Source organism: Pseudomonas sp. GW822-FHT05A08, from assembly GCF_058800485.1.
In genome coordinates this window covers 6458283-6515137 of sequence record NZ_CM179511.1, presented here as the reverse complement: position 1 = coordinate 6515137, position 56855 = coordinate 6458283, and the positions used below count along the sequence as shown (strand labels likewise).

The following is a 56855-nucleotide window of genomic DNA, read 5'->3' as shown; positions in this document are numbered from 1 at the left end:
TCATGTTCTTCTTCAAGCCGGGGCAGTTCGTCACCCTGGAGCTGGAGATCGAAGGCCAGCCGATCATGCGTTCCTACACCATTTCCAGCTCGCCCTCGGTGCCATACAGCTTCTCGGTGACCATCAAGCGCGTCCCGGGCGGCAAGGTTTCCAACTGGCTGCACGACACCCTGCACGAAGGCCAGGAGCTGGCGGTGCACGGGCCGGTGGGGCTGTTCAACGCCATCGACTTCCCGAGCCCGAAAGTCCTCTACCTCAGCGGCGGCGTCGGCATCACCCCGGTGATGTCCATGGCGCGCTGGTTCTACGACACCAACGGCAATGTCGACATGGTGTTTATCCACAGCGCCCGTTCGCCGAAGGACATCATTTATCACCGCGAGCTGGAGCACATGGCGTCGCGGATCGACAACTTCAGCCTGCACCTGATCTGCGAGAAACATGGCCTGGGCGAGCCCTGGGCCGGTTATCGCGGCTACCTGAACCACAAGATGCTGGAGCTGATGGCGCCGGACTTCCTCGAGCGCGAGGTGTTCTGCTGCGGCCCGACGCCGTACATGAACGCGGTCAAGCGCCTGCTCGAAGCCAGCGGCTTCGACATGTCGCGCTACCACGAGGAATCCTTCGGCGCGACGCCGGCGGAAGCCCGCGCCGACGCGGTGGAACAGGCCGAGCAGGCCGCCGAGGCGCCGGAAATCGACGTCGCCGACCTGCACCAGGTGGAGTTCACCGCATCCGGCAAGAGCATCCGCGTGGCGCCGGGCGAGACCGTCCACGCCGCCGCGGCCAAGCTCGGCCTGATGATCCCCAAGGCCTGCGGCATGGGGATCTGCGGCACCTGCAAGGTGCTCAAGCTGGGCGGTGAAGTGGAGATGGACCACAACGGTGGGATCACCGAGGAAGACGAAGCCGAAGGCTACATCCTGTCCTGCTGCAGCGTGCCGAAGGGGGATGTGCGGGTCGAGTATTGAGTGGCGGACCGGTAGCCCGTAGCCGCCGCCGAAGAATGAGGCTGCGATCGGTTGCGTAGCAACCGTGAACCCGGAGCTCTCGGTGCTTCTGACCTATCGAGGGGCTGGGTTTGCGACTGCTTTGCAGTCGATCGCAGCCTCGTACCTCGGCAGCGGCTACAGATTGATCCGCTCGCTCAATCGATAAACAGATCCGTCATCAGCGTTTCGCTGCTGTCGGGATCGAAGCGGTAATGGGCGAAGTCGCTCACCCCCTGTTCGCGCAGTATTTCTTCGTCGATCAGCAAGCGCCCGGTGATGCGGCGCTGGCTGCTAGAGAGGATCGCGTGGGCCGCATCGGCCATGATTGCCGGCGTGCGCGCATGCTTGAACGACTCGCGCGAACCCAGTTGGAACTCGATGGCGGCGGTGGCGATCATGGTCTGCGGCCACAGCGAGTTGACGCTGATGCCGTAGTTCTTGAATTCCTCGCTCATGCCCAGGGTCAGCATGCTCATGCCGTACTTGGTCACGGTGTAGGGGCTGTACTGGGCGAACCATTTGCTCGCCAGGTTCAGCGGCGGCGACAGGTTGAGGATGTGCCCACCGCTGGTTTTCAGGTAGGGCAGGGCCGCCTGGCTGCACAGCAGCACGGCGCGGGTGTTGATCTGGTGCATCAGGTCGAAGCGCTTGAGCTCGATGTGCTGCACCCCGGTCAGCTTGATCGCCCCGGCATTGTTGACCAGGGCATCGATGCCGCCGAACTGCTCGGCGGCCTTGGCCAGGGCCTGACGTACTGTCTCTTCGTCACGCACGTCCACCTGCAACGCCAGGGCCTTGCCGCCCGCCGCCTCGACTTCGCGGGCCACGCTGAAGATGGTGCCGGGCAGCTTGGGATGGGGGTCGGCGCTTTTCGCCGCGATCACGATATTGGCCCCGTCCCGCGCCGCCCGCAGGGCGATTTCACGGCCGATGCCACGACTGGCGCCGGTGATGAACAGGGTCTTGCCTTGTAAGGACATGGATGCGCTCCTGATTATTGTCGTTATCCGAGCGGGTACAGCGGCTCGCCAGACAATCTAGTTCATGTCTGGCGGCGCGCGCGGATCAGGGGCGAAAAGGCGAAGGGCCGCGAGTGTTGCCCGCGGCCGGGGAGGGCTCAGTACAGCGCCGGGCGGCGGTCCAGATGCACGTGGTTATGGGCGCTGATGTGCTTGTCCCGGGCGTCCGCCAGGGGCAGCTCCGCCAGCAGCAGTTGCTGCTGGGGATGACGGGCGCTGCCGGCCAGCGGATATCCGTCGGCGTCGACGATCAGCGAGCCACCGACCCAGGCCACGCCACGCTCGTCGCCGCAGCGGTCGCAAGCGGCGATGAACATGCGGTTGACCGCGGCGTTGGCCTGGACCCGGACCATTTCCGCCGGGCGTTCGCCCGCCGGACGCGGCCCGTCCGGCCAGTTGACCGGGGCGCAGAGCAGGGCGGCGCCGGCCAGCGCGGGCAGGCGCACCCATTCCGGGAACTCCAGGTCGTAGCAGATCAGCATCGCGATCGCGCCAAAGCGGGTTTCGACCACCGGTGGTGGCTGCTCGCCCACGGTGAATACCCGCTTCTCCCGGTCCCACAGATGGGCCTTGCGATACACCGTCACCCGCCCCTCGGGCTCGACCAGCGCGGCGCTGTTGGCCACTTGCCCGGCATTCAGGCGCTCGCAGAAACCGCCGACGATCACCACCTGCAGCTCTGCGGCCAGGGCCTTCCACAGGGTCAGCGTCGGCCCGTCGAGGGCCTCGGACAGCGCCAGCGCTTCCTGCCGATCGGTGAACACATAACCGCTCTGCACCAGTTCCGGCAGCACCACCACCTGGGCGCCCTGGGCAGCGGCCTCGCGGATGGCCCGCTGGCCCAGCTCGCGGTTGTAGTCGAGCTCGCCCACCCGTGGGGCGATCTGCTGGCAGGCGACTTTCAGGGTGGGCAATCCAGTCATTGGCCGGCTCCTTCCAGTTGGCGTTCGCTGGCCTGGATCGCCAGGCGCTCGGCGTCCAGGTCCAGGCCCCGGGTCAGCGCCCAGTAGGCCACGCCGGCCACGGCCAGGCCGATGACAAAGGCAATGTCGGCGCCCTCCAGCGCCCGGGAAACCGGGCCCTGGTAGAAGCTCAGGGACATGAACGGAATCATCGCGACCAGGCCGAGGAAATAGGCGATGAGCCCGGGCATGGCCCAGCGGCCATAGATGCCGGCCGGGTTGAAGATGTCGCTGATGGCGTAGTGACCTTTGCGCACCACGTAGAAGTCCGCCAGGTTGACCGCGGTCCAGGGCACCAGGAAATACAGCATCAGCAGCACGAAGGTATTGAAGCTCGCCAGGTAGCTGTCGGGAATGTTCATGGCGATCAGGAAAATCACCACCGCCACCAGGGCGATGCCCACCACCCGGCTCTTGAGGTTCGGCTGGATCTGCAGGAAGCCGTCGATGGCGCTGATGCCGGTGAGCATCGCGCCGTAGCAGTTGACCGCCATGATGCCGACCAGGGCGGGCACGGCGATCAGCACGGTAAAGGTGCCGAAGCCCGGGATCATCTGATTGCCGACTTCGCGGACGCTGCCGATGGCGTCCGGGGACGGCAGGGCGGAGGCGAGGAAGGCACCCAGGGACATCAGCCACAGCGCCGAGCCCGCGGCGCCCAGGTAGGTCCAGAAAATCACCTGGCGCGACGAGGTCTTGTGCGGCAGGTAGCGCGAATAGTCCGAGACATACACCGAGTAGCTGATCTGGTAGCCGGCGGCCGCCGACAGCTGGATCAGGAACGCCGACCAGGAGAAGTGCGCGTCGGCCACGGCGGCGTCGGCCTGCAGGGTCATCAGCGCGCTGATGGTCAGCACGGTGAACACGCTGATCATGATGTAGGTCAGCCAGCGCTGCACGGCGTGCAGCAGGTCATGCCCGACCACGGCGATGATCACCGCGAGGATGATCATCAGGCTGTACCAGGGCGCCCGCGCGCCGGGCACCACGGTGTTGATGGCGTCGGTGGCGAGGATCACGTTGAACACGTTGAAGCCGATGTAGACGAAGACCACCGCGGTGAAGGGCACGATGGCCCCGCGCAGGCCGAATTGCGCCCGCGACTGGATCATCTGCGGCAGGCCCATGCGTGGTCCCTGGTTGGCGTGGAAGGCCATGCAGAAGGTGCCCAGGCACACGCCGATGACGATGGCCAGGATCGAGTAGTGCAGGCTCAGGCCGAGGGCGGCGCCGGTGAAGCCGGTGACCATGGTGGTCAGGACGAAGTTGCCGGTGAACCAGAACGGACCCTGGTGCCAGACCTTGCCGTGGCGCTCGTGGCGCGGCACGTAGTCGATGGAGCGGGTTTCGATCTTGAGGCTGGGGGACGGGGCTTTTTCCGTTGCCGCGGGCAGGCTGGTCATGGGGCAGTGCCTTGTTTTTATAAATTGACCCCGGAGTCTCGGATATACGCCTGTGATGTTGAATCAGTGGAGGGAAATAATCAGTTCAGGAATTTGTGAACTGATGTCACACAGCGCCGGCCCACCGCTCCCGATCTCGACAGGAGGCGGCAGGCCGACGAGGGCATTCAGCCGGCCATGACCTGGCGAATGTCCGCGGCCAGTTCACGGACCCGCGCTTCTTCGGTGTCCCACGAGCACATGAAGCGCGCGCCGCCTTTACCGATGAAGGTGTAGAAGCGCCAGCCCTTGGCGGTCAGCGCGGCGATGGCCGGTTCCGAGAGTTGCAGGAACACGCCGTTGGCCTGCACTGGGAACATCAGTTCCACCCCTGGAATGTCCGCCACCAGCTCGGCCAGCAATTGCGCGCAATGGTTGGCGTGGCGGGCGTATTTGAGCCAGGCGTCGTTTTCCAGCAGGCCGACCCAGGGCGCGGACAGGAAGCGCATCTTCGAGGCCAGCTGGCCGGCCTGCTTGCAGCGGTAGTCGAAGTCTTCGGCCAGCTTGTGGTTGAAGAACAGAATCGCCTCGCCCACCGCCATGCCGTTTTTCGTGCCGCCGAAGCACAGCACGTCGACCCCGGCTTTCCAGGTCAAGTCGGCGGGCGAGCAGCCAAGGAAGGCGCAGGCGTTGGAGAAGCGCGCGCCGTCCATGTGCAGGTTCAGCCCCAGCTCCTTGCAGGTGGCGCTGATGGCGCGGATTTCTTCCGGGGTATAGACGCTGCCGACCTCGGTGGCCTGGGTCAGAGTCACCACCCGTGGCTTGGGGTAGTGGATGTCCTGGCGCTTGAGGGCGATGTCGCGGATCGAGTCCGGGGTCAGCTTGCCGTTCTCGGTGCCGGCGATCAGCAGCTTGGAGCCGTTGGAGAAGAATTCCGGCGCGCCGCATTCGTCGGTTTCGACGTGGGCGGTTTCCGAGCAGATGACGCTGTGGTAACTCTGGCACAGCGACGACAGGGCCAGGGAGTTGGCGGCGGTGCCGTTGAAGGCGAAGAACACCTCGCAGTCGGTCTCGAACAGCTTGCGGAAATAATCGGCGGCGCGCGCGGTCCACTGGTCGTCGCCATAGGCGCGTTCGTGGCCGCGGTTGGCCTGGTCCATGGCCGCCCAGGCCTCGGGGCAAATGCCGGAATAGTTGTCGCTGGCGAATTGTTGGCTCTTGTCGGTCATGGCCGTCTTCCGTGCTAAGGGTCCGAGAGGGGAGCCCTTCGATAAAGGGCTCCGGATAAGGCGCTCCTGGGTAAGGAGCCCTTGGGTAAAGCGTCCGCAACGAGGTCTGGGCCGGCAGGACAGCGCAGGCCCCGCAGAGATCGGTGGAGCGCCACTTTACCCAAGATTGAGGGGGGAGCACACGCTCTGTTTATGGGTGAAAAATGCACAGGCCATGAGGATATATGCCAGACCCGCTGCTGACCCCGCTGGCCGCCCGGCGCGATGGCGCCCTGGACCTGCTCAAGTGGCTGGCGCTGCTTTGCATGGTGCTCGATCACCTGCGCTACGTCGGCTGGAGCCTCGATCTGCTGTATGTGCCCGGGCGCCTGGCGTTTCCCTGGTTCTGCCTGGCGCTGGCGGCCAATGTGGCGAGGGCCGGCGCGGTGGGTCGCGAGGGCGCGGGGCAATGGCGTTACCTGGGCTGGCTGCTGTTGTTCAGCCTGCTCAGCGAGGTGCCGTACCGGCTGTACATTCCCGACCCCGACACCCTGAATGTGCTGCCGACCCTGGCCCTGGGCCTGTTGGTGGCCCGTGCCTGGCAGCGTCGCGGCGGGCTGGCGCTGTGGCTGGGGATCGGCGCGGCCTTGCTCGGCGGGCTGTTCGACCGGTACCTGATGTTCGGCCTGTTCGGCGTCTTGCTGCCGCTGGCGATGTTGCTGGTGCTGCTGCGCCGCTGGTACTGGGCGCTGCTGCCGGGGCTGCTGTGCCTGGCGGCCAACCAGTGGCAAAGCCTGCTGCCGGCGGCGCGCCTGGGCAGTCAGGTGGCCGCCTGGGCGCTGCTCGCCTGCGTGCTGGCGCCGTGGCTGGGGCTGGCGATCCTGCGCCGGATGCGCGGTTTTTCGCCGCCACCGATGCGGCGCTGGGCCTATCTGCTGTATCCCGGGCATTTCCTCCTGCTGCTGATGCTGCGCAACCTGCTGGCCTGACGGCGAACCGTTGTCGCTACGAACGCCCTGTAGCCGCTGCCGAGCTGGCGAGGCTGCGCTCGGCCGCGAAGCGGTCGTAAAACCAGGCAACCTGTTCTTCCAGGCATATCGCGTGCTGAGGTTTTGCGAGGACTGCGTCCTCGAGCGCAGCCTCGCAGGCTCGGCAGCGGCTACAGATGCGACACGCCAACCCGAAACCTGTCGCGCCACTGGTCGGTGGCGGGGGCTGGCGGGCGCGGGCAAGCCACCGACATAGAGCCTTCGGCGCGTGGCGCCCGCAAGCATTTGTCTCTCTGCGCCAGGCCATGTCGTAAACGCACCTTTGCGTGGCGTCCATAGGCATTTGGCCGGTCAGCGCCGGTCATACCATCGCATCCAAAGGGCACTACCGCAGGGTACGTGCCTCACCGAGACGAAAGGCGCACCGCCGCCGCTGGGAGAGACGCGATGTTCAGCAAGCAAGACCAAATCCAGGGTTATGACGATGCACTGCTGGCGGCCATGAATGCCGAGGAGCAACGTCAGGAAGATCACATCGAGCTGATCGCGTCGGAGAACTACACCAGCAAGCGCGTGATGCAAGCGCAAGGCAGCGGCCTGACCAACAAGTACGCCGAAGGTTATCCGGGCAAGCGCTACTACGGCGGCTGCGAGCACGTGGACAAGGTCGAGGCCCTGGCCATCGAACGCGCCAAGCAACTGTTCGGCGCCGACTACGCCAACGTCCAGCCGCACTCCGGTTCCTCGGCCAACAGCGCCGTGTACCTGGCCCTGCTGCAAGCCGGCGACACCATCCTGGGCATGAGCCTGGCCCACGGCGGCCACCTGACCCACGGCGCCAAGGTGTCGTCCTCGGGCAAGCTGTACAACGCCGTGCAGTACGGCATCGACACCAACACCGGGCTGATCGACTACGACGAAGTCGAGCGCCTGGCCGTCGAGTGCAAGCCGAAGATGATCGTCGCCGGCTTCTCGGCCTACTCCAAGACCCTCGACTTCCCACGCTTCCGCCAGATCGCCGATAAGGTCGGCGCGCTGCTGTTCGTCGACATGGCCCACGTCGCCGGCCTGGTCGCCGCTGGCCTGTACCCGAACCCGCTGCCTTACGCCGACGTGGTCACCACCACTACCCACAAGACCCTGCGCGGTCCGCGGGGCGGCCTGATCCTGGCCAAGGCCAACGAAGAAATCGAGAAGAAGCTCAACGCCGCGGTCTTCCCGGGCGCCCAGGGCGGCCCGCTGATGCACGTGATCGCCGGCAAGGCGGTGTGCTTCAAGGAAGCGCTGGAGCCTGGCTTCAAGGCCTACCAGCAGCAAGTGATCGACAACGCCCAGGCCATGGCCGGCGTCTTTATCAAACGCGGCTACGATGTAGTGTCCGGCGGCACCGACAACCACCTGTTCCTGGTCAGCCTGATCCGTCAGGGCCTCACCGGCAAGGAGGCGGACGCCGCCCTGGGGCGCGCCCACATCACCGTGAACAAGAACGCCGTGCCGAACGATCCACAGTCGCCGTTCGTGACCTCCGGCCTGCGTATCGGCACCCCGGCGGTGACCACCCGCGGCTTCAAGGTTACCCAGTGCGTGGAGCTGGCCGGCTGGATCTGCGACATCCTCGACCACCTCGGCGATGCCGATGTCGAGGCCAATGTCGCTCGTCAGGTATCGGCCCTGTGCGCGGACTTCCCGGTTTATCGCTGAGTGCGGTTTTGGAGTAAATGACTATGCAACGCTACTCGGGCTTCGGCCTCTTCAAGCACTCCCTCAGCCACCATGAAAACTGGCAGCGCATGTGGCGCACGCCGACCCCGAAAAAGGTCTACGACGTGGTCATCGTCGGCGGTGGCGGGCATGGCCTGGCGACCGCCTACTACCTGGCCAAGGAGCACGGCATCACCAACGTCGCCGTGGTCGAGAAAGGCTGGCTGGGCGGCGGTAACACCGCGCGCAACACCACCATCGTGCGTTCCAACTACCTGTGGGACGAGTCGGCGCACCTGTACGAACACGCGATGAAACTGTGGGAAGGCCTGTCCCAGGACCTCAACTACAACGTGATGTTCTCCCAGCGCGGCGTCTACAACCTGTGCCACACCCTGCAGGACATCCGTGATTCCGAGCGTCGGGTCAGCGCCAACCGCCTCAACGGCGTGGACGGCGAACTGCTCAACGCCAAGCAGGTGGCGGACGAGATTCCGTACCTGGACTGCTCGAAAAACACCCGCTACCCGGTGCTGGGCGCCACCGTCCAGCGCCGTGGCGGCGTGGCCCGTCACGACGCCGTGGCCTGGGGCTTCGCCCGCGCCGCCGACGCCCTGGGCGTGGACCTGATCCAGCAGACCGAAGTGATCGGCTTCCGCAAGGAAAACGGTGTGTGCATCGGCGTGGAAACCAACAAGGGCTTCATCGGCGCCAAGCGCGTCGGCGTGGTCACCGCCGGTAACTCCGGGCACATGGCCAAGCTCGCCGGCTTTCGCCTGCCGATCGAATCGCACCCGCTGCAAGCGCTGGTGTCCGAGCCGATCAAGCCGATCATCGACAGCGTGATCATGTCCAACGCGGTGCACGGTTACATCAGCCAGTCCGACAAGGGCGACCTGGTGATCGGCGCCGGTATCGACGGCTGGGTCGGCTACGGCCAGCGCGGTTCGTACCCGGTGATCGAGCACACCATCCAGGCCATCGTCGAGATGTTCCCGATCCTTTCGCGGGTGCGCATGAACCGCCAATGGGGCGGCATCGTCGACACCACCCCGGACGCCTGCCCGATCATCTCCAAGACCCCGGTGCCGAACATGTTCTTCAACTGCGGTTGGGGTACCGGTGGCTTCAAGGCAACACCTGGCTCGGGCAACGTATTCGCCGCGAGCCTGGCCAAGGGTGAAATGCACCCGCTGGCCGCACCTTTCTCCATCGACCGTTTCCACAACGGTGCGCTGATCGACGAACACGGCGCTGCAGCTGTCGCCCACTAACAGGAGAAATCCCTATGTTGCACATCTTCTGTCCTCACTGCGGCGAACTGCGCTCCGAAGAGGAATTCCATTCGTCCGGCCAGGCGCATATCCCGCGTCCACTGGACCCGAACAACTGCACCGACGAGGAGTGGGGCGACTACATGTTCTTCCGCGACAACCCTCGCGGTCTGCACCACGAGCTGTGGATCCATGCCGCCGGCTGCCGTCAGTACTTCAACGCCACCCGCGACACCGTGACCTACGAGATTCTCGAAACCTACAAGATCGGTACCAAGCCGCAATTCACCGACAAGACCGATAGCCCGAAAGCGGCCACGCAGGCTCTGGGAGAGAAGGTATGAGCCAGTCCAATCGCCTGTCCAACGGCGGACGCATCGACCGCAACAAAGTCCTCAGCTTCACCTTCAACGGCCAGACCTACAAAGGCTTCGAAGGCGACACCCTGGCCGCCGCCCTGCTGGCCAACGGCGTGGACATCATCGGTCGCAGCTTCAAGTATTCCCGGCCGCGCGGGATCTTCGCCGCCGGTGCCGAAGAGCCGAACGCGGTGCTGCAGATCGGCGCCACCGAAGCCACCCAGATCCCCAACGTGCGCGCCACCCAACAGGCGCTGTACCAGGGCCTGGTCGCCACCAGCACCAACGGCTGGCCGAGCGTCAACAACGACATGATGGGGATTCTCGGCAAGGTCGGCGGCAAGCTGATGCCGCCGGGCTTCTACTACAAAACCTTCATGTACCCGCAATCGTTCTGGATGACCTACGAGAAGTACATCCGCAAGGCCGCGGGCCTGGGTCGCTCGCCGACCGAGAACGATCCGGACACCTACGACTACATGAACCAGCACTGTGACGTGCTGATCGTCGGTGCCGGCCCCGCCGGCCTGGCCGCGGCCCTGGCGGCTGCGCGCAGCGGTGCGCGGGTGATCCTCGCCGACGAGCAGGAAGAATTCGGCGGCAGCCTGCTGGACAGCCGCGAAAGCCTGGATGGCAAGCCGGCGGCCGAGTGGATCGCCACCGTGGTCGCCGAGCTGAAGTCGCTGCCGGACGTGACCCTGCTGCCACGGGCTACCGTGAACGGCTACCACGACCATAACTTCCTGACCATTCACGAGCGCCTGACCGACCACCTCGGCGACCGCGCACCAATCGGCCAGGTGCGCCAGCGCATCCACCGGGTGCGCGCCAAGCGCGTGGTACTGGCCACCGGCGCCTGCGAGCGTCCGCTGGTCTACGGCAACAACGACGTGCCGGGCAACATGCTGGCCGGCGCGGTCTCGGTCTACGTGCGCCGCTACGGCGTGGCACCGGGCAAGAAGCTGGTGCTGAGCACCAACAACGACCACGCTTACCGTGTGGCCCTGGACTGGCTCGATGCCAGCCTGCAAGTGGTGGCCATCGCCGATGCCCGTCACAACCCACGCGGCGCGCTGGTGGAAGAAGCCCGCGCCAAGGGCATTCGCATCCTCACTTCCAGTGCGGTGATCGAAGCCCGTGGCAGCAAGCATGTGACCGGCGCCCGCGTCGCGGCGATCGACGTCAAGGCTCACAAGGTCACAAGCCCGGGCGAGTGGCTGGACTGCGACCTGATTGCCAGCTCCGGCGGCTACAGCCCGGTGGTGCACCTGGCGTCGCACCTGGGCGGCAAGCCGATCTGGCGTGAAGACATCCTCGGTTTCGTACCGGGCGAAGCACCGCAGAAACGCGTGTGTGTCGGCGGCATCAACGGCGTCTACGGCCTCGGCGATTCCCTGGCCGACGGTTTCGAAGGTGGCGTGCGTGCCGCCAGCGAAGCGGGTTTCAAGGCCGTGGAAGCGGTACTGCCCAAGGCCCTCAGCCGTGTGGAAGAACCGACCCTGGCGCTGTTCCAGGTGCCCCATGAAAAAGGCACCGCGCGGGCACCCAAGCAATTCGTCGACCTGCAGAACGACGTCACCGCCGCCGCCATCGAACTGGCGACCCGCGAGGGCTTCGAGTCGGTCGAGCACGTCAAGCGCTACACCGCGCTGGGCTTCGGTACCGACCAGGGCAAGCTCGGCAACGTCAACGGCCTGGCTATTGCGGCCCGTTCGCTGAACGTGAGCATCCCGCAGATGGGCACCACCATGTTCCGTCCGAACTACACGCCGGTGACTTTCGGCGCCGTGGCCGGTCGTCACTGCGGGCACATCTTCGAGCCTGTGCGTTTCACCGCGCTGCATGCGTGGCACGTGAAGAACGGCGCCGAGTTCGAGGACGTCGGCCAGTGGAAGCGCCCCTGGTACTTCCCGAAGAATGGCGAAGACCTGCACGCCGCGGTCAAGCGCGAGTGCAAGGCGGTGCGCGACAGCGTCGGCCTGCTCGACGCCTCGACCCTGGGCAAGATCGATATCCAGGGCCCGGACGCCCGTGAGTTCCTCAACCGCATCTACACCAACGCCTGGACCAAGCTCGACGTGGGCAAGGCGCGCTACGGCCTGATGTGCAAGGAAGACGGCATGGTCTTCGACGACGGCGTGACCGCCTGCGTCGGCGAAAACCACTTCATCATGACCACCACCACGGGCGGCGCGGCGCGCGTCCTGCAATGGCTGGAGATCTATCAGCAGACCGAATGGCCGGACCTCAAGGTGTACTTCACCTCGGTCACCGACCACTGGGCGACCATGACCTTGTCCGGGCCGAACAGCCGCAAGCTGCTCAGCGAAGTCACCGACATCGACCTGGACAAGGACGGCTTCCCGTTCATGACCTGGAAAGAAGGTCTGGTGGGCGGTGTGCCGGCGCGGGTGTTCCGCATTTCCTTCACCGGCGAGCTGTCGTACGAAGTCAACGTCCAGGCCGATTACGCCATGGGCGTACTGGAGCAGATCGTCGAGGCCGGCAAGAAGTACAACCTGACCCCGTACGGCACCGAAACCATGCACGTACTGCGGGCCGAGAAGGGCTTCATCATCGTCGGCCAGGACACCGACGGCTCGATGACCCCGGACGACCTGAACATGGGCTGGTGTGTCGGTCGCACCAAACCGTTCTCGTGGATCGGCTGGCGTGGCATGAACCGCGAAGACTGCGTGCGCGACCAGCGCAAGCAACTGGTGGGCCTGAAACCGATCGACCCGAACCAGTGGCTGCCGGAAGGCGCGCAACTGGTGTTCAACACCAAGCAGGCGATCCCGATGAGCATGGTCGGTCACGTGACCTCCAGCTATGCCCATAACTCCCTGGGTTATTCGTTTGCCATGGGTGTGGTCAAGGGCGGCCTGAAGCGGATGGGCGAGCGGGTGTTCGCGCCATTGGCCGACGGCACGGTGATCGAGGCGGAAATCGTTTCTTCGGTGTTCTTCGATCCGAAAGGCGATCGCCAGAACGTTTAACAAAGGTCCTGTAGCCGCTGCCGAAGGCTGCGATAAGGTTCGAAGAACCTTCCGGCGCCATCAAGAGCGGCGCCTGCTTCGCAGTCGTTCGCAGCCTGCGGCAGCGGCTACAGGATCGGTGGTTTTCGCACAACAGAATTTCAAGACAGGTGCTCTATGACCGCAGTCAACGTTTACCAACAGCGCCCGACCACTGGCGCCAAAGCCGAGTCGTCGCTGCACCATGCCGACCTCGCCAGCCTGGTGGGCAAGGGCCGCAAGAACGCAGGCGTGACCCTGCGCGAGAAGAAACTCCTCGGCCACCTGACCCTCCGTGGCGATGCTCATGACCCGGCCTTCGCTGCCGGCGTGCACAAGGCCCTGGGCCTGGAGCTGCCAGTGGCCCTGACCGTGGTCGCCAAGGGCGAGACCAGCCTGCAGTGGATGGGCCCGGACGAATGGCTGCTGGTGGTGCCGAGCGGCGAAGAATTCGCCGCCGAGAAAAAACTGCGCGAAGCGCTGGGCGACCTGCACATCCAGATCGTCAACGTCAGTGGCGGCCAGCAGATTCTCGAACTGTCCGGCCCGAACGTGCGCCAAGTGCTGATGAAGTCCACCAGCTACGACGTGCACCCCAACAATTTTCCGGTGGGCAAGGCCGTCGGCACTGTGTTCGCCAAGTCGCAACTGGTGATCCGCCGCATGGGCGAAGACACCTGGGAACTGGTGATCCGCCGCAGCTTCTCCGATTACTGGTGGTTGTGGCTGCAGGATGCCGCCGCCGAATACGGCCTCAGCGTCCAGGCGTAACACAAATCCCTGTAGCCGCTGCCGAAGGCTGCGATCGACCCCGCAGGGGGCGTCGCTCTTGAGGGCGCTGGAAGGTCCTTTGGACCTTATCGCAGCCTGCGGCAGCGGCTACAGAAGTGTACTTACGAACAGGAGTCACCCCGCATGAGCCGCGCACCCGATACCTGGATTCTCACCGCCGACTGCCCCAGCGTGCTCGGCACGGTGGACGCGGTGACCCGCTTTCTGTTCGAGCAGGGCTGCTACGTCACCGAGCACCACTCCTTCGATGACCGGCTTTCGGCGCGTTTTTTCATTCGCGTGGAATTCCGCCAGCCCGAGAATTTCAACGAGCAGGGCCTGCGCGACGGTCTGGCCGAGCGCGCCCGGGCTTTCGACATGAACGTCGAACTGACCCCGCCGCAGCATCGGCCGAAAGTGGTGATCATGGTCTCCAAGGCTGATCACTGCCTCAACGACCTGCTCTACCGCCAACGCATCGGCCAACTGGCGATGGACGTGGTGGCGGTGGTGTCCAACCACCCGGACCTCAAGCCCTTGGCCGACTGGCACCAGATCCCGTATTACCACTTCCCCCTGGACCCCAACGACAAGCCGTCCCAGGAGCGCCAGGTGTGGCAGGTGATCGAGGACTCCGGCGCCGAACTGGTGATCCTTGCGCGCTACATGCAAGTGCTGTCGCCGGAGCTGTGCCGCAAGCTCGATGGCAAGGCGATCAACATCCACCACTCCCTGCTGCCCGGTTTCAAGGGCGCCAAGCCTTATCACCAGGCCTACAACAAGGGCGTGAAACTGGTGGGCGCCACCGCGCACTACATCAACAATGACCTGGACGAGGGCCCGATCATCGCCCAGGGCGTGGAAGTGGTGGACCACAGTCATTACCCCGAGGACCTGATCGCCAAGGGGCGCGATATCGAAGGCCTGACCCTGGCGCGGGCCGTGGGTTATCACATCGAACGGCGGGTGTTCCTCAACGCCAACCGGACGGTGGTGCTTTAGCGGCAGCTGCAAGTTTCGAGCTTCAAGCCGCAAGAAAGAGCGGTAGATGTCAGACGTAGCAACGGTTTCACGCTTCAAACTTGCGGCTTATGGCTTGACGCTTGTAGCTGCTCTAATAACAACAGCGAGGTGAAAGCATGTCTGGTAATCGTGGTGTCGTGTATCTCGGCAATGGCAAGGTCGAAGTACAGAAAATCGACTATCCAAAAATGCAGGACCCGCGCGGCAGGAAGATTGAGCACGGCGTCATCCTGCGCGTGGTATCCACCAATATCTGCGGCTCGGACCAGCACATGGTGCGCGGCCGTACCACCGCCCAGGTCGGCCTGGTCCTGGGTCACGAAATCACCGGCGAGGTGGTGGAGAAGGGCAGCGACGTCGAGAACCTGAAGCTCGGCGACCTGGTCTCGGTGCCGTTCAACGTGGCTTGCGGGCGCTGCCGTTCCTGCAAGGAGCAACACACCGGGGTCTGCCTGACCGTCAACCCGGCTCGCGCCGGCGGTGCCTACGGCTACGTCGACATGGGCGACTGGACCGGCGGCCAGGCCGAATACGTGCTGGTGCCGTACGCTGACTTCAACCTGCTGAAACTGCCGGACCGCGACAAGGCCATGGAGAAGATCCGCGACCTGACCTGCCTGTCCGACATCCTGCCGACCGGCTATCACGGCGCGGTAACGGCCGGCGTCGGCCCGGGCAGTAGCGTCTACATCGCCGGTGCCGGCCCGGTAGGCCTGGCCGCGGCTGCGTCCGCCCGTCTGCTGGGCGCGGCGGTGGTGATCGTTGGCGACGTCAACCCGGTGCGCCTGGCCCACGCCAAGGCCCAGGGTTTTGAAATCGCCGACTTGTCCAAGGACACTCCATTGCACGAACAGATCGCCGCCCTGCTCGGCGAGCCGGAAGTGGATTGCGCGGTCGACGCGGTGGGCTTCGAGGCCCGCGGCCATGGCCATGCCGGTGCCCAGCACGAAGCGCCGGCCACGGTGCTCAACTCGTTGATGGGCGTGGTGCGGGTTGCTGGCAAGATCGGTATTCCCGGCCTCTACGTCACCGAAGACCCGGGCGCGGTGGATGCCGCGGCCAAGATGGGCAGCCTGAGCATCCGCTTCGGCCTCGGCTGGGCCAAGTCCCACAGCTTCCACACCGGCCAGACCCCGGTGATGAAGTACAACCGCCAACTGATGCAAGCCATCATGTGGGACCGCATCAACATCGCCGAAGTGGTCGGCGTGCAGGTCATCAGCCTGGACGACGCCCCGCGTGGCTACGGCGAATTCGACGCCGGCGTGCCGAAGAAATTCGTCATCGACCCGCACAAGCTGTTCAGTGCGGCCTAAGGCTTTGACGCAGTAAAAAGGGCGACCCTCGGGTCGCCCTTTTTTATGTCTGTTTTCGATGTTCAGAAACCTGCGCCCGGATAGTGGAGCCAGTACTTTCCGGACAGTATTTCTGCAATATCGGGTGGAGGGAACACAGACGGCGCATCTCGGTTGAAGCGGGAGCGCCATTGCGGAAGCCACCAATAGTTGAGTGCGGTTCCTCTGGGTTTAAGGACAAACCCCAGCACTGTGTCATCGATCCGCCCCTCTTTATAAAACCTGTGGCTGTGATCCATGAGGTTCAGGTAATGGTTGATGGGCAGCTTCAGCATCAGGATCGAGGTATAGACCTTCTCCGACTGTGTGCGTGTCGGACTTTCAAGCAGACCGAGCGCTTCGCAGTAATACGCTTGCGGCTGCTGGGTGATGCTGCTGGCCGTGGGTTCGGCGAGGATATCGAAGACGTTGGTGTCTTCTTGCCAGGCTCTTTCATTACCTTGCTTGAAGTAGTCGGTAACGAAACGGGTCAGCGGGCCGTTGGCTACGGTTTGGCCTGCACAGGCCAAATCATCGACCGGTGACCAGACGCGCCAGGCCACGATGGAGATGAGTGCAATGGCCAAGAGTGGATACAGGATTTTTTTCATTGTGGTTTGCTGTGTTTGTAGCGACGGAAAACAGTAAAGTCATGATCACCCCTGGAGGCGGTGCCATTGAAGTTTCGGAAACCTGCATCATTGACCTCAACCTTTAACCAGCCCGCAGATACACAAACCCCCTTGGCAACGACAAAACCAACGTGACCACTCGCGTCTGAATAATTGGCGGTGTAAGCACCAATATCGCCAGGTAGCGGTTGTGTCTCGACTTTCCAGCTATTGAGTAACTTGTCAGGATTACCCCACTCGGCAGCCAAGGGCGGACTCAGGCTACCATTGCCTGGAAGCCATGTCAGTCGACCATGTTCAATAAGCGCCACGGAAATACCGACAGAAGTGAGAACGTCGTAAACGAACAAGTTGCATTTGTTAGTGTTTTTCTTGAATGAGGTGGTTTTCTCTAGAGTTGGATGAGGTAGCGATTCCTTTTCTTTTGGTCCTGCCCAATCGGTCGAACCACGATGGGAAAGTGCTTTCATCAATATTTTTCTAGGTATGTCATGAACGGCGATTTTTACCGTTCTGATTTCATTGTTATTATTCTTTACTCCGTACTCTACTGAGTAGAAGTTATCATTCGATGGCGTGTCCTGAGTCGATAGCTGGATTTTTGTCCATGGAGATACCGCAACCAGATTTAACCGATTTCCTACGGTTAGCGTGGCTTTTCCTATGGCTTTCTTATTGCCGGCGGCACTAACGATAAGCAAGGAAACTTCATATTTCGGCTTGCTTTCAATGGTAGTCAAAACTGCATTGTCAGGCCCCCTGACAATCGTCTCGAGTTTACGGGCGGTCAGAGTGTAGGTAATCGTTGATTCTTGTTTTTTGGTGATTTTTTTATCGATGGGTTTGTTATCTATAAGAAGCTCGAAATGCACGCCATCTGGCGTATCCATCAGGAAGTCTTTAAAGACCAATGTGATTTCTGATTTCATTGAGGCACCTTATTCAATAGGTTCTTCGTAGGAGAAAAACTCCCAAGTCGAGTCATCACCCACAAAAACAGTATCGCAGGAGGAATAGTCTTCGACGGGGTGTTCTTTTCCCTCTCCGGTTGTTTGGCAAGTACCGTCGTTGAATAAGGTAAGTTGGTCTTTATTCTTTATCTTGTAGGCCAGCCCAGGTTTCTCTATATCATCCTGGCGCTCGATGATGACTTGTAGGCTTTTTGGAAGGCTTGCGCTAGAAAGCAAAGCTATCCCGCTACCCACTGGAGCAGAGTGATCTACACCAGCAAGTCCGCTGTGTTGTTGTGTGAGTAGGGTATTGGTGAAGGGTGGACAGCCACAGGCGACATAGTCTCCTTCCCGTGCGGCGGGACCCGCCGGTAGGTAGACCGTCCTTTCCCCTACGGCAACAATAGGGCCCTTTCCAATAGCACAAACCGGGCAACTGGCTAGTTGGCCAACCGAACTGATAATTCGGCCCTCTATGTATATACCGTCGTTTCCCTCAAGAATGACACCGCCAGTAGAGGTAGGACCTCCCTTGGACGCTAGCTTTCGTGGATCAGCTGATGACATGGGCTCCCTCCCATTTAACGAGCCCGAATCTCACACTTCGCTTAATCCAATTTCAAGGCCGGTTTTGTATCTATACGTGACAAATATTCGAGATCGGTGGTTACGCGAGTGAAAATCGCACCATTCCAAAAAGCAGTATTCGCTCCAGTTTCAAAAGCGTGAGCTGGTGATGATGTACGCTCAATTGCAGTCCGGGGCACTGCATTTTTCACTTCGTTATAGTTACTCGGGGATTTACTCGTGACCGGGAACATTCCTATTGGCCATCAGTCAAATGGCTGCTTTTTCCCACCCAATCTCGGGTGGTTTTCATGCTCAAGAGGTTGTCTCGATGAAAATTTCCCGCAGTGTTGCACTGGCTACGTTGCTGACCCTGGGAGCCAGCCCGGTCTTTGCCGCAGGCTTCAGCCTGAGCGATGCCGCCAATGCGGTGTCCAGCATGCAGGGTGGCGACAAGGCCGCCGCTGCCGCTCCAACCTCGCAGACCGCCAATCTGCTCAGTGCACTCTCGCAATTGGATGTCACGCCGGAGCAGGCCATCGGCGGTACCGGCGCGATGCTGGGCCTGGCGAAGAACCAGCTGAGCAGCACCGACTACTCGCAACTGAGCAAAAGCGTTCCGGGGCTGGACAAGCTCTCGGGCGGCAACGCGCTGGGCAGCCTGGGCGCCTTGAGCGGCCTGCTGGGGCAGAGCGGTGGCAACAAGACCGCCGGCCTGGAGAGTGCGTTGGGTAACGTGCAGAACACCAATGACCTGAACAGCGCGTTCAGCGCCCTGGGCATGGACAGTGGCATGATCGGCCAGTTCGCCCCGGTGCTCCTGCAATACCTGGGTCAGCAGGGCGTGGGTGGTTCGCTGCTCAACAGCCTGGGCGGGATCTGGGGCGTAGGCAGCGGTAGCTGATCAACGGCGCTCGGCGCGCAAGGCGTCGATGCGCTGGTCCTTTTCGGTCCAGAGCTGGTTGACCCAGTTCTGGACGGTCTGGCGAAACGCCGGATCGTTTTCGTAATCCCCCTGCCACAACGCCGGGTCCAGCTCACGGGTCTGGATATCGACGATCACCCGCGGCACGTTGCCGCTGATCAGGTCCCAGAAACCGGGAATCTTCTGCTGCGGATAGACCACCGTCACATCGAGGATGGCGTCGAGCTGTTCGCCCATGGCCGTCAGCACGAAGGCCACGCCGCCGGCCTTCGGCTTGAGCAGCTGCTTGAAAGGGGATTGCTGCTGCTCACGCTTGGCCGGCGTGAAGCGGGTGCCTTCCAGGTAGTTGACCACCGTGACCGGCTGGCGTTTGAACAGCTCGCAGGCGGCCTTGGTGATTTCCAGGTCCTTGCCTTGCAGCTCCGGGTTCCTGGCCAGGAACGCCTTGCTGTAGCGCTTCATGAAGGGGTAATCCAGGGCCCACCAGGCGAGGCCGAGGAAGGGCACCCAGATCAGCTCTTTTTTCAGGAAGAACTTGAAGAAGGGGGTACGGCGGTTGAGAGTCTGGATCAGCGCCGGGATGTCGACCCAGGACTGGTGGTTGCTGATCACCAGATAAGAAGTGTCGCCCCGCAGCTCGTCACCGCCGCGGATATCCCACTGGGTGGGAATGCACAGGGCGAAGATCAGCTTGTCGATTTCGGCCCAGGTTTCGGCAATCCACATCACCGCCTTCGACGCATGGTCGCGCAGGCGCCCTGGCAGGACCAGCTTGAGCAGAGCGAACACCATCAGCGGCCCGAACAGGACCAGGGTGTTGAGCAACAGCAGCAGGGTGACGAAACAGCCGGTGAGCAGGCGGCGCATAAGGAACTCTTGAAAGCCTTTGGGCGCGCCATGATAAGCACCTTCGCCGGGCAGGCCAAATCCTGATGTGCTGACGAATGTTTCACGTATACCGGGATATGCTGGCGGTCAATTTCGCCGATCGTGGCGGCTGCGGGTTTTCTCGCGGGCCGAACCAATTGCCCGGCCACGGTCTAAAATCCTGCTGCCCACTTTCCAAGGAACCTGCTCACGTGAAATCCGTCCTTGCACTCCTGTCCCTGCTGGCGCTGCCGGTCATGGCCGCCGAGCCGACCCTCTACGGGCGCTACGAATACATTCAACTGCCGGAAATCGGCGAAACCCTCAAGGCCAAGATGGACACCGGCGCCCTGACCGCCTCGCTGTCGGCCAAGGACATCGAGACCTTCACCCGCGATGGCGAGGAGTGGGTGCGTTTCCGCCTGGCGACCAAGGACGCCGACGGCAAGGTCTACGAACACAAGGTGGCGCGGATCAGCAAGATCAAGAGCCGCGCCGATGAAGACGAAGACAAGGAAGAGGCCCAGGTGGCCAAGCGTCCGGTGGTCGACCTGGAAATGTGCCTGGGTAACGTCAAGCGCACCGTCGAGGTCAACCTGACCGACCGCAGCAGCTTCAACTACCCGCTGCTGATCGGCGCCAAGGCCCTGCGCGAGTTCGGCGCCGCCGTGAACCCGGCCCGGCGTTACACCGCGGACAAGCCCGACTGCTGATTGACGGCGCATGAGGCATCCGGCACCGTTCTGGCACTTACCTCCCGTGCTTGGATGCCATGCCTCATATCCTGATTGTCGAAGACGAAGCGGCGATTGCCGATACGCTGATTTTTGCCCTGCAGGGTGAAGGTTTCAGCACCACCTGGCTGAATCTCGGGCAGGCGGCGCTGGACTATCAGCGCCATACACCGGCGGACCTGCTGATTCTCGACATTGGCCTGCCGGACATCAGCGGCTTCGAAACCTGCAAGCAACTGCGGCGCTTCAGCGAGGTGCCGGTGATGTTCCTCAGTGCCCGGGACGGTGAAATCGACCGGGTGGTGGGCCTGGAAATCGGCGCCGACGATTACGTGGTCAAGCCCTTCAGCCCGCGCGAGGTCGCCGCGAGGGTCAAGGCCATCCTCAAGCGCATGGCGCCGCGAGCGGTGGTCGAGGCGCCGGCCTCGCCGTTCCAGGTCGATACCGACAAGTTCCAGATCAGCTACCGCGGCCAGCTGCTAAGCCTGACCCGCCATGAATTCCGCCTGCTGCATTGCCTGCTGGAGCAACCCGAGCGGGTGTTCAGCCGCGAGCAGTTGCTCGATGCCCTGGGCGTGGCGGCGGATGCCGGCTACGAGCGCAGCATCGACAGCCATATCAAGAGCCTGCGGGCCAAGCTGCGACTGGTGACGGCCGATGCCGAGCCGATCCAGACCCATCGCGGCCTGGGCTACAGCTACAGCCCGGGGCACAGCTGATGCCGTTGGGAATCCGGATTTTCCTGGTCTACGTCCTGTTCGTCGGCCTGACCGGTTATTTCGTGCTCAGCACCGTGATGGAGGAGATCCGCCCGGGCGTGCGCCAGTCCACCGAGGAAACCCTGGTGGACACCGCCAACCTGCTGGCGGAAATCCTGCGCGATGACTTCAAGGCCGGCACCCTCAGCGAGAACCGCTGGCCGCAGCTGCTCAAGGCCTATGGCGAGCGGCAGCCGGCGGCGACCATCTGGGGCCTGCCGAAGAACCAGGTCAACCACCGCATCTACGTCACCGACGCCCAGGGCAAAGTGGTGCTGGACTCCAGCGGCCTGGCGGTCGGCCAGGACTATTCGCGCTGGAACGACGTGTACCTGACCCTGCGTGGCCAATACGGCGCGCGCTCCTCGCGCAGCGTGGCCGATGACCCGAACTCCTCGGTGATGCATGTCGGCGCGCCGATTCGCGACAACGGCCGGATCATCGGCGTGGTCACCGTGGCCAAGCCCAACAGTTCCCTGCAACCCTACGTCGACCGCACCGAGCGCCGCCTGCTGTGGTACGGCGCCGCCCTGATCGGCCTGGGCCTGCTGTTCGGCGCCTTGCTGTCCTGGTGGCTGAGCGCTGCCCTGCGCCGCCTGACCGGTTATGCCCAGGCGGTCAGCGAAGGCCGTCGCGCCGAGCTGCCGCACTATCGCGGCGGCGAGCTGGAACAGCTGGCCACGGCGGTGGAGGACATGCGCACCCAGCTGGAGGGCAAGGCCTATGTCGAGCGTTATGTGCACACCCTGACCCACGAACTGAAAAGCCCGCTGGCGGCGATTCGCGGGGCGGCGGAGCTGCTGCAGAGCGAGATGCCCGGCGAACAGCGCGCACGTTTCGTCAGCAACATCGACAGCGAAAGCGCGCGCATGCAGCACTTGATCGAGCGTTTGCTGAACCTGGCGCAGGTCGAGCAGCGCCATGGCCTGGAAGAGCGGGAGGCGGTGCCGCTGGCGGACCTGGCGAACCAGGTGCTGGACAGCCAGAAGGCACGGATCGAGGGCAAGGGCCTGCAGGTCGAGCAGCGCATCGACCCGGGGCTGAAGCTGTCGGGAGAAGCGTTCCTGTTGCGCCAGGCCCTGGGCAACCTGCTGGAAAACGCCCTGGACTTCACCCCCGCCGGTGGCGTGCTGCGCTTGAGCGCCAGTCGGGCGGGCGACCAGCTGCGGTTGAGCCTGTTCAACCAGGCCGAGCCCATCCCGGACTACGCCCTGGCGCGCCTGACCGAACGTTTCTACTCCCTGCCACGGCCTGATAGTGGGCGCAAAAGCACCGGCCTGGGGCTGAACTTTGTCGAAGAAGTGGTGCAGCTGCATGGCGGCCAGATGCGGATCGGCAACGTGGCCGGGGGCGTTGAAGTGACCTTGCAGTTCCCGGCCTGATTCCCTGCGTGTACCGTTTTGCGGCTGCTTCGCAGACCGATCGCAGCCTTCGGCAGCGGCTGCACAGACTCCGTGCATCCTGTAGCCGCTGGCGCAGCCTGCGATCGGGCGCGAAGCGGCCGCCAGATCTGCCAGCCACCCCATCTCTATGGGGCCACCGATAGACGCTCCTGCAAAGGGCGAGGGGCAATCTCCACACAGTCTCCACACAGCCCCCATAAAACCCCCACATGGGCTGCCCAGACTCTCCCTCATTCGAACAGGGAGAGAACCCATGAATCGCAATCTGACCATAAAGCTGGGGGCTATCGCCCTTTTGATCCTGGGGCTGCTGGTCCCGCTGTTGATGATCGACGGGCTGATCCAGGAGCGCCAGGAACTGCGCGACGGTGTGCTGACCGATATCGCCCGCAGCTCCAGCTACAGCCAGCAACTGAGCGGCCCGCTGCTGGTGGTGCCTTATCGCAAGGTGGTGCGCACCTGGAAAACCAACGAGAAGACCAACAAGCGTTACCAGGAGCTGGGAGAAGAGCGCGGGCAGCTGTATTTCCTGCCGGAGCATTTCGAACTCGATGGCCAGGTACGGACCGAATTGCGCGCCCGGGGGATCTACCAGGCCCGGCTGTTCCATGCCAACAACCGCATCAGCGGCCAGTTTGCGCTGCCCGAGCAATTGGGGATCAAGGAAGACTTCGTCGACTACAAATTCGAGCAGCCGTTTCTCGCCGTGGGCATCAGCGACATTCGCGGCATCGAACAGGCGCTGGCCCTCGAACTGAACGGGCAGAACCTGCCTTTCGCGCCCGGCAGCCGGATTGACTGGCTTGGGGAGGGGGTACACGTCAATCTGCCGCTGCTGGACGGCAAGCGCAGCACCGACCTGGACTTCGCCTTCGATCTGCAATTGCAAGGCACCGGCCAGTTGCAGGTGCTGCCGGTGGGCAAGACCAGCAAGGTGCGCCTGCGTGCCGACTGGCCTCATCCGAGCTTTATCGGCAACTACCTGCCGGCCCAGCGTGAGATTTCCGACCTGGGTTTCGCCGCCAACTGGCAGACCTCGTTCTTCTCCACCAACCTGGAAAGCGCGTTGATCAATTGCCTGGCCAGCGGGCAGTGCAAGGAGTTCAAGAACCGCTCCTTCGGTGTGAGCTTCATCGATCCGGTGGACCAGTACCTCAAGAGCGACCGGGCGATCAAATACGCGCTGTTGTTCATCGTCCTGACCTTTGCCGGCTTCTTCCTCTTCGAGGTGCTCAAGAGCCTGGCGGTGCACCCGGTGCAGTACGCCCTGGTGGGCGTGGCCCTGGCGTTCTTCTATCTGTTGCTGCTGTCGCTGTCGGAGCACATCGGCTTCGCCCTGGCCTACCTGCTGTCGGCCGGTGCCTGTGTGGCGCTGATCGGCTTCTACGTCAGCCATGTGTTGCGCAGCCTGGGCCACGGCCTGGGTTTCGCCGCCGGCCTGGCCGCTTTGTATGGCCTGTTGTACGGCTTGCTCAGCGCCGAGGATTACGCGCTGCTGATGGGTTCGCTGCTGCTGTTCGGCCTGCTGGGTGTGTTCATGGTGCTGACCCGCAAACTCGACTGGTACGGCGTAGGCCAGGCCAAACCGGCCCAGCCGCTGACGTTCGAGGCGCAGGTGGCCCATGAGTAGGTCGTTGGGGTTGCGCGAGGACCAGCAGGCAGCGGAAGCCTTGCTGGCATGGATAGTCGGGTTGCTGCCTGAAGCACCGTGGGGCGGCCATCGCGAGCAAGCTCGCGCCTACAGGTTTCGCGGTGTCCCATGTAGCGAGCTTGCTCGCGATAGGGCCGGCCCGGCCACCACCGTACTTCAGGTGATGACCGCGCCCGGGGCCTTCAAACCGGCGGCTGGGTCGCCAGCATCGAAGGGCGTCGACTGACCTCGGCGTACCAGGCCGCCAGTTGGGGCTGGGCGTCGCGCCACCGCAGGTCGGGGTGGCGGAAATCGAGGTAACCCAGGGCACAGGCGACGCCGATGGAAGCGACGTCGAAGTGGCTGGCCAGTTCGGCGATCGCATCGGCCTCGAGCACGGCCAGGGCGCGGCGGATCTTGTCGCGCTGGCCATCGAGCCACTGCTCCCAGTGTTTCTCGGGGGTGCGCAGGGCCAGTTCGTAACGGATCAGCACCGAGGCATCGAGGATCCCGTCGGCCAGGGCCGCCAGGGTCGGGCGCCGCCAGCGGGCCGAGCCTTCGCGGGGGATCAGCGGGTTGCCGACATGCTGCTGGTCGAGGTAGTCGAGGATCACCCGGCTGTCGTACAGCACGTTGCCGTCGGCCAGGCGCAGGGCGGGAATCTTGCCCAGCGGGTTGTCCTGGTTGAGGGCGGTGTCCGGGTTCACCGGGGTCAACTGGCTGGCTTGCAGGGCCACGCGGTCCAGCTGGCCGGTCTCGTGCAGCAGCACCATGACTTTGCGCACATAAGGTGATGCCGGGTTGTGGAACAGCGTCATGCTGGGGGTGGACATGAATATTCCTCGAAGGTGGAAGTGGAGCGCAGGCTCGCTGCCCCGGGGATCTTAACGCAGCCTCTGGCCCCGGCCACAGGGGCGGCATGCAGGACAGACAAGGAGTGATGAATGCGCAGGTGTTATTTTCGACACGGGTTGTACAGCCTGGTCCTGACGCTGTCGGGCGCGCTGGCGGTGTACCTGGCCTTGCAGTACGAGTTTCGCCGCCACGGCGAGGGTGAGCCGGAGCTGATCATGGCGTTCGCCTACATGGCCTGGTACTGGGCGCTGCCGGCGCTGGCCTTGCCGGCTTTGGGCTGTGCCCTGCTGAGCCTGCGGGGCCCCGGCCCGGTGACCCGGCCCTGGCGCTGGGGCCTGGCGGCGAGCTATGTACCGCTGCTGGGGCTGGCGCTGTTCTGCGTACTGGTGGCCGCCGAGGCGCAGCAGGAAAACCGCGTATTCATCCCGGTGCTGCCGATCGGCCTGGGGCTGGCGCTGTACCTGTGGCGCGGTTTCCCCGCCGCCGGGGTCAGGCCGGTGGCGGGCGGTTGAACAGACCCCGCAGGGCGATCAGGGCCGGGGCGCCCAGGCCGAGCCAGCTCAGGGCGTCCCAGATGCCGTCGCCGAGCAGCGCGGAGAACAGCCCCGCGGCACAGAGCACGGCAATGAACAGCGGCGCGCCGAAGACCTTCCAGAAATTCGATTGCCGCGGCCTCATGGCGCCACCGCGGCGGGTTCGCCCAATGCCGGCCGGGCCGCGCGGCGCCGCACCAGCCACAGGTACACCCCGCTGCCCAGGACAATGATGGTCAGCACATCCAGGGTTGCCCAGAGGATCTTCATCGGCAGGCCGCCGTAGTCGCCGAAGTGCAGCGGTTGCGACATGCCCATGGCGTCCATGTACCAGGGACGTTCGGCCACCGCGGTGACCTCCAGGGTGCTGGCGTCGATCAGCACCGGGGTCAGCAGGTGCGAGGTCAGGTGGGTGCTGCCTTTCATGAACACCGCGTAGTGATGCTCGCTGGAAAAACGTGTGCCGGGGAAGGCGATGAAGTCCGGCTGCATGCCCGGCGCCACCTCCTTGGCGATCTCCAGCAGGCGGCTGGCCGGGGCCAGTCGGGTCAGTGGCGGGGCCTCGCGGTAAGGCTCGATCATCGCGCTGAGGCTGTCGTTGCGCCAGGCCGCGATCAGCAGGTCGGCGCAGGCGCTGATCACCCCGGTGACGCCAACCACCAGGGCCCAGGTCAGGGTCACCACGCCGATCAGGTTATGCAGGTCCAGCCAGCGCAGGCGGGTGGACTTGTCCTGGCGCACCGTGGCGAATTCCAGCCGGCGCATGAACGGCAGGTACAGCACCACGCCGGAGACGATCGCCAGCACGAACAGCAGCCCCATGAACGCCAGCAGCAGCTTGCCTGGCAGGCCGGCGAACAGGTCCACGTGCAGGCGCAGCATGAACATCATCAGCCCGCCGTTGGCCGAGGGCGTTTCCACGGCCTCGCCGGTGCGCGCGTCGAGCATGAAGGTGTGGGACGAGTTGGGCTCGGTGCCGGCGGTCCTGGCCATGATGGTGAGCACGCCGTTGGGGTCTTCCTCGTCCCAGCCGAAGTACTGCATGACCTCGCCCGGGCGATGGGCCTCGGCGGCGCGCACCAGCTGCTGCAGGTCCAGTTGTGGGGTGTCGGCGGGCATTTCCCGCAGCTGCGGCGCGTCGCCCAGCAGGTGATCGATCTCGTGGTGAAAGATCAGCGGCAGGCCGGTCAGGGCCAGCATCAGCAGGAACACCGTGCAGATCAGGCTGGTCCAGGTGTGGATAAAGGACCAGCGGCGGATGGTTTTGCTTTTCATTTCTTAGCCTTCAGACACAGCAAAGCCGTCCTTGCAGGACGGCCTGGTTGTTAACTCAGCCGATTACCACTGATAGGTGGCACTGGCGACCACGCTACGCTGATCGCCGAAATAGCAGTAGGAACCATCGCAGGTGGACAGGTAGTCCTTGTCGAACAGGTTGGTGGCGTTGAGTTTCAGCGACGCGCCTTTGAGGCTGTTGTCCAGGCGGCCCAGGTCGTAATGCACGGCAGCATCGAACACCGTGTAGGCATTGGCCTTGCCCAGCCAGGTATTGGCCTGGTCGCCGTAGGTGTTGCCGGTATAGCGGGCACCGGCGCCAATGCCGAAACCGTCGAGCACGCCGCTGTGCCAGGTGTAGTCGGTCCACAGGGAGGCTTGCTGGTTGGGCATCAGTTGCAGGCGGTTGCCTTTGTAGATGCCTTTTTGCACCTCGGACTTGGCCAGGGTGTAGGCGGCGATGACCTTGAGGTTGTCGGTCACGTCGGACACGGCTTCCAGTTCCAGGCCTTTGACCTTCACTTCGCCGGTCTGGTTGGTGACCGACTCGCCACCGGCACCGATGCTGGTTACCAGCACGTTTTTCTGGGTCAGGTCGTAGACCGCCGCACTCAGCAGGGTGTTGGAGCCCGGCGGCTGGTACTTGATGCCCAGCTCCCATTGCTTGCCTTCCGTGGGCTTATACGACTCGGTCGGGGAGACGCTGGCGTTGCTGGCGGGCTGGAAGGATTCGGCGTAGGACAGGTACGGCACCAGGCCCGAGTCGAACACATAGCTCAGCGCCGCGTTGCCACTGAAGTTCTTGCTGCGGTCGGTGTTGGTCACGTCGTTCTTGTTGAAGTACGTGGTGCCCTGGTGCACCCAGTCTTCACGCCCGCCCAGGGTCAGGCGCCATTTGTCCAGGGCCATCTGGTCCTGCACGTAGAGGCCGGTCTGCACGGTTTTCTGGTTGTAGTCGTAGTAAGCGCTGGAGCGCGCCGGGCGCACGATCGGCTGGCCATAAACCGGATTGAAGATGTTGGTGGTCCCGCCGTCGCCGTAAATCGACAGGTAGGAAGTGTCGGTCCGTTGGTGATCCAGACCGATCAGCACGGTGTGGGTGATGTCGCCGGTGGCGAAGTCGGCCTGGAAGTTGTTGTCGACCGCGAACTGGCTGATGTCCTCGTCCACGTTGGTCGAGGTACGGCTGATATTGCCTGCCGCGTCAGCCGGGGAGTAGGCGTAGGAACCCACGGTCAGTTGCTGGAAGGACAGCTCCGATTTGGTGTAGCGCAGGTTCTGGCGGAACTGCCAGACATCGTTGAAACGGTGTTCGAAGGCATAGCCCAGGGCGTAGTAGGTACGGTCGTAGAACTCGTAGTCCGGGTCGCCGAGGTTCTTGTGATGGGAGACGTCGCCCAGTGGCGATTTGATCTTGGTGCCCTGGATCGGCATGAACTGGCTGGTCGCCCCGGTGTCGTCGCGGGTGAACTGCGAGAGCAGGGTCAGCTTGGTATCGGTATCGATGTTCCAGGTCAGGCTGGGGGCGATGTTGTAGCGCCTGTTGTCGATGTGATCGACCTGCGTACCGGCATCCCGCACCACGCCGCTGAGGCCGTAGAGGAACTGGCCTTCATCGTCGATCTTGCCGGTGCTGGCGAAGTTGATCTGGCGGTAGTTGTCGCTGCCGTACTGCAGCTGAATGGCATGGCTCGATTCCGCGCTGGGACGCCGGCTGACCATGTCCAGCAGGCCGCCCGGAGGGGTCTGGCCGTAGACGGAGGAAGCCGGGCCGCGCAGCAGGGCCAGGCGGTCGAGGTTCCAGGTCTCCGCTTTCGGGTTGGCATACACACCGCGGGGCAGCGGCAGGCCGTCGAGGAATTGGGTGGGCTCGAAGCCGCGCACGCGCATCCAGTCATAACGGGTGTCGCTGCCGTAGCTGGCGGAAACGATACCGGGCATGTAACGCACGGCATCGTCCAGATTCTGCACGTTGCGGTCTTCCATCTGCTGGCGGGTCGCGACGGAAATCGAACGCGGCGCTTCGACCAGCGAGGTGTCGGTCTTGGTGCCGGCGGCGGTGCGCGTGGCGAGGTAACCGTCCACCGGCCCCCAGGCACTCTCATAAGCCTGCTGGCCGGTGATGCTGGTTTCCGGCAGGGCCACCACACCGTCGGGAATCGCCACCAGGCTGTAGGTGCCGGCACTGCTTTGTTCCAGTTGCAGGCCGGTGCCGCGCAGGGCCTCGCGCAGGGCGCCGGCGGCGTCGAACTGGCCCTTGACCGGGGCCGAGGTCTTGCCGGCGGCCAGGCTCGGGTTGAGGCTCAGGGCCAGGCCGGCCTGGCTGGCGATCTGGTTCAGGGTGCTGGCCAGGGGCGCGGCCGGCAGGTTGTAGGCGCGCACGCTGGACGCCTGTTCGGCGGCGATCAGCGGGGTGCTGGCCAGCGGGGCGCAAAGGGCAATCGCCACGGCCAACAGGCTGGGGCGCAACAGGGTGTCTAGCGAGCGGGACATACGGCGGCTCCTGGATGGAAACATTTCTCAATTGCCTATGTGCCGGACGAGATTCAAAAAGTGATAGGGCGGACTGAAAATAATTTCGATTCACGAAAATAAGAGGGATATTTCAGGTTGGGGCAGGCGGCGTCAGTTGGAGCTTGCTCGCGATAAAAATCGTGCCGCCTAGGGCTTGGCCTTGCTCTCGGCCCGCGCCACCAACGTCACCCACCAGGGCGTATGCCGCTCGATGGCCACGGGCAGCGTCGGCAGCAGCGCGCTCAGGGCCAGGTCGGTGTCGTGCAGCGGGAAGCTGCCGGTGATGCGCAGGTCGGCCACCTCGTCGGCCACCCCCAGATGGCCGCGGCGGTAGCGCCCCAGTTCGCTGACCAGGTCCGCCAGGCGTGCGTTGTCCACCACCAGCATGCCGCGGGTCCAGGCGTCGGCGCCGGGGTTCAGGGCCAGCAGCGGGCCGAGGCCATCGCGGCGCATCAGCGCCTGCTGGCCTTCCTTGAGGATCTGCTCGTCCTGGCTGGATTCCGGCCGCGCGGCCACGGCCGATTGCAGCACGCTCAGGCGCGTGCCCTGTTCCTCGCGCTTGACCAGGAAGCGCGTGCCCAGCGCGCGCATATGGCCTTCGCGGGTTTCGACGATAAAGGGGCGGGCGTCGTTGTGGCCGGTCTCGACCAGGATCTCGCCTTCCTGCAACACGATGCGTCGCTGCTTTTCGTCGAAACGCACATCCACGGCGCTGTGGGTATTGAGGTTGATCACGGTGCCGTCGGCCAGGCGCAGGGTGCGCTGCTCCCCGGTGGCGGTGCGCTGGTCGGCGAGCCAGTAATCCAGCTGGCCGTAACGGTCGCCGGCGAACAGGGCCAGGCCCAGCAGCAGGGCGACGCTGGCCAGCCCGCTGCCGAGCTTGCGCACGCGCCGCCGGATGCCGTCCCGCGATTGCAGCAGGGCGCTGCGGGCCGGGCCGCTGGCGACGCTGAAACGCTGGTCGAGCATGCCCAGCTGGCGCCAGGCGCGGGCGTGTTCTTCATCGGCAGCGTGCCATTTGGCGAATTCTTCGCGGGCCATTGGGTTGCCTTCGCCGGAATCCAGCGACAACTGCCAGGCAATCGCCGCGTCCAGCACCCGGGCGGACACCGGTTTGGCGTTGAGCGGGCTCATGCCGGCTCACCGTACAGGGCGACGTAGCACTGGCGAATGCCCTGGGCCAGGTACTGCCTGACCCGCGGCACGGACACCCCGAGGCGTTCGGCGATTTCGGCGTGGCCGAGGCCGTCGAGGCGGTTATAGAGGAAGGCGGCGCGAGCCTTGCTCGACAGTTTGCCCAGCAGGCGGTCGATGGCCTTGAGGTCTTCGAGGATCGATTGCTGTTCTTCCGGGGAGGGGTGTTCCTCTTCCGGGATCAGCATCAGTTCGGTGAGGTAGGCCTGCTCCAGCGCGGCGCGGCGGAAGTAGTCGAACAGCAGGCCCTTGGCGATGGCCACCAGGAACGCCCGCGGCTCGCGCGGGGCTTTCAGTTCGTCGCGGCCCAGCAGGCGGACGAAGGTGTCCTGGCTCAGGTCCTCGGCCCGTTGCGGGCAGGCCACGTTGCGCCGCAGCCAGGCCAGCAGCCAGCCGCGATGGTCGCGATACAACGCACCAACGAGGTCACTGTGGGGGCTTTGGGCTGACGGCACCTGGGTATCCCAATCGAGAAGTTGAAACTAACGAGAATTATTCGCGATTGTGGCAGGGCGCAAAGAGCCGCGCAATGGGCGCCGGTCGGCGGGGTGGATAGCCAATGTTTCGGGCCGATACAGGGTCAGAAGGAGTGGCTCTGCTGCCGGCGTTTCCATTGGCTGAGCCGTTGTTGCAGGTTCAGCGGGCTGTGGATCTGCTGCTGGCGGGCGCGGCTGAACAGGATCAGCGCCAGCTCGGCGGTGGCCAGGGCGTCGGCGGCGGCATGGTGGCGTTCGCCGGCGTGCAGCTTGAAGTAGCCCATCCAGTCATCCAGCCCGGCTTCGCGGATATGCGCCTGGGGGCAGAGCAGCGGGGCCATTTCGGCGACGTCGAGGAACGGATGCTGCAGGCGATAACCCAGGCTGTCCTTCAGCGCCCGGCCGAGCATGTGCTGGTCGAATGGCGCATGGAAGGCCAGCAGCGGGCTGTCGCCGACGAACGCCATGAAATCCAGCAAGGCTTCCACCGGGTCGCTGCCGGCGGCGATCGCGCTAGGGCCGAGACCGTGAATCAGCACGCTGGGGCTGAGCTTGTGATCGGTACGCTGCAAGGTGCGCTCGAATTGCTGGCTGAAGTCGATGGCGCCGTCTTCTATCACCACCGCGCCAATGGACAGCACCTGGTCGCGATTGAGGTTGAGCCCGCTGGTTTCCAGGTCCAGCACCACCCAGCGCTGTTCGCGCAGGCTGCATTCACCCAACGCCGGGGCGACGGGCAGGCCCTCGCGGCGTTGTTGCTGTTCGGCGCTGAGTACCGCGCTGGCCGGGCGCAACCAGGCGAACAGGCTCATAGCTGATACCTCAGCGCCAGGCTGCTTTGCAGGCGCTGGGCCTGGCGCATCGACTCGCGCAGGATCCGCCGGTCCAGGTGGTTGAGGCTGTCCGGGTCGACGCGGTTGGAGTAGGGCAGGTTCTGCCGGGTCTGCAATTGGTGCTGTTGCATGCGGGTCTGCTGGATGAAGTGATAAGCCTCTTCATACGCGGCGCCGTCGAGGGTTTCGATGACTTCCCTGGCCACCAGCTGGCGCAGGCGCTCCAGGGTGTTGTTGGCATCGATGCCATTGGCCAGGGCCAGCAGGCGCGCACCGTCGACGAAGGGGGTGAGGCCCTGGACCTTGAGGTCGAGGGTGGCTTTTTCGCCATTTTTCCTGGCCAGGACGAACTCGCGAAAACGCCCCACCGGCGGGCGCTGGCGCAGCGCGTTCTCGGCCATCATGCGCTGGAACAGGCGGTTGTCGCCGACCTGGTCGAGGATGCCGCGGCGCAGTTGCGCGCAGCCCTGCTCGTCGCCCCAGACCACCCGCAGGTCGAAATAGATGCTCGAACCCAGCAGGTTCTCCGGCGTGGCCTCACGGATGAAGGCGGCGAAGCGTCGTGCCCATTCGGCGCGGGACAGGCACAGCTCGGGGTTGCTGGCCATGATGTTGCCCTTGCACAGGGTGAAGCCGCACAGCGCCAGGCTCTGGTTGATCTGCTGCGCCAAGGGCAGCAGTTTGCCGCGAATCTCTGCCGCATGAGCCGCGTCGCGCGCTTCGAACAGGATGCCGTTGTCCTGGTCGGTGTGCAGGGTCTGCTCGCGCCGGCCTTCGCTGCCGAAACACAGCCAGCTGAACGGCACGCCGGGGTCGCCCTTGTCGGCCAGGGTCAGCTCGATGACCCGGCACACGGTGTGGTCGTTGAGCAGGGTGATGATGTGAGTGATCTGGGTCGAGGACGCGCCGTGGGCGAGCATGCGCTCCACCAGCTGGCCGATCTCGCCGCGAATCGCCACCAGGTTGTCGATCCGTGGCGCGTTGCGGATGGTCCGCGCCAGGTGCACCAGGTCGACCCGTTGCAGGGAAAACAGGTCGCGCTCGGAAACCACGCCGCACAGGCGCTGCTCTTTGACCAGGCAGACGTGGGCGATGTGCCGTTCGGTCATGGCGATGGCGGCGTCGAATGCGCTGTGGTCCGGCGAGAGGGCGAACGGTGCCTGGGTCATGTGCCGTTCGATACCCTGGTTGAAGTCGCTGGTGCCGTCGGCCACCACCTGGCGCAGGTCGCGCAGGGTGAAGATGCCGAGCGGCGCCTTGTGTTCATCCACCACCACGATGCTGCCGACCTGCTGTTCGTGCATCAGGCTCACGGCTTCGCGCAGTGGGGTGGACGGGCTGCAGGTCACTGGGTGGCGCATCGCCAGTTCGCCCAGCCGGGTGTTGAGGGAGTACTGGGTGCCGAGGGTTTCCACGGCTTTTTGCTGGACCTGCTGGTTGACCTGGTCCAGCAGGCTGCTGACGCCGCGCAGGGCGAAATCGCGAAACACCGCGCAAAGGGCGAACAGCTTGATGAAGGCCGGCTTGTTCAGTTGCAGGCAGAAGGTGTCCTCGGCCGCCAGGTGTTCGGTGCGGGTGGCGCGCTCGCCCAGCAGCGCGGCGAGGGGAAAACACTCGCCGGCGGTGATCTCGAAGGTGGTTTCGGTACCGCCCTTGAGGGCGTGCTGGCGCTCGCCGACCACCCGGCCCTGCTTGACGATATAGAAGTGTTCGACCGGTCCGTCGGCGGGTTTGATGATGTTTTCGCCGGGGCCGTAGAAACGCAGTTGGCATTGCTCGACCAGATACGCCAGGTGAGCGTTTTCCATCTGATTGAAGGGGGGGAACCGCTGGAGAAACTGCATCGTGCCGTGGATGTTCTGCAACACCGCGGTTTTCCCTGCCTGGGTGAAGGCATCCGCTTTACTCATAACCATTACCGCAGTCTTTTTGGATTTGTCGTGGTCGGGTCTTGGGTCATGGTCGGTCCCACGCTGCCAGGTGCCCATTGGACGTAAGTCTAGGTAGCGGCTCTGCACCTGTTAATTCGCTTCAAGCAGGTGTCAAAACTGTGAAAAAAGTACTTATCCGGCCTCTTGGAAAAAAATCCGACGAAGTGCACATTGGAGGCCTGCTTAGCGATGTCTGACCACTGTGCTAGGGGATCGATTTGAATATGTAGAGAAAGCCATGTCCGACCACGATATTTTGAGTGATGCCGAGCGCGAGGCGTTGAACGCCGTGATGCTCGAGCCCGATCTGCCGCCCCAGCGCGTGTTGATCGCCGATGATGACAAGGATGCCCGTGAGTTGCTGTCGGAGATTCTCGGACTGGATGGCATTCGCTGCATGACCGCAGCCAGTGGCAAGGCAGCACTGGAACTGTTGAACTCGAACAAATCGATCGGACTGCTGATCACCGACCTGCGCATGGCCCCCTGCAACGGCCTGGATCTGATACGCCAGGTGCGCGAATCGGAGCGGGCGGCGTTGCCGATCATTATCATTTCCGGGGATGCCGATGTGCGTGACGCCATCGCGGCCATGCACCTGAGCGTGGTGGACTTCCTGCTCAAGCCGATCGACACCGGCAAGCTGCTGGCGCTGGTCAAGCATGAGCTGGGAGTGGTGCGCTAGGAGCAGGGTGTCCCCTGTAGGAGCGAGCTTGCTCGCGATAAGATTCCCCGGCAGAAACACAAAAGCCCTGGTCTCGCGACCAGGGCTTTTTCTTTACCGCGTCAACGCAGGATCACAGGCCGTTGCGGGCCTTGAACTCGCGACGACGACGGTGCAGCACCGGCTCGGTGTAGCCGTTGGGCTGCTTGGTGCCTTCGATCACCAGTTCGACCGCCGCCTGGAAGGCGATGTTGCTGTCGAAGTTCGGTGCCAGAGGACGGTACAGGGTGTCGCCGGCGTTCTGCCGGTCCACCACGGGCGCCATGCGCTTGAGGCTTTCCATGACCTGGGCTTGGGTGACGACGCCATGGCGCAGCCAGTTGGCGATGTGCTGGCTGGAAATACGCAGGGTGGCGCGGTCTTCCATCAGGCCGACATCGTTGATGTCCGGCACCTTGGAACAGCCGACGCCCTGGTCGATCCAGCGCACCACGTAACCGAGAATGCCCTGGGCGTTGTTGTCCAGTTCGTTCTTGATCTCTTCGGCCGACCAGTTGGTGTTGCTGGCCAGCGGGATGGTCAGGATGTCGTCCACCGAGGCGCGGGCGCGCTTGGCCAGCTCGGCCTGGCGGGCGAACACATCGACCTTGTGGTAGTGCAGGGCGTGCAGGGCCGCGGCGGTGGGCGAGGGTACCCAGGCGGTGTTGGCGCCGGCCAGCGGGTGGGCGATTTTCTGTTCGAGCATGGCGGCCATCAGGTCCGGCATGGCCCACATGCCTTTACCGATCTGCGCGCGGCCTTGCAGGCCGGTGCTCAGGCCGATATCGACGTTCCAGTTCTCGTAGGCGCCGATCCACTTGGCGGCCTTCATCTCGGCCTTGCGCACCACGGCGCCGGCTTCCATGGAGGTGTGGATTTCGTCGCCGGTACGGTCGAGGAAGCCGGTGTTGATGAACACTACGCGCTCGCTGGCGGCCTTGATGCAGGCCTTGAGGTTGACCGTGGTGCGGCGCTCCTCGTCCATGATCCCGACTTTCAGGGTGTTGCGCGGCAGTTCCAGCACGTCTTCGATGCGCCCGAACAACTCGTTGGTGAAGGCGGCTTCTTCCGGGCCGTGCATCTTCGGCTTCACGATGTACACCGAGCCGGTGCGGCTGTTGGTGCGCGAGGTGTTGCCGTTGAGGTTGTGGATCGCCGCGAGGCTGGTGACCAGGCCATCGAGGATGCCTTCCGGCACTTCGTTGCCTTGGCTGTCGAGGATCGCGTCGATGGTCATCAGGTGACCCACGTTGCGCACGAACAACAGCGAACGGCCGTGCAGCTTCACACTGCCGCCGTTGGGCGCGGTGTATTCGCGGTCGGCGTTCATGGTGCGGGTGAAGGTCTTGCCGCCCTTGGCCACTTCTTCGGCCAGGTCGCCCTTCATCAGGCCGAGCCAGTTGCGGTAGATCACCACCTTGTCGTCGGCGTCGACAGCGGCGACCGAGTCTTCGCAGTCCATGATGGTGGTCAGGGCGGCTTCCATCAGCACGTCCTTGACGCCGGCGGCGTCGGTCTGGCCAACCGGGCTGCTGGCGTCGATCTGGATTTCGAAATGCAGGCCGTTGTGTTTCAGCAGGACCGCGGTCGGTGCTGCGGCATCGCCGTGGTAGCCGATCAGTTGGGCGTCGTCGCGCAGGCCGCTGTTGCTGCCACCCTTGAGGGCGACCACCAGCTTGCCGTCGACGATCTTGTAGCCGGTGGAGTCGACATGGGAGCCGGCGGCCAATGGCGCGGCTTCGTCGAGGAAGGCGCGGGCGAAGGCGATGACTTTGTCGCCGCGCACCTTGTTGTAGCCTTTGCCTTTTTCCGCGCCATCGGCTTCGCTGATGGCGTCGGTGCCATAGAGCGCGTCGTACAGCGAGCCCCAGCGGGCGTTGGAGGCGTTGAGGGCGAAGCGGGCATTCATCACCGGGACCACCAGCTGCGGACCGGCCATGCGGGCGATCTCGTCATCGACGTTTTGCGTCGTGGCCTGGAAGTCCGCCGCTTCTGGCAGCAGGTAACCGATGTCTTGCAGGAAGGCTTTGTAGGCGATCGGGTCGTGGGCCTGGGCTTTCTCAGGAGCTCTACGGGCTTGGTGCCAGGCATCGATACGCGCCTGGAAATCGTCGCGTTTGGCGAGTAGGGCTTTGTTCTTCGGTGCCAGGTCGTGGATGACCTTGTCGGCGCCGGCCCAGAACGTGTCGGCGGTGAGGCCGGTACCGGGAATGGCTTCGTTGTTCACGAAGTCGAACAGGACTTTGGCGACCTGCAGGCCACCGACTTGAACGTGTTCAGTCATTGCTTGCCTCACTCTGCTCAGCTATTTCGCTTTTCAGCTCTTCAAATTGACAATGAAGCCTCTGGCCATTTAAACCACAAACCCCTCTACCAGTACATGCCATCGCGGGCGGCTGGGATGGTTCCAATCAACGGCTCGGAGCCTTGCTGACAGGGCTTTCAGGGTTGCGACTGCGCCTTGGCAGACATCGATCCAACGTTATGTAGTGCGCGCTGCGGCATACTACATGATGAATTGCGGTTGTGAAAATTAGACTAAATACGTCGTTCCGCGACTCAAGTTCGCGGCACGGTCACGCTGGGGAACGGGATGTTCTCAAAAAACTTGCGGATTGTTCCATAGAATTCTAAAAACATGTACACGATTTGTCTCAAGCCCCTTTTTTCCTTGTAGGAGCGAAGCTTGCTTGCGATGGCATCCTGACAGTCCCAACGATGCCGGCCGGGTGATTCTTGTCGCAAGCAGGCGTCGCTCCTGCCGGGCCGCGGCGACCCTGCGGCTTGCCTATACTTGACCTTCTACAACAAAAGTCCTGACAGAGGGTTGCGCCATGGACCACCTCGTACTCACCGTATTCGCCCCGGACAAGCCCGGACAGGTCGAGCGCATCGCCCAATGCATCGCCGCGCACGGCGGCAACTGGCTGGAGAGCCGCATGTCGCGGATGGCCGGGCAGTTCGCCGGCATTCTGCGGGTCGGCGTGCCGGCCGAAGCCTATGACGAGCTGGTGGACGCGCTGCAAGGCTTGGCGGCCCAGGGCATTCGGGTGCTGATCGCCGAAAGCGGCATCGAACAATCCTGCACCTGGAAGCCGATCGCCATGGAACTGGTGGGCAACGACCGGCCGGGCATCGTGCGCGACATCACCCGCCTGTTGAGCGAGCAGGGGGTGAACCTGGAGCGGCTGGTGACCGAAGTGCGCCCGGCCCCCATGAGCAGCGAGCCGCTGTTCCACGCCGAAGCGATCCTGGCGGTGCCGCTGACCTTGTCCCTCGATGTCCTGCAGTCGCGCCTGGAAACCCTGGCGGATGACCTGATGGTGGAGTTGGTGCTGCGCAGCGAGGTGTGAACCTGAAAGGGCGGGTTATCCAGTTTTAGCGTGCATGCGCCTGTGGATAACCTGTAGAGACCTGGCGCCAGCCCAAGCCGGTCAAGGCTTTGCGGAATCTGATCAAAAAACCAGCAGTTTCAAGGGCTTGTGCACAAACGGCGGGGATCACGCTGTGGATAACCTTGGGAAGGATAGATGCAGGCCACGCCAACCGTGGCCCGCAGAGCTTTGTACGTTTATTGATCAGCTGCGTTTGCGCAGGCTCAACCAGGCATCCACGCTGTACACCGCAAGGCCGGCCCAGATAAACATGAACGCCACCAGGGTGCTCGACGACAGGTGTTCGCCGAACAGCAGTACCGCCTGCAGCAGCACCAGGGTCGGCGCCAGGTACTGCAAGAAGCCCAGGGTGGTGTAGGGCAGGTGACGGGCGGCGGCGTTGAAGCACACCAGCGGCACCAGGGTGACCGGGCCTGCCGCCACCAGCCACCAGGCTTCGGAGCTGGTCCAGAAGGCTGCCTGGGCACTGGAGGCGGTGGGGTTGAGCAAGAGCCAGGCGAGGGCGATCGGCACCAGCATCCAGGTTTCCACCACCAGCCCCGGTAGCGCCTTGACCGGTGCCTGCTTGCGGATCAGCCCGTAGAAACCGAAGGTCAGTGCCAGCACCAGGGAAACCCAGGGCAGGCTGCCGACCTGCCACACTTGCTGTGCCACGCCCACCGCCGCCAGGCCCACCGCGAGCCACTGCATGCGCCGCAGCCGCTCACCGAGGATCAGCATGCCCAGCAGCACGTTCACCAGCGGGTTGATGTAGTAACCCAGGCTGGCTTCGAGCATGCGCCCGTTGTTCACCGACCAGACATAGGTCAGCCAGTTGGCCGCGATCAGGGTGCCGCTCAGGGCCAGGATCGCCAGGCGCCTGGGGTTGTCCCGCAACTCGCGCCACCAGCCGGGATGCTTCCAGACCATCAGCAGCAGCGCGCCGAACAGCGCGGACCAGAGCACCCGGTGGATGATGATTTCCACGGCGGGCACGTTGGCGATGGCTTTGAAGTAGATCGGGAACAGGCCCCAGATGATGTAGGCACTCAGGCCCAGGATGTACCCGCGGCGCGGGTTGGCGGCTTGCATGCAGAATCCTTGCTTAGGCAGCTAACAAAGAGGGGGATTGTAAGGAGGTTTGTCAGGCCCTGTCTTTGTCGGCGTCATCCTGGTTGCCGGCTTTTGTGATCAATCCGGGTTCTGCAGGAGCGAGGCTTGCCCGCGATCAAGACGCCGCGGTGCATCAGACTCATCGAGGCGAGGCTATCGCGGGCCAGCCTCGCTTCTACAGGTCGGATCAGGGCTTGGGGTCAGAACAGCTTCAGCGGTTCTTCGTTGAGCGCCGAGAGTTGCTCGCGCAACGCCAGCACCTGGTCGCCCCAATAACGCTCGCTGCCGAACCAGGGGAAGCTGCGTGGGAACGCCGGGTCGTCCCAGCGCCGGGCCAGCCAGGCGCTGTAGTGCATCAGGCGCAGGGCGCGCAGTGGTTCGATCAATGCCAGTTCGCGCGGGTCGAAGTCGTGGAACTCGCTGTAGCCATCCATCAGTTCCGACAGTTGCCCCAGGCATTCCTGGCGATCGCCGGCGAGCATCATCCACAGGTCCTGCACCGCCGGGCCCATGCGGCAGTCGTCGAGGTCGACGATATGGAACACCTCGTCGCGGCACATCATGTTGCCGGGGTGGCAGTCGCCGTGCATGCGGATGTTCTGGTGCGGCGTGGCCTGGTAGACCTCTTCCACCCGCTTGAGCAGGTCGCGGGCCACCGACTCGTAGGCCGGCAGCAGGCTCTTGGGCACGAAGTCGCCTTCCAGCAGGGTGGTCAGCGAATCGTGGCCGAAGTTCTTCACCCCCAGCGCTTCGCGATGCTCGAACGGGCGCGTGGCGCCGACCGCATGCAGGCGGCCGAGCAATTGCCCCAGGCGATACAGCTGGTCGAGGTTGCCGGGTTCCGGCGCTCGGCCGCCACGGCGTGGGAACAGAGTAAAGCGGAAGCCTTCATGCTCGAACAGGCTTTCGCCCTGGTGAATCAGCGGTGCCACCACCGGCACTTCGCACTCGGCGAGTTCGAAGGTGAAGCGGTGTTCTTCGAGGATCGCCTCGTTGGTCCAGCGCTGCGGGCGGTAGAACTTGGCGATCAGCGGCTCGCTGTCTTCGATGCCGACCTGGTAGACACGGTTTTCGTAACTGTTGAGTGCCAGGACACGGGCGTCGCTGAGAAAACCGATGCTTTCGACGGCATCGAGGACTAGATCAGGGGTAAGGGTTTCGAACGGGTGAGACATGCTGACTCCTGCGCGCAGCAGGCTGCTGCGTCCGGCCAAGCATGGTAGCGCACGAAGGATGACAGGTGGTGACTGTGAGGGCGCTATCGCGGGCAAGCTCGCCCCTACACGGATCTGTAGGAGCGAGCTTGCCCGCGAAGCGGTCTATCAGGCGCCGACGATACCGCCGTCTTCCCGGGTGATCACCATCACCGAGGAACGCGGCTTGCCGTTGGGCAGGTGCTCGGGGAAGGTCGAACCGCCGTTCTCGCCCGGGTGCTGGATGCCCACGAACAGGCTCCGCTGATCCGGCGAGAAGGTGATGCCAGTGACTTCGCAGCCCACCGGCCCGACCATGAAGCGACGGATTTCACCGGAGTCCGGGTCAGCGCAGAGCATCTGGTTGTTGCCCATGCCGGCGAAGTCGCCGGTGTTGCTGGAGTCGCCGTCGGTGAGGATCCACAACCGGCCGGCCTTGTCGAAACCCAGGCCGTCGGGGCTGTTGAACATGTTCTGCGGGGTGATGTTCGACGAGCCGCCTTTGGGCTGGCCGGCATGCACGGCCGGGTTGCCGGCGACCACGAACAGGTCCCAGGTGAAGTCCATAGAACCGTGGTCGCCACGGGCGGTCTGCCAGCGCAGGATCTGCCCGTAGACGTTTTTCTCCCGCGGGTTCGGGCCGCCCACTGGCTGGCCGTCTTCGCCACGTTTGGAGTTGTTGGTCAGGGTGCAGTAGACCTGGCCGTCCTTCGGGCTGACCACGATCCATTCCGGGCGGTCCATGCGCGTGGCCTTGACCACGCTGGCCGCGAGGCGGGCGTGGATCAGCACTTCGGCCTGGTCGGCGAAACCGCTGCTGGCGTCGATGCCGTTCTTGCCATGGCTCAGCTCGACCCATTTGCCCTTGCCTTTCGGGTGGTCCGGGTTGCCGTCGCCATTGTCGAAGATCGCCACGTACAGGGTGCCGTGGTCCAGCAGGTCGCGGTTGGCCTTGGGGTTGCGGTGGTTGATGCGGTCGCGGCTGACGAACTTGTAGATGAACTCGCCACGCTCGTCGTCGCCCATGTAGACCACGGCGCGTCCGTCGCGGGTTTCGGCCAGGGCGGCGTTTTCATGTTTGAAGCGGCCCAGGGCGGTGCGCTTGATCGGCTTGGACTGCGGGTCGAATGGGTCGATCTCCACGACCCAGCCGTGACGGTTGAGTTCGTTGGGGTTTTTCGCCAGGTCGAAGCGCGGGTCGAACTGATGCCAGTTGATGTCGCGGCTGCTCGCCGAGGCGCCATAGCGTTTCTGCGCGGCATCGAAGGTCTGCTGGGCGTTGCTGCTGCCGAAGCAGTCGGTGAAGTTCTCTTCACAAGTCAGGTAGGTGCCCCATGGCGTCTTGCCGTTGGCGCAGTTCTGGAAGGTGCCGAGGACTTTGCGGCCGCTCTTGTCGGCGCTGGTTTTCATCAGCGCGTGGCCGGCGGCCGGGCCGCTCAGGCGAATCGGCGCGTTGCCGTGGATGCGCCGGTTGTAGCGCGAGCCCTGGACGAACTGCCATTGGCCGCTGCGGCGCTGCACTTCGATCACCGACACGCCTTCGCTGGCCAGGGCCTTGCGCACGTCTTCCGCCGACTGCGGCATGCCGCCGTGGGGGTAGAGGTAGCGGTAGTTGGTGTATTCGTTGTTGATCGCCATCAGTGCGCGATTCTTGTCGTCCGGGAAGGCGAACAGGCTCATGCCGTCGTTGTTGTCACCGAACTGGACCTCCTGGGCCGCGGCGGTGCCATTGCCACTCGGGTCGAACGCCGGGCCGTTCTTCTGCAGGGGCTGGCCCCAGCTGATCAGCACCGAAGACTTGTAGCCCGGCGGCAGGGTGATGGTGTCGCTGGTGGCGGCGGCAATGCCTTCAAAGCCCAGCAGCTTGCTGGAACCGGCGCTGACGCTGGCGGCCAGCACGCTGCGGCTCAGCAGGTTGCCACCGAGGAACATGGCCGCGCCGCACAGGGCTCCGGCGCTGATGAAACCACGGCGGCTGAGGCCGACCATCTTTTCGAGGTCGGTAGGTTGGTCTTCTTCTAATAGGCTCATCACAGGCTTCCTGCAGGGTTTTGCAGCCACCTTAATCAGCGTCGATGACGAACATGTTGCAGCGCCGCAAGCATTGCGCGGCGATAGAAACCTAGAGCGGCGTGCCGAGCAGCACGTTGGACGGCGAGAACTGCACCCGTACCGGCTGGCCGGCGCTCAAGCCAAGGTGTCGCAGGTGCAGCGGTTCGGCCAGGGCACAGAGCGTCTGGCCGCTGGGCAGGGCGATTCTGATTTCGCTGGGGCCGTCTTCGGCGTCGAGGATCGCTTCCAGGGTGCCCAGCAGACAATTGTGTCCGGGTGTTGCGGGCTGATCGATAGCCAGCAACTCCAGCCAGCCGGCCTTGATCAACGCCACGACGCCTGTGCCGGGCTCCAATTCCAGGTGCAGGGTGCTGTCATGGGTGATCTGCGCCTGGATCGCCAGGTCTTCTGCGAGCGCCAGTCGTATCAGATCGTTGCGCCCCTGCGCTTCGATCGCCAGCACCGTGCCGTGCAACTGGTTGCGGGCGCTGGTGCGGAGCATCAGGCGCCCCAGCAGATCGAGGTCGGCGGCGTCTTCGGCGGCTTCCAGCACCTGGGCCTGCAAGACCTGCAGGCGCTGGTAGAGGCGCAGCACCCGTTCGCCTTCGACGGAGAGCCTGGCGCCACCGCCGCCTTTGCCGCCGACACTGCGTTCGACCAGGGGCTTTTGCGCCAGGTTGTTCAACTCGTCGATGGCGTCCCAGGCCGCCTTGTAACTCAGGCCGGCGCTTTTCGCGGCACGGGTGATCGAGCCCTGTTCGGCGATGTGCTGCAGCAGGGCAATGCGCTGCGGGCGACGGGCGATGTGCTGGGTCAACAAGGTGGGCAAGGGCATGGCTGAACGCTTTGAACGCTGGGAATGGAAAGGGAGTTTGCGGCTTGAGGGGCGAGAGTCAAGTTCAGTCGGGCTCGCCGGGTTTTGGCGTGCGTGCCAGGCAATAGACGTCTACCCGCCGCGCCCCGGCCTTGAGCAGCAGCCGCGCCAGGGCGTGGGCGGTCGCGCCGGTGGTGAGCACATCGTCCACCAGCGCCAGGTGCCGGCCATGGACCACCGCCTCGGGCAGCAGGGCGAAGGCGTGGTGCAGGTTGCGGTGCCGCGCCCTGGCATCCAGGCCCTGCTGCGATGGCGTGTCCTGGGTGCGCTGCAACGAGGTTTCGTCACAGGGGATTTGCAGGATCTCGCCCAGCCAGCGCGCGAGCATCGCCGCCTGGTTATAGCCGCGTTGGCGCAGGCGCTTGCGGGCCAGGGGCACCGGCAGCAGGGCGTCGGGTTGCGCCAGGTCCTCGGCAAAGCGATGTTGCAGCGATTGCGCGAGAAGTTCGGCCAAAAGACGGCCAAAGGGCCATTTGCCGTTGTGCTTGAAACGGCTGACCAGGCTGTCGACCGGAAAGCCATAACGCCAGGGCGCCACCACCTGGGCGAAGGCGGGCGGTCGCTTGAGGCACTGGCCGCAGGTCAGGCCGGCCGCGGGCAAGGGCAGGGCGCACACCTGGCAATGATCGCCGAGCCACGGCAGTTCGGTTTCGCAGGCGGTGCAAATGGCTTGGGGGGTGTCGGTCGGCTCGTCGCAGAGTAAACAGGTTTGTTTGTTTTTTAACCAGATGTAAACCAGTCCTTGGTAATGTGGTTGACACTGCATGGCGCTTCCTTAAATATGCCCAACATCCGTGTCGCGGCTGTGGGTATTGCCTTCCCGCAGCCGCTTGCCAAGCATAATCAAGGAATCGCCCATGAGCGCCAGCACCACCGCCAATCTGCGTCATGACTGGACTTTGGCTGAAGTCAAAGCCCTCTTCGTCCAGCCGTTCAATGACTTGCTGTTCCAGGCGCAGACGGTGCACCGCGCGCATTTCGACGCCAACCGCGTCCAGGTTTCTACCCTGTTGTCGATCAAGACCGGCGCCTGCCCGGAAGATTGCAAATATTGTCCGCAGTCCGGTCACTACAACACCGGCCTGGAAAAAGAAAAACTGATGGAAGTGCAGAAGGTCCTCGAAGAGGCCGCGCGCGCCAAGGCCATAGGTTCGACCCGTTTCTGCATGGGCGCGGCCTGGAAACACCCGTCGGCCAAAGACATGCCGTACGTGCTGGAAATGGTCAAGGGCGTGAAGGCCATGGGCCTGGAAACCTGCATGACCCTCGGTCGCCTGGACCAGGACCAGACCGAAGCGCTGGCCAAGGCCGGCCTGGACTACTACAACCACAACCTCGATACCTCGCCGGAGTTCTACGGCAGCATCATCACCACCCGCACCTACAGTGAACGCCTGCAAACCCTGGCCTACGTGCGCGATGCCGGGATGAAGATCTGCTCCGGCGGCATCCTCGGCATGGGCGAGTCCCTCGATGACCGCGCCGGCCTGCTGATCCAGTTGGCCAACCTGCCGGAGCACCCGGAGTCGGTGCCGATCAACATGCTGGTGAAAGTGGCCGGCACGCCGCTGGAAAACTCCGAGGACGTCGACCCGTTCGACTTCATCCGCATGCTTGCCGTGGCTCGTATCCTGATGCCGAAATCCCATGTGCGCCTGTCCGCCGGCCGCGAAGCGATGAACGAGCAGATGCAGGCCCTGGCGTTCTTCGCCGGTGCCAACTCGATTTTCTACGGCGAGAAACTGCTGACCACCGCCAACCCGCAGGCCGACAAGGACATGCAACTGTTCGCGCGCCTGGGCATCCAGCCGGAAGCCCGCGAAGAGCATGCCGACGAGGTGCACCAGGCCGCCATCGAGCAGGCGCTGGTGGAGCAGAAGAGCAGCGAGCAGTTCTACAACGCCGCCGTCTGATCTGCTGCCTCTGTAGGAGCGAGGCTTGCCCGCGAATGGTTCACCGCGTGAGCCCAGGGACACAGAGGTGTCTGGATCGCGGGCAAGCCCCGCTCCTACAAGGATGATGTTTCTTTTCTTGCCTGCGAGGCCTGCATGTCTTTCGATCTCCGCGCGCGTCTCGCTGCCCGTCGTGCCGAAAATCTCTATCGTCAGTGCCCACTGCTGGAAAGCCCGCAAGGGCCACAAGTAGTGGTCGACGGCCAGCCGTTGCTGGCGTTCTGCAACAACGATTACCTGGGCCTGGCCAATCACCCGCAAGTGATCGAAGCCTGGCGCGCCGGTGCGTCCCGCTGGGGCGTGGGCGGTGGCGCCTCGCACCTGGTGATTGGCCACAGCACGCCCCACCATCAATTGGAAGAAGCCCTGGCCGAGTTCACCGGCCGCCCGCGGGCATTGCTGTTCACCACCGGTTACATGGCCAATCTCGGCGCGGTCACCGCGCTGGTGGGGCAGGGCGACACGGTGCTGGAAGACCGCCTCAACCACGCGTCATTGCTGGATGCCGGCCTGCTGTCCGGTGCGCGCTTCAACCGTTACCTGCACAACGATGCCGAGAGCCTGGCCAAGCGCCTGGAGAAAGCCACCGGCAATACCCTGGTGGTCACCGATGGTGTGTTCAGCATGGACGGCGACCTGGCCGACCTGCCGGCGCTGGCTCGCGAAACCCGGGCCAAGGGCGCCTGGCTGATGGTCGACGACGCCCATGGCTTCGGGCCGCTGGGGGCCAACGGCGCAGGGATCGTCGAGCACTTCGGCTTGAGCCAGGAAGAGGTGCCGGTCTTGGTGGGCACCCTCGGCAAGGCGTTCGGCACCGCTGGCGCCTTTGTCGCGGGCAGCGAGGAACTGATCGAAAGCCTGATCCAGTTCGCCCGTCCCTACATCTATACCACCAGCCAGCCGCCGGCCCTGGCCTGCGCCACCCTGAAAAGCCTGGAGTTGCTGCGCAGCGAGCACTGGCGGCGTGAACACCTGAATACCCTGATCCGCCAGTTCCGCCAGGGCGCCGAGCATATCGGGCTGACCCTGATGGACAGCTTTACGCCGATCCAGCCGATCCTGATCGGCGACAGTGCGCGGGCGATTCGCCTGTCGCAGATGCTGCGCGAGCGCGGCCTGATGGTCACCGCGATTCGTCCGCCTACCGTGCCCACGGGGAGCGCCCGCTTGCGGGTGACCCTGTCCGCCGCCCATAGTGAGGCTCAGGTCCAGCTATTGTTGAATGCACTGGCGGATTGTTTTAGCGAACCGGGACCGGAGCCAAGCCATGCGTGATCGACTGATTCTGCTGCCTGGTTGGGGCCTTGGCGTATCGCCGCTGGAGCCCTTGGCGGCGGCTCTGCAGGGGCTGGACGAACACCTGTGGGTCGAGATCGAGCCGTTGCCGGAGCTGGAGTCCAGCGACCTGAATGAGTGGCTCGACGAACTGGACGCCAGTGTGCCGGACAACGCCTGGCTCGGTGGCTGGTCGCTGGGCGGCATGCTGGCTTCCGAGCTGGCGGCGCGTCGTGGCGAGCGCTGCTGCGGTCTGCTGACCCTGGCCAGCAACCCCAGTTTCGTGGCGCATGCCGAGTGGGCAAGCGCAATGCCGGGGGAGACCTTCGACGGGTTTCTGGCCGGCTGTAACGCCGACCCACGCACCACCCTCAAGCGCTTCAGCCTGTTGTGTGCCCAGGGCGCCGAAGATCCGCGCGGCCTGTCGCGCTTGCTGTCGGGCGGTGCGCCGCATACCTCGGGTGCGGTGTTGATGGCCGGCCTGGAGTTGCTGGCGCAGCTGGATACCCGCCATGCCTTGCAGGCGTTTCGTGGACCGCAGTTGCATCTGTTCGCCGGGCTCGACGGCCTGGTGCCGGCTGAAGCCGCGGGCGAGCTGCTGGCGTTGTTGCCCGATGTCGAAGTTGGTCTGATTGAGCAGGCCAGCCACGCGTTTCTTCTGGAGGATCCCCACGGTGTGGCGGGGGCGATCCAGGCTTTTTTGCATGAGTCCGGTGATGACTGATCTGTCCCTTCCCAAGCCCCCCGGCAGCTTGCCCGACAAGCGCCAGGTGGCGGCTTCCTTTTCCCGCGCGGCGTCCAGTTACGACAGCGTGGCGCAACTGCAGCGCGACGTCGGTAACGAGTTGCTGGGCCGCCTGCCGCAAGACCGCGAGCCTGGCCGCTGGCTGGACATGGGCTGTGGCACCGGTTATTTCAGCCGCCTGTTGGGCGAGCGTTTCCAGGCCAGCGAAGGGCTGGCGCTGGACATCGCCGAAGGCATGCTCGAGCACGCCCGGCCGCTGGGCGGGGCGCAGTATTTCATTGCTGGCGATGCCGAGCGTTTGCCGTTGCAGGGGCAGAGCTGCGAACTGATTTTCTCCAGCCTGGCGGTGCAGTGGTGTGCGGATTTCCGTTCGGTTCTCAGCGAGGCGCATCGGGTGCTGAAGCCGGGCGGCGTGCTGGCCTTTGCCAGCCTGTGCGTCGGTACGCTGTACGAATTGCGCAACAGTTGGCGTCAGGTCGACGGCATGGTGCATGTCAATCGCTTTCGTGAGTTCAGCACGTATCAACAGCTGTGTGCAGCGAGCGGCTTGCGGGTGCTGAGCCTGGAAACCCGTCCGCATGTGCTGCACTACCCGGATGTGTGCAGTCTGACCCATGAGTTGAAGGCCCTGGGGGCGCACAACCTCAACCCTGGACGGCCCGGCGGGCTGACAGGGCGGGCGCGGATCAAGGGCCTGATCGACGCCTACGAACAGTTCCGTCAAGCGCAGGGATTGCCCGCGACCTACCAGGTGGTCTACGCCGTATTGGAGAAGCCGCTATGAGCCGAGCCTATTTCGTTACCGGAACAGACACCGATGTTGGCAAGACCACCGTCGCCGCTGGCTTGCTGCATGCCGCGCGGCTCTCGGGACTGAGCACCGCGGCCGGGAAACCTGTAGCTTCGGGCTGCGAGCTGACCCCCGCGGGGTTGCGTAACGCCGATGCCTTGGCTCTGTTGGCTGAATGTTCATTGCCGCTGACCTACGACGAGGTCAATCCACTGGCTTTCGAACCAGCCATCGCTCCCCATCTGGCGGCCCGCGAGGCTGGCATGGCGCTGACTGTTCAGGCCTTGCTGGCGCCCATGCGCCAGGTGCTGGCCAAGGGCGCGGATTTCACCCTGATCGAAGGAGCCGGCGGCTGGCGTGTGCCGCTGGCCGATCAGGACAACCTGTCCGACCTGGCCATGGCCCTGGATCTGCCGGTGATCCTGGTGGTGGGCGTGCGCCTGGGCTGTATCAACCATGCGCTGCTGACGGCCGAGGCGATTGCCCAGGACGGATTACAGCTGGCCGGTTGGGTGGCCAATATCATCGAGCCGAAGACTTCGCGGCTCGAGGAGAACCTCGCCACGCTGGCGGAGCGCCTGCCCGCACCTTGTCTGGGGCGGGTCCCAAGATTGAAGGCGATCAGCGCCGAAGCGGTGGCCGAGTATCTGCAACTGGACCTGCTTGACTAGATTTTGCCTATGGTGAGGCACTGTGCCATTAGTGTTTTTGACGGGTCTTTTTCTGACGCGTCTGGTTCAATAGCCGCTGTTCATTCCTTGCAGGGTCGAATTCTCCCATGGAAATTTCCGGGAATACCGCTTTCTACGCCGGCCTGAGTACCGTGCAGACCGGGCAGAATCGTGTCGATCAGGCGGCCAGCCAGATCGCCAATACGACCATCGAACGTTCTGTCGCCAGCCAATCCTCTGAGGTACAAGTCGAGCGCCTGCGATCTGTCGATCGCAGCCAGCAATCGGACCTGGCCAGCAACATGGTCGAGATGGCCATGGGCAAGGTTCAGGCGGAGCTGGGTGTGAAAGTCGCCAAGGCCGCCGATGAAGTGCTCGGTACGCTGATCGACACCTACGCTTGAGCCTCCTTCGGTAGCCCTGCCCATTTTTGCGGGCAGGGTGACCCGCGCAAGAACTCTCTGCAAAGCCCCATCTTCCGTCTTGCTGGCCTGCCAGCTCCTACACTCTATTCAGCTTCCGAATATTTCACGGCATTCGCTGTGGGCCTTTGCGTGCAAGGCCTGCAGAGGATCGATGACGAACGGTGTTTGCGTGGCGCTTGACAAGGTTTGGGCGTAAACGTATGTTTCAAACAACTGTTTGACCGCCACAATAAATCAACGCGGTCGTTCATTCCCGGTTACATCAGCAGAGGTTTATCGCTATGCCTGACTACAAGGCCCCCTTGCGTGATATTCGCTTCGTTCGTGACGAGCTGCTCGGCTATGAAGCGCACTATCAGAGCCTGCCGGCTTGCCAGGACGCTACTCCAGACATGGTTGACGCCATCCTCGAGGAAGGTGCGAAGTTTTGTGAGCAGGTACTGGCCCCTCTGAACCGTGTGGGTGACCTGGAAGGCTGCACCTGGAGCGAGTCCGGCGTTAAGACCCCGACTGGCTTCAAAGAGGCCTACAAGCAATTCGTCGAAGGCGGCTGGCCAAGCCTGGCTCATGATGTCGAGCATGGCGGTCAAGGCCTGCCGGAGTCCCTGGGCCTGGCTGTCAGCGAAATGGTCGGCGAAGCCAACTGGTCGTGGGGCATGTACCCAGGCCTGTCCCATGGCGCGATGAACACCATTTCCGAACACGGCACGCCTGAGCAGCAAGAGGCTTACCTGACCAAGCTGGTATCCGGCGAGTGGACCGGCACCATGTGCCTGACCGAACCGCACTGCGGCACCGACCTGGGCATGCTGCGCACCAAGGCCGAACCTCAGGCCGACGGTTCCTACAAAGTTACCGGCACCAAGATCTTCATCTCGGCCGGTGAACACGACATGGCCGACAACATCGTCCATATCGTTCTGGCCCGCCTGCCGGATGCACCGGCTGGCACCAAAGGCATCTCGCTGTTCATCGTGCCGAAGTTCCTGCCGAACGCCGATGGCACTGTCGGCCAGCGCAACGCCGTGAGCTGCGGTTCCCTGGAACACAAGATGGGTATCCACGGTAACGCCACCTGCGTGATGAACTTCGACGCGGCCACCGGTTTCCTGATCGGCCCGGCGAACAAAGGCCTGAACTGCATGTTCACCTTCATGAACACCGCTCGCCTGGGCACCGCGCTGCAAGGCCTGGCCCACGCCGAGATCGGTTTCCAGGGCGGCCTGAAATACGCTCGCGATCGTCTGCAAATGCGTTCCCTGACTGGCCCGAAAGCGCCGGACAAGGCCGCCGACCCGATCATCGTGCACCCTGACGTACGTCGCATGCTGTTGACCATGAAGGCTTTCGCCGAAGGCAACCGGGCCATGGTCTACTTCACTGCCAAGCAGGTCGACATCGTCAAGTACGGCGTGGACGAAGAGGAGAAGAAGAAAGCCGACGCACTGCTGGCCTTCATGACTCCGATCGCCAAGGCCTTCATGACCGAAGTCGGTTTCGAATCCGCCAACCACGGCGTGCAGATCTACGGTGGCCACGGTTTCATCGCCGAGTGGGGCATGGAGCAGAACGTTCGCGACAGCCGCATTTCCATGCTGTACGAAGGCACCACCGGCATCCAGGCGCTGGACTTGCTGGGCCGTAAAGTGCTGATGACTCAAGGCGAGGCTCTGAAAGGCTTCACCAAGATCGTCCACAAGTTCTGCCAGAGCAACGAAGGCAACGAGTCGGTCAAAGAGTTCGTCGCACCGCTGGCTGCACTGAACAAGGAATGGGGTGAGCTGACCATGAAGGTCGGTATGGCGGCCATGAAAGACCGTGAAGAAGTCGGTGCTGCGTCCGTGGATTACCTGATGTATTCCGGTTATGCCTGCCTGGCTTACTTCTGGGCCGACATGGCACGCCTGGCTGCCGAGAAGCTGGCTGCCGGCACCACCGAAGAGGCGTTCTACACCGCCAAGCTGCAGACCGCGCGCTTCTACTTCCAGCGCATCCTGCCGCGCACCCGCACTCACGTGGCGGCCATGCTGTCGGGCGCCAACAACCTGATGGACATGAAAGAGGAAGATTTCGGCCTGGCTTACTAAGCCCTACCGGCATCTCTTCAGAGGCCGCTTCTCCTTCGGGAGAAGCGGCTTTTTTGTGCGCGGGATGAATCTGAAAATAATCCGACTAAAACGTTAAGAAGAAGCCGATCCCTGCCGTTACAGAAGTGGCAATGTGACATGCATCACATTTGTGCTGTTTAACCATACCAGGTGAAGGCATAGTGCCATCTACTGTTTAACCGCGTCGGAGCTTTACCTTGCCGCGTTCTTCTGCTGTACGTTTCAGCCATTTTCTACCGTCATTGTTACTCTTGCTTGCGGGGCTCGCGGCTGCCTACGTCAAGGATCTCAACGTTTTCTTCACCTCGCTGTTCAATGTCTTGCCGACCCTGGTGCTGCTGCTCGGCGGCGCTTATTGCGCGGTGTACCGGCGCCAGCGTGAACTGTTCCTGATGGTCACGGTGTACATCGCCTATTTCCTGCTCGATACCCAGACCGACTATTACCGCGACAACGGCAAGGTGCGCGAAGATGCGGCCGTGGTGTTCCACTTGGTCTGCTTGCTGCTGCCGCTGCTGTTCGGCCTGTTTGCGGCCTGGCAGGAGCGTACCCACCTGTTCCAGGACATGGTGGCGCGGTTTGCCGTATTGCTCGCCTTTGGCAGCGTGGCGCTGGGCCTGGAGCAGAGCTATCCCCAGGCGCTGCTGGCCTGGCTGGCGGAAATCCGTTGGCCGGCCCTGCACGGCGCCTGGATGAGCCTGATCCAGTTGTCGTACCCGGTGTTTATCGCCGCCTTCCTGTTGCTGGCGATCCAGTACTGGCGCAATCCACGCCCGCTGCATGCGGCGCAGCTGGTGGGGCTGCTGGGGCTGTTCTGGATGCTGCCCAAGACCTTCATCCTGCCGTTCACCCTGAACATCATGTGCAGCCAGGTGATGCTGATGATCGCCGCGGCCGTTGCCCATGAGGCGTACCAGATGGCTTTCCGCGACGAGCTGACCGGCTTGCCGGGGCGCCGCGCCTTGAACGAGCGCATGCAGCGCCTGGGGCGCAACTATGTGCTGGCGATGAGTGACGTCGACCACTTCAAGAAATTCAACGACACCCACGGCCACGATGTGGGCGACCAGGTGCTGCGCCTGGTGGCCAGCAAACTGTCGAAAGTCAGTGGCGGCGGTCGTGCCTACCGTTATGGCGGTGAGGAGTTTGCGGTGGTATTCGCCGGCAAGACCCTTGAGGAATGCATGCCGCACCTGGAGGTCATTCGTGAGACCATCGCCAACTACAACATCCAGTTGCGCAATCAGGAGAACCGTCCCCAGGACGACCAGCAAGGACGTCAGCGCCGGGGGGGGGCCGCGGCGTCCAGCGTATCGGTGACCGTCAGTATCGGCGTCGCCGAGCGGCAGATGGAGCACCGCTCGCCCGAGGAGGTGCTCAAGTCTGCCGACCAGGCGCTGTACAGCGCCAAGGGCGCGGGGCGTAACTGCGTCATGGCCTTCGGTCAGAACCGCCGTGGCGCGGTGCGCATGGACACCGCTGCGGGTTGAGTGATAGCGGCGCATTCAGCGTCTGGACTGTGATTGGCAGGTCGGATGAGCGGCAGTAGGTTGGATCGATCTGCTGCCGGAGAAACGACCATGCCCGAGTACAAAGCTCCCCTGCGCGACATGCGCTTTTTGATCGATCACGTCTTCGACTTTCACACCAGCTATGCCGCCCTGGGGGCCATCGATGCCAGCCCGGACATGGTGGCCGCGATCCTCGAAGAAGGGGCGAAGTTCTGTGAAAACGTGCTGGCGCCGTTGAACCGCCCGGGCGATGAAGAGGGCTGCCATTTCGACAATGGCGTGGTCACCACGCCAAAAGGCTTCAAGCAGGCTTTCGCCCAGTATGTAGAAGGCGGCTGGCACGGCCTGGCGGCGGACCCGAACTACGGAGGCCAGGGCCTGCCGCATTCGCTGGGGCTGGTGATCAGCGAGATGGTCGGCTCCAGCAACACTTCCTGGGGCATGTACCCGGGCCTGACCCACGGCGCCATGTCGGCGATTCATGCCCACGGCAGCGAAGAGCAGAAGCAGACCTACCTGAGCAAACTCACCGCCGGCCAATGGACTGGCACCATGTGCCTGACCGAAGCTCATTGCGGCACCGACCTGGGCATCATCAAGACCCGCGCCGTGCCCCAGGCCGACGGCAGCTATGAGGTCTCCGGCAGCAAGATCTTCATCTCGGCCGGCGAGCACGACATGAGTGAAAACATCATCCACCTGGTGCTGGCCAAGCTGCCGGATGCGCCGGCGGGCACCAAGGGTATTTCGCTGTTCATCGTGCCCAAGTTCCTACCCAACGCCGACGGCGAGGCGGGCGAGCGCAATGGGGTGAGTTGCGGTTCCATCGAACACAAGATGGGCATCAAGGCTTCGGCCACCTGCGTGCTCAACTTCGATGGCGCCAAGGGATTCCTGATCGGTGAGGCCAACAAGGGTCTGAACTGCATGTTCACCATGATGAACCACGCGCGCCTCGGTACCGGGATGCAGGGGCTGTGCCTGGGCGAGGCAAGCTTCCAGGGCGCAATCAAGTACGCCAACGACCGTCTGCAGATGCGCTCCCTGACCGGGCCGAAGGCGCCGGACAAGGCCGCCGACCCGATCATTGTCCACCCCGATGTGCGGCGCATGCTGCTGACCATGAAGGCCTTCAACGAAGGTAATCGCGCCCTGGCCTATTTCACCGCGCAGTTGCTGGATGTGGCGCACCTGGCCGCCGACGAGACCCAGCGCCAGGATGCCGAGAACCTGTTGGCTTTCCTGACGCCGATCTGCAAGGCCTTCATGACTGAAACCGGGCTGGAGGTGACCAACCACGGTATGCAGGTGTTTGGCGGGCATGGCTTCATTCGCGAATGGGGCATGGAGCAACTGGTGCGCGACTGCCGCATCGCCCCGATCTATGAGGGCACCAACGGCATCCAGGCCCTGGACCTGCTGGGACGCAAGGTGCTCGGCAGTCAGGGCAAGTTGCTGATGGGCTTCACCAAGATCGTCCACAAATTCTGCGCGGCCAATGCCGAGCATCCACAACTCAAGGGTTATGTGACGCAACTCGACGGGCTCAACCGGCAGTGGGGCGCGCTGACCACCAAGGTCGGGATGGCGGCGATGAAGAACCCCGACGAAGTCGGCGCCGCGGCGCTGGATTACCTGATGTACAGCGGTTACATCATTCTCGCCTACCTGTGGCTGCGCATGGCGCTGGTGGCCCAGGCCCGGCTCGACGCCGGTGAAGAGGATGCCGATTATTGCCAGGCCAAGCTGGCGACCTGCGAGTTCTACTTCAAGCGCTTGCTGCCGCGTACCGCGGCCCATCTGGCGGCGATCGAGGCGGGCAGTGACTGCCTGATGACGTTGCCGGCGGAGCTGTTTGCGCTCTAGGTTTTCATGTAATCGTCCATTGCGGGCAAGCCTGCTCCTGCAGATATTTGCAGGAGTGAGTTTGCTCGCGATCTTTGGTGACTAAAAATTACATTAAAGTCATGAGTTGACCCTATGTGTCGCAAAAGTTGTTCGGGTACACTCGAGCTTTCGTAACTGGGGCCGTTCGGGTCCACTTGTTTAGATCTTGCGAGGTTTGCCATGGCTGACTACAAAGCGCCCCTGCGCGATATGCGCTTCGTCCTCAATGAAGTTTTCGAGGTCGCCAAACTCTGGGCCGAACTGCCTGCTCTGGCCGACACCGTCGACGCTGAAACCGTCGAAGCGATTCTTGAGGAAGCCGGCAAAGTCACCGGCAAAAGTATCGCCCCGCTGAGCCGCGGCGCCGATGAAGAGGGCTGTCATTGGAGCGACGGCGCGGTGACTACGCCAGCAGGTTTTCCACAGGCCTATCAGACTTACGCCGAAGGCGGCTGGGTCGGCGTCGGCGGCGATCCAGCCTACGGCGGCATGGGCATGCCCAAGGCGGTATCGGCCCAGGTCGAGGAAATGGTCAACTCGGCCAGCCTGTCGTTTGGTCTGTACCCGATGCTGACCGCAGGCGCCTGCCTGTCGATCAATGCCCACGCCAGCGAAGAATTGAAGGCGGCCTACCTGCCGAACATGTATGCAGGCGTCTGGGCCGGCTCCATGTGCCTCACCGAGCCGCATGCCGGTACCGACCTGGGCATCATTCGCACCAAGGCCGAGCCGCAGGCCGACGGCTCCTACAAGGTCAGCGGCACCAAGATCTTCATTACCGGCGGTGAGCACGACCTGACCGAGAACATCATCCACCTGGTGCTGGCCAAGCTGCCGGACGCACCGGCGGGGCCGAAGGGCATTTCGTTGTTCCTGGTGCCGAAGTTCCTGGTCAACGCCGACGGCAGCCTGGGGGCGCGCAACCCGGCCAACTGCGGTTCGATCGAACACAAGATGGGCATCCAGGCCTCGGCCACCTGCGTGATGAACTTCGACGAAGCCGTCGGTTACATCGTCGGCGAGCCGAACAAGGGCCTGGCGGCAATGTTCACCATGATGAACTACGAGCGTCTGGGCGTCGGTATCCAAGGCCTGGCCTCGGGCGAGCGTTCCTATCAGAACGCCGTGGAATACGCCCGCGATCGCCTGCAAAGCCGTTCGCCGACTGGCCCGCAAGCCAAGGACAAGGTCGCTGACCCGATCATCGTGCACCCGGATGTGCGTCGCATGCTGCTGACCATGAAAGCCGCGAACGAAGGCGGCCGCGCGTTCTCCACCTATGTGGCGATGCAACTGGATACCGCGAAGTTCAGCGAAGATGCGCTGGTGCGTAAGCGCGCGGAAGATCTGGTGGCCCTGCTGACGCCGGTGGCCAAGGCCTTCCTCACCGACCTGGGGTTGGAAACCACGATTCACGGCCAGCAGGTTTTCGGCGGCCACGGCTACATCCGTGAATGGGGCCAGGAGCAGCTGGTGCGCGATGTGCGCATTACCCAGATCTATGAAGGCACCAACGGCATCCAGGCGCTGGACCTGGTCGGGCGCAAGATCGTCGGCAGCGGCGGGGCGTTCTACAAGCTGTTCGCTGACGAGATTCGCCATTTCACCGCGACCGCCAGCGCCGATCTGGCCGAGTTCACCAAGCCGTTGAACGACGCACTGGATAACCTGGACGAACTGACTGCCTGGCTGCTGGACCGGGCCAAGACCAATCCGAACGAAATCGGCGCGGCCTCGGTCGAATACCTGCAAGCATTCGGATACACGGCGTACGCCTACATGTGGGCGTTGATGGCAAAAGCGGCCCAGGGCAAGGAGTCGCAAGACGATTTCTACGCCAGCAAGCTGGGTACCGCGCGCTTCTACTTCGCCCGTCTGCTGCCGCGTATCCACTCGCTGAGCGCATCGGTGAAGGCAGGTAGCGAATCACTGTTCCTGCTGGATGCGGCGCAGTTCTGAGCATGGGCATGTCATGTAAGCATTCTCTTACATGACGTGCTGCTAATCACCCATATCGGCAGATTGGATCCAGAGCTAATCTACTTCACATGGACGTCGCGCAGGAAGCGCAAAG

At 63.5% G+C, this 56855-nt stretch carries 49 protein-coding genes (1 of these 49 only partly in view); 27 read left to right on the top strand and 22 right to left on the bottom strand.

Annotated elements, in window-relative coordinates:
* Window positions 1-971, top strand: partial view of a glycine betaine monooxygenase reductase subunit gene (gene gbcB, locus AC3RCP_RS29510; RefSeq protein WP_007926368.1) — the 3' portion only. Its footprint begins 130 nt before the window's first position; the window shows 971 of its 1101 coding nt (coding positions 131-1101); its start codon lies off the left edge, out of view; it ends in the stop codon at window positions 969-971.
* A gap of 176 nt (window positions 972-1147) precedes the next feature.
* Here gbcB and AC3RCP_RS29505 read toward each other — a convergent pair whose 3' ends face one another.
* From AC3RCP_RS29505 to AC3RCP_RS29490, 4 genes are all read right to left on the bottom strand, one after another.
* Window positions 1148-1972 (bottom strand): SDR family oxidoreductase, encoded by an 825-nt coding sequence (locus tag AC3RCP_RS29505; protein ID WP_007926369.1) that lies wholly within the window; start codon window positions 1970-1972, stop codon window positions 1148-1150.
* A 137-nt stretch (window positions 1973-2109) separates the two neighbouring features.
* Window positions 2110-2934 (bottom strand): nitrilase-related carbon-nitrogen hydrolase, encoded by an 825-nt coding sequence (locus AC3RCP_RS29500; RefSeq protein ID WP_492570645.1) that lies wholly within the window; start codon window positions 2932-2934, stop codon window positions 2110-2112.
* Window positions 2931-4376 carry a purine-cytosine permease family protein gene (locus tag AC3RCP_RS29495; RefSeq protein ID WP_492570646.1) on the bottom strand — a complete coding sequence of 482 codons (1446 nt, stop codon included), beginning with the start codon at window positions 4374-4376 and terminating at the stop codon, window positions 2931-2933. Before AC3RCP_RS29495 ends, AC3RCP_RS29500 begins: the two co-directional genes overlap by 4 nt.
* Window positions 4377-4543: 167 nt before the next feature.
* On the bottom strand, window positions 4544-5584 hold the full coding sequence (locus AC3RCP_RS29490; protein WP_007926372.1) for a threonine aldolase family protein: 1041 nt from the start codon (window positions 5582-5584) through the stop codon (window positions 4544-4546).
* A 224-nt stretch (window positions 5585-5808) separates the two neighbouring features.
* On the opposite strand from AC3RCP_RS29490, the gene AC3RCP_RS29485 reads away from it, so the two are divergent.
* The 8 genes from AC3RCP_RS29485 to fdhA all read left to right on the top strand — a co-directional run bounded on the left by AC3RCP_RS29485 (window position 5809) and on the right by fdhA (window position 16013).
* Window positions 5809-6552 (top strand): TraX family protein, encoded by a 744-nt coding sequence (locus AC3RCP_RS29485; protein ID WP_492570647.1) that lies wholly within the window; start codon window positions 5809-5811, stop codon window positions 6550-6552.
* A 447-nt stretch (window positions 6553-6999) separates the two neighbouring features.
* On the top strand, window positions 7000-8253 hold the full coding sequence (glyA, locus tag AC3RCP_RS29480; protein WP_007926375.1) for a serine hydroxymethyltransferase: 1254 nt from the start codon (window positions 7000-7002) through the stop codon (window positions 8251-8253).
* A 23-nt stretch (window positions 8254-8276) separates the two neighbouring features.
* Entirely contained in the window at window positions 8277-9527 is a 1251-nt protein-coding gene (locus tag AC3RCP_RS29475) for a sarcosine oxidase subunit beta family protein (RefSeq protein ID WP_007926378.1), read from the top strand.
* 14 nt (window positions 9528-9541) lie between these two features.
* Complete coding sequence (locus AC3RCP_RS29470; RefSeq protein WP_007926380.1) at window positions 9542-9871, top strand: sarcosine oxidase subunit delta; 330 nt, start codon at window positions 9542-9544, stop codon at window positions 9869-9871.
* Complete coding sequence (locus tag AC3RCP_RS29465; RefSeq protein WP_009045941.1) at window positions 9868-12885, top strand: sarcosine oxidase subunit alpha; 3018 nt, start codon at window positions 9868-9870, stop codon at window positions 12883-12885. Before AC3RCP_RS29470 ends, AC3RCP_RS29465 begins: the two co-directional genes overlap by 4 nt.
* Before the next feature lie 156 nt (window positions 12886-13041).
* A complete protein-coding gene (locus tag AC3RCP_RS29460) occupies window positions 13042-13674 on the top strand; it encodes a sarcosine oxidase subunit gamma (RefSeq protein ID WP_087089457.1) in 633 nt (210 codons plus the stop codon).
* A gap of 144 nt (window positions 13675-13818) precedes the next feature.
* Window positions 13819-14676 carry a formyltetrahydrofolate deformylase gene (purU, locus tag AC3RCP_RS29455; protein WP_007926386.1) on the top strand — a complete coding sequence of 286 codons (858 nt, stop codon included), beginning with the start codon at window positions 13819-13821 and terminating at the stop codon, window positions 14674-14676.
* Window positions 14677-14813: 137 nt separating this feature from the next.
* The gene (gene fdhA, locus AC3RCP_RS29450; protein WP_053262918.1) at window positions 14814-16013 is read left to right on the top strand and encodes a formaldehyde dehydrogenase, glutathione-independent; all 1200 of its coding nucleotides are present in this window, start codon (window positions 14814-14816) and stop codon (window positions 16011-16013) included.
* A 62-nt stretch (window positions 16014-16075) separates the two neighbouring features.
* Here the strand turns inward: fdhA and AC3RCP_RS29445 are convergent, their stop codons facing one another.
* Genes AC3RCP_RS29445 through AC3RCP_RS29435 form a run of 3 tightly spaced genes read right to left on the bottom strand, consistent with a single transcriptional unit; the run spans window position 16076 to window position 18180 of the window.
* Entirely contained in the window at window positions 16076-16642 is a 567-nt protein-coding gene (locus tag AC3RCP_RS29445; protein WP_101339314.1) for a hypothetical protein, read from the bottom strand.
* A complete protein-coding gene (locus AC3RCP_RS29440; protein WP_081232268.1) occupies window positions 16639-17592 on the bottom strand; it encodes a CHAP domain-containing protein in 954 nt (317 codons plus the stop codon). The genes AC3RCP_RS29445 and AC3RCP_RS29440 overlap by 4 nt, the downstream gene beginning before the upstream one ends.
* Window positions 17593-17601: 9 nt before the next feature.
* Complete coding sequence (locus AC3RCP_RS29435) at window positions 17602-18180, bottom strand: PAAR domain-containing protein (RefSeq protein ID WP_492570648.1); 579 nt, start codon at window positions 18178-18180, stop codon at window positions 17602-17604.
* 331 nt (window positions 18181-18511) lie between these two features.
* On the opposite strand from AC3RCP_RS29435, the gene AC3RCP_RS29430 reads away from it, so the two are divergent.
* Window positions 18512-19084, top strand: a complete 573-nt coding sequence (locus AC3RCP_RS29430) for a DUF2780 domain-containing protein (RefSeq protein ID WP_097135183.1) — start codon at window positions 18512-18514, stop codon at window positions 19082-19084.
* Here AC3RCP_RS29430 and yihG read toward each other — a convergent pair whose 3' ends face one another.
* The gene (gene yihG, locus AC3RCP_RS29425; protein WP_492570649.1) at window positions 19085-19972 is read right to left on the bottom strand and encodes a 1-acylglycerol-3-phosphate O-acyltransferase, YihG family; all 888 of its coding nucleotides are present in this window, start codon (window positions 19970-19972) and stop codon (window positions 19085-19087) included. It abuts the gene before it with no gap.
* 212 nt (window positions 19973-20184) lie between these two features.
* Between yihG and rloA2 the strand changes: the two genes are divergently transcribed.
* The 4 genes from rloA2 (at window position 20185) to creD (ending at window position 24497) form a co-directional block, all read left to right on the top strand.
* Window positions 20185-20685, top strand: a complete 501-nt coding sequence (rloA2, locus tag AC3RCP_RS29420) for a retropepsin-like aspartic peptidase RloA2 (protein WP_038575213.1) — start codon at window positions 20185-20187, stop codon at window positions 20683-20685.
* Window positions 20686-20744: 59 nt separating this feature from the next.
* Window positions 20745-21425, top strand: a complete 681-nt coding sequence (gene creB, locus AC3RCP_RS29415) for a two-component system response regulator CreB (RefSeq protein WP_062824395.1) — start codon at window positions 20745-20747, stop codon at window positions 21423-21425.
* The gene (creC, locus tag AC3RCP_RS29410; RefSeq protein ID WP_492570650.1) at window positions 21425-22846 is read left to right on the top strand and encodes a two-component system sensor histidine kinase CreC; all 1422 of its coding nucleotides are present in this window, start codon (window positions 21425-21427) and stop codon (window positions 22844-22846) included. The genes creB and creC overlap by 1 nt, the downstream gene beginning before the upstream one ends.
* A gap of 274 nt (window positions 22847-23120) precedes the next feature.
* Entirely contained in the window at window positions 23121-24497 is a 1377-nt protein-coding gene (gene creD / locus AC3RCP_RS29405; protein ID WP_492570651.1) for a cell envelope integrity protein CreD, read from the top strand.
* 203 nt (window positions 24498-24700) lie between these two features.
* On the opposite strand, the gene AC3RCP_RS29400 is transcribed toward creD, so the two are convergent.
* Window positions 24701-25330 (bottom strand): glutathione S-transferase, encoded by a 630-nt coding sequence (locus AC3RCP_RS29400; RefSeq protein ID WP_492570652.1) that lies wholly within the window; start codon window positions 25328-25330, stop codon window positions 24701-24703.
* A gap of 111 nt (window positions 25331-25441) precedes the next feature.
* On the opposite strand from AC3RCP_RS29400, the gene AC3RCP_RS29395 reads away from it, so the two are divergent.
* Window positions 25442-25864, top strand: coding sequence for a hypothetical protein (locus tag AC3RCP_RS29395; RefSeq protein ID WP_053262912.1), 423 nt, complete (start codon window positions 25442-25444; stop codon window positions 25862-25864).
* Here AC3RCP_RS29395 and AC3RCP_RS29390 read toward each other — a convergent pair.
* The 7 genes from AC3RCP_RS29390 to AC3RCP_RS29360 all read right to left on the bottom strand — a co-directional run bounded on the left by AC3RCP_RS29390 (window position 25842) and on the right by AC3RCP_RS29360 (window position 34093).
* Window positions 25842-26030, bottom strand: coding sequence for a hypothetical protein (locus tag AC3RCP_RS29390; RefSeq protein ID WP_009045929.1), 189 nt, complete (start codon window positions 26028-26030; stop codon window positions 25842-25844). The two genes, AC3RCP_RS29395 and AC3RCP_RS29390, sit on opposite strands and share 23 nt — an antisense overlap.
* Complete coding sequence (locus AC3RCP_RS29385) at window positions 26027-27160, bottom strand: PepSY-associated TM helix domain-containing protein (protein WP_053262910.1); 1134 nt, start codon at window positions 27158-27160, stop codon at window positions 26027-26029. The genes AC3RCP_RS29390 and AC3RCP_RS29385 overlap by 4 nt, the downstream gene beginning before the upstream one ends.
* 63 nt (window positions 27161-27223) lie before the next feature.
* Window positions 27224-29653, bottom strand: coding sequence for a TonB-dependent siderophore receptor (locus tag AC3RCP_RS29380; protein ID WP_492570653.1), 2430 nt, complete (start codon window positions 29651-29653; stop codon window positions 27224-27226).
* Window positions 29654-29821: 168 nt separating this feature from the next.
* Entirely contained in the window at window positions 29822-30808 is a 987-nt protein-coding gene (locus AC3RCP_RS29375; protein WP_492570654.1) for a FecR domain-containing protein, read from the bottom strand.
* Window positions 30805-31323 (bottom strand): RNA polymerase sigma factor, encoded by a 519-nt coding sequence (locus AC3RCP_RS29370; RefSeq protein WP_007926037.1) that lies wholly within the window; start codon window positions 31321-31323, stop codon window positions 30805-30807. Before AC3RCP_RS29370 ends, AC3RCP_RS29375 begins: the two co-directional genes overlap by 4 nt.
* Before the next feature lie 125 nt (window positions 31324-31448).
* Entirely contained in the window at window positions 31449-32156 is a 708-nt protein-coding gene (locus tag AC3RCP_RS29365) for a 3'-5' exonuclease (protein ID WP_277589737.1), read from the bottom strand.
* Window positions 32153-34093 carry a DUF294 nucleotidyltransferase-like domain-containing protein gene (locus tag AC3RCP_RS29360; protein ID WP_492570655.1) on the bottom strand — a complete coding sequence of 647 codons (1941 nt, stop codon included), beginning with the start codon at window positions 34091-34093 and terminating at the stop codon, window positions 32153-32155. Before AC3RCP_RS29360 ends, AC3RCP_RS29365 begins: the two co-directional genes overlap by 4 nt.
* A 253-nt stretch (window positions 34094-34346) precedes the next feature.
* Between AC3RCP_RS29360 and AC3RCP_RS29355 the strand changes: the two genes are divergently transcribed.
* Window positions 34347-34793, top strand: coding sequence for a response regulator (locus AC3RCP_RS29355; RefSeq protein WP_009045922.1), 447 nt, complete (start codon window positions 34347-34349; stop codon window positions 34791-34793).
* 112 nt (window positions 34794-34905) lie between these two features.
* On the opposite strand, the gene AC3RCP_RS29350 is transcribed toward AC3RCP_RS29355, so the two are convergent.
* Window positions 34906-37095, bottom strand: coding sequence for a malate synthase G (locus AC3RCP_RS29350; RefSeq protein WP_492570656.1), 2190 nt, complete (start codon window positions 37093-37095; stop codon window positions 34906-34908).
* Between the two features lie 550 nt (window positions 37096-37645).
* Here AC3RCP_RS29350 and AC3RCP_RS29345 point away from each other — a divergent pair.
* Window positions 37646-38164 carry a glycine cleavage system transcriptional repressor gene (locus tag AC3RCP_RS29345; protein WP_007926052.1) on the top strand — a complete coding sequence of 173 codons (519 nt, stop codon included), beginning with the start codon at window positions 37646-37648 and terminating at the stop codon, window positions 38162-38164.
* Window positions 38165-38389: 225 nt separating this feature from the next.
* Here the strand turns inward: AC3RCP_RS29345 and rarD are convergent, their stop codons facing one another.
* The 5 genes from rarD to AC3RCP_RS29320 all read right to left on the bottom strand — a co-directional run bounded on the left by rarD (window position 38390) and on the right by AC3RCP_RS29320 (window position 44183).
* Window positions 38390-39277 (bottom strand): EamA family transporter RarD, encoded by an 888-nt coding sequence (gene rarD / locus AC3RCP_RS29340; RefSeq protein ID WP_053262904.1) that lies wholly within the window; start codon window positions 39275-39277, stop codon window positions 38390-38392.
* A gap of 221 nt (window positions 39278-39498) precedes the next feature.
* Window positions 39499-40473, bottom strand: a complete 975-nt coding sequence (locus AC3RCP_RS29335; protein ID WP_007926057.1) for a serine/threonine protein kinase — start codon at window positions 40471-40473, stop codon at window positions 39499-39501.
* Between the two features lie 147 nt (window positions 40474-40620).
* Window positions 40621-42522, bottom strand: a complete 1902-nt coding sequence (locus tag AC3RCP_RS29330) for a PhoX family protein (protein ID WP_101339301.1) — start codon at window positions 42520-42522, stop codon at window positions 40621-40623.
* A 91-nt stretch (window positions 42523-42613) separates the two neighbouring features.
* Window positions 42614-43378 carry a TOBE domain-containing protein gene (locus tag AC3RCP_RS29325; protein WP_101339300.1) on the bottom strand — a complete coding sequence of 255 codons (765 nt, stop codon included), beginning with the start codon at window positions 43376-43378 and terminating at the stop codon, window positions 42614-42616.
* A gap of 64 nt (window positions 43379-43442) precedes the next feature.
* Window positions 43443-44183 (bottom strand): ComFC family protein, encoded by a 741-nt coding sequence (locus AC3RCP_RS29320; protein WP_492570657.1) that lies wholly within the window; start codon window positions 44181-44183, stop codon window positions 43443-43445.
* Window positions 44184-44274: 91 nt separating this feature from the next.
* On the opposite strand from AC3RCP_RS29320, the gene bioB reads away from it, so the two are divergent.
* From bioB to AC3RCP_RS29270, 10 genes are all read left to right on the top strand, one after another.
* Window positions 44275-45330 carry a biotin synthase BioB gene (bioB, locus tag AC3RCP_RS29315; RefSeq protein ID WP_007926062.1) on the top strand — a complete coding sequence of 352 codons (1056 nt, stop codon included), beginning with the start codon at window positions 44275-44277 and terminating at the stop codon, window positions 45328-45330.
* A gap of 135 nt (window positions 45331-45465) precedes the next feature.
* Window positions 45466-46644, top strand: a complete 1179-nt coding sequence (bioF, locus tag AC3RCP_RS29310; RefSeq protein ID WP_492570658.1) for an 8-amino-7-oxononanoate synthase — start codon at window positions 45466-45468, stop codon at window positions 46642-46644.
* A complete protein-coding gene (locus AC3RCP_RS29305; protein ID WP_492570659.1) occupies window positions 46637-47368 on the top strand; it encodes an alpha/beta fold hydrolase in 732 nt (243 codons plus the stop codon). The genes bioF and AC3RCP_RS29305 overlap by 8 nt, the downstream gene beginning before the upstream one ends.
* Window positions 47361-48173 carry a malonyl-ACP O-methyltransferase BioC gene (gene bioC / locus AC3RCP_RS29300; protein WP_492570660.1) on the top strand — a complete coding sequence of 271 codons (813 nt, stop codon included), beginning with the start codon at window positions 47361-47363 and terminating at the stop codon, window positions 48171-48173. Before AC3RCP_RS29305 ends, bioC begins: the two co-directional genes overlap by 8 nt.
* The gene (bioD, locus tag AC3RCP_RS29295) at window positions 48170-48850 is read left to right on the top strand and encodes a dethiobiotin synthase (protein WP_492570661.1); all 681 of its coding nucleotides are present in this window, start codon (window positions 48170-48172) and stop codon (window positions 48848-48850) included. The genes bioC and bioD overlap by 4 nt, the downstream gene beginning before the upstream one ends.
* A 107-nt stretch (window positions 48851-48957) precedes the next feature.
* The gene (locus AC3RCP_RS29290) at window positions 48958-49254 is read left to right on the top strand and encodes a hypothetical protein (protein WP_007926068.1); all 297 of its coding nucleotides are present in this window, start codon (window positions 48958-48960) and stop codon (window positions 49252-49254) included.
* A gap of 302 nt (window positions 49255-49556) precedes the next feature.
* Window positions 49557-51362: a phenylacyl-CoA dehydrogenase gene (locus AC3RCP_RS29285; protein WP_007926069.1), complete on the top strand. Its 1806-nt coding sequence runs from the start codon at window positions 49557-49559 to the stop codon at window positions 51360-51362.
* A gap of 218 nt (window positions 51363-51580) precedes the next feature.
* Window positions 51581-52873, top strand: a complete 1293-nt coding sequence (locus AC3RCP_RS29280; RefSeq protein WP_492570662.1) for a GGDEF domain-containing protein — start codon at window positions 51581-51583, stop codon at window positions 52871-52873.
* A gap of 90 nt (window positions 52874-52963) precedes the next feature.
* On the top strand, window positions 52964-54760 hold the full coding sequence (locus AC3RCP_RS29275; RefSeq protein WP_492570663.1) for an acyl-CoA dehydrogenase C-terminal domain-containing protein: 1797 nt from the start codon (window positions 52964-52966) through the stop codon (window positions 54758-54760).
* A 201-nt stretch (window positions 54761-54961) separates the two neighbouring features.
* The gene (locus AC3RCP_RS29270; RefSeq protein WP_007926073.1) at window positions 54962-56740 is read left to right on the top strand and encodes an acyl-CoA dehydrogenase C-terminal domain-containing protein; all 1779 of its coding nucleotides are present in this window, start codon (window positions 54962-54964) and stop codon (window positions 56738-56740) included.
* Window positions 56741-56855 lie beyond the last annotated feature (115 nt).

Bases quoted from the DNA above. Each gene is read 5' to 3' on its own strand.
- AC3RCP_RS29485 (WP_492570647.1), top strand. From the start codon at position 5,809: ATGCCAGACCCGCTGCTGACCCCGCTGGCCGCCCGGCGCGATGGCGCC.
- creD (WP_492570651.1), top strand. From the start codon at position 23,121: ATGAATCGCAATCTGACCATAAAGCTGGGGGCTATCGCCCTTTTGATC.
- AC3RCP_RS29470 (WP_007926380.1), top strand. From the start codon at position 9,542: ATGTTGCACATCTTCTGTCCTCACTGCGGCGAACTGCGCTCCGAAGAG.
- AC3RCP_RS29305 (WP_492570659.1), top strand. From the start codon at position 46,637: ATGCGTGATCGACTGATTCTGCTGCCTGGTTGGGGCCTTGGCGTATCG.
- bioD (WP_492570661.1), top strand. From the start codon at position 48,170: ATGAGCCGAGCCTATTTCGTTACCGGAACAGACACCGATGTTGGCAAG.
- AC3RCP_RS29435 (WP_492570648.1), bottom strand. From the start codon at position 18,180: ATGTCATCAGCTGATCCACGAAAGCTAGCGTCCAAGGGAGGTCCTACC.
- AC3RCP_RS29345 (WP_007926052.1), top strand. From the start codon at position 37,646: ATGGACCACCTCGTACTCACCGTATTCGCCCCGGACAAGCCCGGACAG.
- fdhA (WP_053262918.1), top strand. From the start codon at position 14,814: ATGTCTGGTAATCGTGGTGTCGTGTATCTCGGCAATGGCAAGGTCGAA.
- AC3RCP_RS29375 (WP_492570654.1), bottom strand. From the start codon at position 30,808: ATGAGCCCGCTCAACGCCAAACCGGTGTCCGCCCGGGTGCTGGACGCG.
- AC3RCP_RS29330 (WP_101339301.1), bottom strand. From the start codon at position 42,522: ATGAGCCTATTAGAAGAAGACCAACCTACCGACCTCGAAAAGATGGTC.
- bioC (WP_492570660.1), top strand. From the start codon at position 47,361: ATGACTGATCTGTCCCTTCCCAAGCCCCCCGGCAGCTTGCCCGACAAG.
- creB (WP_062824395.1), top strand. From the start codon at position 20,745: ATGCCTCATATCCTGATTGTCGAAGACGAAGCGGCGATTGCCGATACG.
- AC3RCP_RS29350 (WP_492570656.1), bottom strand. From the start codon at position 37,095: ATGACTGAACACGTTCAAGTCGGTGGCCTGCAGGTCGCCAAAGTCCTG.
- yihG (WP_492570649.1), bottom strand. From the start codon at position 19,972: ATGCGCCGCCTGCTCACCGGCTGTTTCGTCACCCTGCTGCTGTTGCTC.
- creC (WP_492570650.1), top strand. From the start codon at position 21,425: ATGCCGTTGGGAATCCGGATTTTCCTGGTCTACGTCCTGTTCGTCGGC.
- AC3RCP_RS29505 (WP_007926369.1), bottom strand. From the start codon at position 1,972: ATGTCCTTACAAGGCAAGACCCTGTTCATCACCGGCGCCAGTCGTGGC.
- AC3RCP_RS29465 (WP_009045941.1), top strand. From the start codon at position 9,868: ATGAGCCAGTCCAATCGCCTGTCCAACGGCGGACGCATCGACCGCAAC.
- AC3RCP_RS29360 (WP_492570655.1), bottom strand. From the start codon at position 34,093: ATGGTTATGAGTAAAGCGGATGCCTTCACCCAGGCAGGGAAAACCGCG.
- AC3RCP_RS29365 (WP_277589737.1), bottom strand. From the start codon at position 32,156: ATGAGCCTGTTCGCCTGGTTGCGCCCGGCCAGCGCGGTACTCAGCGCC.
- glyA (WP_007926375.1), top strand. From the start codon at position 7,000: ATGTTCAGCAAGCAAGACCAAATCCAGGGTTATGACGATGCACTGCTG.
- AC3RCP_RS29325 (WP_101339300.1), bottom strand. From the start codon at position 43,378: ATGCCCTTGCCCACCTTGTTGACCCAGCACATCGCCCGTCGCCCGCAG.
- AC3RCP_RS29490 (WP_007926372.1), bottom strand. From the start codon at position 5,584: ATGACCGACAAGAGCCAACAATTCGCCAGCGACAACTATTCCGGCATT.
- AC3RCP_RS29430 (WP_097135183.1), top strand. From the start codon at position 18,512: ATGAAAATTTCCCGCAGTGTTGCACTGGCTACGTTGCTGACCCTGGGA.
- purU (WP_007926386.1), top strand. From the start codon at position 13,819: ATGAGCCGCGCACCCGATACCTGGATTCTCACCGCCGACTGCCCCAGC.
- bioB (WP_007926062.1), top strand. From the start codon at position 44,275: ATGAGCGCCAGCACCACCGCCAATCTGCGTCATGACTGGACTTTGGCT.
- AC3RCP_RS29400 (WP_492570652.1), bottom strand. From the start codon at position 25,330: ATGTCCACCCCCAGCATGACGCTGTTCCACAACCCGGCATCACCTTAT.
- AC3RCP_RS29380 (WP_492570653.1), bottom strand. From the start codon at position 29,653: ATGTCCCGCTCGCTAGACACCCTGTTGCGCCCCAGCCTGTTGGCCGTG.
- AC3RCP_RS29385 (WP_053262910.1), bottom strand. From the start codon at position 27,160: ATGAAAAGCAAAACCATCCGCCGCTGGTCCTTTATCCACACCTGGACC.
- AC3RCP_RS29320 (WP_492570657.1), bottom strand. From the start codon at position 44,183: ATGCAGTGTCAACCACATTACCAAGGACTGGTTTACATCTGGTTAAAA.
- AC3RCP_RS29495 (WP_492570646.1), bottom strand. From the start codon at position 4,376: ATGACCAGCCTGCCCGCGGCAACGGAAAAAGCCCCGTCCCCCAGCCTC.
- AC3RCP_RS29440 (WP_081232268.1), bottom strand. From the start codon at position 17,592: ATGAAATCAGAAATCACATTGGTCTTTAAAGACTTCCTGATGGATACG.
- AC3RCP_RS29390 (WP_009045929.1), bottom strand. From the start codon at position 26,030: ATGAGGCCGCGGCAATCGAATTTCTGGAAGGTCTTCGGCGCGCCGCTG.
- bioF (WP_492570658.1), top strand. From the start codon at position 45,466: ATGTCTTTCGATCTCCGCGCGCGTCTCGCTGCCCGTCGTGCCGAAAAT.
- AC3RCP_RS29290 (WP_007926068.1), top strand. From the start codon at position 48,958: ATGGAAATTTCCGGGAATACCGCTTTCTACGCCGGCCTGAGTACCGTG.
- AC3RCP_RS29395 (WP_053262912.1), top strand. From the start codon at position 25,442: ATGCGCAGGTGTTATTTTCGACACGGGTTGTACAGCCTGGTCCTGACG.
- AC3RCP_RS29500 (WP_492570645.1), bottom strand. From the start codon at position 2,934: ATGACTGGATTGCCCACCCTGAAAGTCGCCTGCCAGCAGATCGCCCCA.
- AC3RCP_RS29275 (WP_492570663.1), top strand. From the start codon at position 52,964: ATGCCCGAGTACAAAGCTCCCCTGCGCGACATGCGCTTTTTGATCGAT.
- rarD (WP_053262904.1), bottom strand. From the start codon at position 39,277: ATGCAAGCCGCCAACCCGCGCCGCGGGTACATCCTGGGCCTGAGTGCC.
- AC3RCP_RS29445 (WP_101339314.1), bottom strand. From the start codon at position 16,642: ATGAAAAAAATCCTGTATCCACTCTTGGCCATTGCACTCATCTCCATC.
- AC3RCP_RS29460 (WP_087089457.1), top strand. From the start codon at position 13,042: ATGACCGCAGTCAACGTTTACCAACAGCGCCCGACCACTGGCGCCAAA.
- AC3RCP_RS29335 (WP_007926057.1), bottom strand. From the start codon at position 40,473: ATGTCTCACCCGTTCGAAACCCTTACCCCTGATCTAGTCCTCGATGCC.
- AC3RCP_RS29475 (WP_007926378.1), top strand. From the start codon at position 8,277: ATGCAACGCTACTCGGGCTTCGGCCTCTTCAAGCACTCCCTCAGCCAC.
- AC3RCP_RS29270 (WP_007926073.1), top strand. From the start codon at position 54,962: ATGGCTGACTACAAAGCGCCCCTGCGCGATATGCGCTTCGTCCTCAAT.
- AC3RCP_RS29355 (WP_009045922.1), top strand. From the start codon at position 34,347: ATGTCCGACCACGATATTTTGAGTGATGCCGAGCGCGAGGCGTTGAAC.
- AC3RCP_RS29285 (WP_007926069.1), top strand. From the start codon at position 49,557: ATGCCTGACTACAAGGCCCCCTTGCGTGATATTCGCTTCGTTCGTGAC.